Origin of the sequence: Draconibacterium sp. IB214405, from assembly GCF_033963885.1 — a bacterium.
In the GTDB taxonomy this organism is placed as follows: domain Bacteria; phylum Bacteroidota; class Bacteroidia; order Bacteroidales; family Prolixibacteraceae; genus Draconibacterium.
This window is the reverse complement of sequence record NZ_JAXBMA010000007.1, coordinates 57,672-100,893: the sequence shown is the minus strand read 5'-3', so window position 1 is coordinate 100,893 and position 43,222 is coordinate 57,672. Positions and strand designations below refer to the sequence as shown.

The window sequence follows — 43,222 nt, the reverse complement described above, 5'->3', positions numbered from 1 at the left end:
AATGTAAAAAGTATCTCTTAAGTTTATAGAAAAATTTGTCCAATAGGTTCTGACGTTAAACAAAACCTATAGAGGTAGATAAAATATTATTGTGACTGCAATTGTCCGGTACCAGAAAATCCGCCAGATTTAATGAATACACCATGGAAAATAGCAGGACGGTTAACGTATGGGCGTAACCGGCTTGTTGGTGTATGGGCTTCTGGCGGAGCCTCTCTGGTTGACAAGTTTGGTTGCGCCTTCTTGTTTTAACGACATATGCAGAAACCATAACCTGTTTATACCGAATTTAAAATATGCGTTGCTTACCTGAATCAGGAAACCGCCAGTGTAATTATTTACACCCAGGTAGCTTACGTTGAAGCGTGGGCTGTTCGTGCTGATGTTTGGTAAGTTCAGCCCTTCGCTTCTAAAATAAACCCCTTCCGCAGGCTGTAGGAGGACATAAATTTCTTTTATGAAAAATTTATCTTTGGTTTTAAAGTCTCTTTTACTCGCTTTTTTCTTTCTTTTTACTTGCAATTGCCTTATTGCTCAGTCCCTTAAGGGTTTTACTTTAGGTGCGGCTCTTCCTGTTTCCGATAGATATGATTCGAACGAAGATTACTACATTGATGAAAAACAAGTTACTGTATCAGGTGTCGCCGGAAAAATTACATCTAATTATTATCTCGAAAGTATTATGATTGGTGATTCACAAAAGAAAAGTGAATCTAGATATGATTTAGAAAAATTAACGGTAGATGAATATAATGCTAAATGGGGTGTACCTAAGGTGAAATGGATAAGATTTATGCCTGATAATGAATATTTGGGTGTTTCTCGTATGATATCCGGTGTCCCTTATTATTCTGATCCTGCAGATGGTGGTTTTGTTAAAAATGTAATGGATCACTATTCCATTAAACTTAGATTCGATAAAATTAAAAATCATTGGTCTGGGGAGAAGGGTAATATGCGAATTACTTTAGATGCCTGGTCTTTATCTCTTTCAGATATAAAAATTGATGAAGAAATAAAAAGAAGGACTAAAGAATATAGAAGCAATAAAGCACATCTTCACTCTCAAGACTTTTAGCATGAGACTTATTCTTTCCCTTTGTTTGGTGCTAATTTTGAATACCGGTTTTAGTCAACAGCGTACTGGTTTTCTCGTATCCACTTTATATCTTCACGGCGTTGAAGGTAAAGCTCACGGTGATGTTACATTCAGTATGAATTTTTCTGACGCTCGTATTACTGTTAAGGTCGTGCCTGAGGCTAGCAGTATTGTTAGGGATTTTAAATATCTGGATTTGACTTTTAGTTTGAGTGACCTTCAATTAATTTCTGATATCCCCGGTAGCCATAGTTATTTTAAAGGAATTGCTTCGGATGCTGATGGTTTGGCTTACAAATTTACTTGTAAACTGGCTAAGAACGGTAAAAGCACTTTTGAACTTCCCGAGCTGCAACTTAAATTAGTTGGAAGTGAGATATGTAAATTCACAGATAGTATTAATTAGGATATACATAAAGGGCCCGGTTATTTAACGCCGAGCCCTTACTTGGTGCCGCCAACTACAAATCGTTTTTTGACCTTGATTAGTGTCAGCTTGAATTGCAAAATCACCCTATATATAACTTCTTAATGTAAATAATGATGCCACTTTGTTGTGGTCATCCTATTGTCGCTATAGCTTGAGGTAGCATTGTTGGCCTGGTTTTTAGAATAGGTTTCTTTATTAGATATCCTCCTTTCCTAATTCCTGTTAGGTCTTTCTTCTTCTTACTTTCCACTTCAAAGAAGTATGCTATATCAATCGCCTTAACAGGTCTTTCGATGTTTAGTTTGTAATATTCTGGCGCAAGTAACTCAACGATTTTAGTGTTGAAATAGAACTTTCCGGCTTCGAATTTATCGTTCAGACATCCGCGTAGGCTATACAGCTTATCATATTCGACTATTGCGGCTTTTAAATTCTTCTCAGACCGATTACTGGCTGTTTGCATCTTTTCCGCTCCAAGTTTGCTGTAGGCTTTTTTTAGTATCGGCATCTCCTTATCCAGTACTTTTATCAGCTCCCGTTTTAATTCAATGCTTTCCTGGTCTGCTTTTTCGGGATCTGATTCTAATAACTTCTTTGCGGCTATATACTTCTTCGCCAATTCCCGGACATGAGGTTTTCTTACGTAATTCAGCACTACGTTTTCCTCTTCAAAGAAAAAGTCTTGATTTATTGCAATTGCCGTTTGCTCCAAAGCATTATGTACCTTCATCTCTTGACAATAAGTTCCGGTGATGTAATTCTGATAACGCTTGTGTTTAATCGCATCATGGTCCAGTTTTACTTGTATTCCCTCTGCCGTTTCTTGTGATTGAAGTAAGCCGTGATTAAAGTCATCTGAATATCTTTTCCTAAGTACGGTCTTTTCTGCTTCATCTGTACAGCGGTCATAAATTTCAATGCACCTTTCAGCTTCTTCAATGTTAAGGATTACATTTTCCTCCTGTTCCTTTGGACTCGTTCCATAGCTGGAAGTATTGTAGATGAACAGTATGGTGTTCTTAAGCTGATTTTCTGGGGTGCGTATTCTCCCAGCAATTTGTGGTAAACTTACACCCATATCTAGCAGAGTGCTTTTTGATCTGACTACACTTATTACTATAGATAATGCTGATTCTGAATAGAAATCGACTCCTTCAAATGCTTTCGAGGTTACAAAGGTATACTTCTTATTTACATCAGATGCTTTTGCTATTTCAACTTCGTCCGGTTCGATTCCAAAGGCTTCAGCCAATAAGCTACTATTCCGATATTTCTCTGCTACAATTACTTTACACTCTTCTGGCTTCAGCTTTGCTGATTTAATTATGGTCGCAATTTCTTTAACACTATTGAGGAATATTACTAACTCTTCCGCGGCGATCTCTTCATTATTCTCGCTTTGAACCATGATTTTACCATCTATTCTAAAACTCTCAATACAGTTCACGACGGCTTTAATAGGATTGTATTGCTCACTTGTGATTACATTAAGCCTTATTGCACCTGCCCACTCGTATTCCACGTAATTGTAATTCTTGAAGACTTCTGGTGAAAATTCCTCAGGAACTGGTGTTGCTGTAATGAATTGTACATTCTCAAACTCTGGTAACAAGGCGGTCAGGTTTTTAATCGCCTTATCCCGATATGATAGTGCAGTCATCATCATGTGGGCTTCATCTATTGCTAGCACGTATTTTTGTCCTACTTCCTCCTCCTCGACGCGTTTTAACGCTTGGATTAAATACGGAGTACTATCGTAAACCACTATTAATTTGGGAACGTCAATATGTTCCAGGTATTCTAGTATATCTTCATCGGTTACCCCTTTTTTATACCAGAGTACTTTTCCTGCGTGCCGGTCAGAATTGCTTTTACAATCACACAATTCATTGGTGGGACAAGACAGTATCATAGGTTGATAATTCTCCAGGAGCATAGTTGTTGCTCCACATCCAGTCATTCCCTTGACATTTAACGTATTGGGCTCAAACTCGTGTATAAATGCTTCTACATTGCGTTCAGAGTCTTCGTAAAAGTAACGGTATCGTTCCGGGACGAATGTCTTTTTCTTGCTCTTATAATTGCTAGTAATCGGTCCTTCCATTTTTTTTTGTAGTTAAGTCGGTTCTTAAATCTAATTCGTCTGCAGGTTTTGTATCAATCAATTCGAGTTCCCAGCCTTGTAGGTAATTGTGTTGTTCTTGTGCTGTATTTACACTGCAGGGGAGTAGGAGAAAATGATAGACTGTATCCCTGTCTAGTGCTTCCAGCCCATCATGCATGTGGAAGATCATTCCTGCTAACCAGCTGCTTTCAAATATTCCGGTATCTGGTGAAATGCCGACACGTGATATCTTTTCTTCTTCCGGTACGTTTTCGGCTATTTCTGTGAACATCACTTCGCTCCTTATTCTTACAAACCTTTCTCCTGTTTTGCTATTGGTCTCCGCATGAAATTTAGGTTTGTTACCGAAGTCGACCTTGTAATTATCTGCTCCTTCCCCAAAAACCATTTTGATGGCTGTCCTATTGAGGAAGCACCTTGCTTCCAATTTTTCTTTAAAATCGTTTGTTTTTACCTTTGGGTGGATCGTTAGAATAGGTGATTCATGTAGTCGTCTTCTTACAGCCTCTCGATTACTTTCTAAAATACTTTCGCCCATTCCTGGCGCTTGTTCTACTAATCTTCTCATTGTTAAAGATTTTAATTTTGTGACATTATTGTCACTGGCAAAAGTATCCCTGTGCAGATGCCTGTTTTGATTATTTTGAATTCAAAAAATTCATTCCCTTTACTTCTTTTTAGATATGGGTAAATCATTGATTGGCACAAAGAAATTTACGCCCCAATTCCTGTAAAGTGTAAATTGAACTTTATGGATTGAAATTTCGGGTATAAAGCACTTGACAGAAATTCGTTCTTTAAATAAGAAGGTGTTTACATCAATGATGCACGAAATTCTATGCTAAACCTATTCATGTATTTGGGAGATTTAGTTTATCAATATATTTCTTGTTAGCTCAATTTTAGCTATACTTGGATCTCAATAATTTTAACCTAAACAAAGAATGTCTAATGAGTAAAAGAGATAAGTACGGTTGGGGAATTGATTTCCCAGATGGATCAAGGGGGTTTATAAGTTATACTGATTTAAAATTCTTTACAGAGGAATTTGAAGAAGAATTTGTCTTATGCCAACCACATGAATTCCTCAAAATATACAATATGAGTTTACCAGCTTTAATTACAGCCCATTCTAGCTTAATAAAAAACCTTAAGGAACGTATTGAATACCCTAAAGTTGAATTTGGCTCATGTTTTCGTAGAATGTCTAATAGTTCCGAAGAATTGGTGTATAGTCATAAGTTCAAGAATCCGCCAGTTGATGTACTTGATATTAATAAATTCTATATGCCGAAGAAAGAAGTTAGTAGTGGTATGTTTTCACCTAGAATGGAACATTATTATTTGTGTGACGGTGAAATTTATTATCATATGGGGTATGGCTTTGGCCCTCAAGGTAAGTCTTTTATTCAAGTGAAAGGGGAGATAGCATTAAGAGCACTTTGCTTATTCTTTGGAATTAAACAGCCGAACCACATTAAAGGGTATCCTAAAAAACTTAAAGATTCTGAAATTCTGTATGAGCTCACTGAGACGGTGGCAGTTGGACCTCAGCTAAACACAACGCAAGAAATTTTAGGGACCTGGCACTACTTAAATACATTGCTTGAAATTCGTTTACAGGAAGTGAAAAAAGCCGGGGGAACAATGGGGCACAAGGTTGGGTCTTTGAAGGATCAGCAGATAAAACTTAGAGAATTATTTAAAAGTCTGTAAGTTTAAATATTGTTAGTGTCAACAGATTTTGTTGTTCTATCTGGCTTCTTATTTGTTTCGATTTTAATCTTACTTCGAGTAGTTTAAAATCGTATAGGACTGAGCAATGAACTAGGGGCTGACCACCTGATACATAATAACTTTTATATAACTTTAGAGAGCTGCTGAACCCGTTCCGGGAGATTAATTTTACTCTCTAAACTCCTATAAAAGGGTATTATATTCAGGGTGTCTTAGGTTGCTATAGTCTCTCTCTTTGAACTAAGTTTTCTCTAAGTTAAACTATGAAAAGTTGGTACTTTTGTTGGTATGAAATAAAAAAGAGCTACACTTGTGTTTAGTGTAACTCTCTGATTATAAGGGTGGGCCCACCTGGGCTTGAACCAGGGACCCCCTGATTATGAGTCAGGTGCTCTAACCAACTGAGCTATAGGCCCTAAATATCTGAGTATTCAGTATTTCAATTTGTATTCCGTGCTGGTGCTCTAACCAATGCCGAAAAACTCAAAATTTTATTTTGTTAGCTTCTCGAGCATCCTCGATAAACTATGAAATTGAAAATTTCTGGTTTATCGGGACTGAGCTATAGGCCCGGAGTGAAAATGTAATGTTACATACGATTTTCGGGGTGCAAGTTTACAAATTTGGACGAATATACGCAAGCATTTCCCGAAAATTAGACAAACAAAAAGGTGTCCGCTCTTGCAGACACCTTTTGTATATCATTTCTAGCGTGAATTTATGCCGGCATATCAGGTAAACTCCAAGGCTTACGGTAAGTATGCTTGATCAATTCAGCAGCAAATTCTTTTGCAGGAACAGGATCAGTCCACGTTTTGTCGAATGTTGGGTGACCATCGTGAATTTTGAAACCGTCTTTAATAACAGTCTTAATCTCTTCACTGTCGGTAAGGTTGGTGAACTGCATGTTTTCGCCATCCCAATCCAACTCTTTATTCAGCCCTTGTAAACGAACACCAAGAACACCCATTACTACCATTTCGTTGAATGGACCTGCTTCACTAAAGTCAGATGCCGTTTTAACACGGTTTTCAGGACTTTCCTTACATGCACGTACCCAATCCATTTCGTGGCTGGTTTCTACGCGACGACGGAATTTCGGAGCATCAGGCTCGCGACCCGATAATAACCATGGGTTTACACCGTAACATCCGCAAATCAGTTTGTCTTTTGTTCCGTGGAAAATTACACCACCACCCTGATCGTTCGGATTTTTACCATCAGGCCATCCTTCAGGAAGCATTGGTTTAATACCACCGTCGTACCAGTGTACATCAACCTGTGGAAGCGTATTTTTCTTCAAACCTTTCCATGGTTTGTCGGCTTTTGCCTTACGTTCCGGATAAGTTAATTTTACCGACTGAGCTGTAGGAGCACAATCTTGTAAAAGTAAAGTTGAGTTTCCTTGGGTATGAATAGGATATCCTAAATCAAGACCAACAAATACAGGGTGAAGAATATGGCAAGCCATATCGCCAAGTGCACCTGTACCATAATCCCACCAGCCACGCCAGTTCCATGGGTGGTAAACCTGGTTGTAAGGACGCATTTTAGCAGGACCTGTAAACAAATCCCAATCCAATGTTTCAGGAACCCAGTCGCCTCTTTCAGGAGTATTTAAACCCTGAGGCCAGATAGGACGGTCGGTAAATGCTTCAACTTTTGTTACTTCACCAATTTCGCCGTTAGCTAACCATTCCGAGGTAAGGTTTACACCTTCACCCGACGAACCCTGGTTACCCATTGATGTGGCAACCTGGTATTTATCGGCCAGTTTGGTTAAAAGACGCGATTCGTAAACGGTGTGCGTTAATGGTTTTTGCACATAAACGTGTTTACCCAAAGTAATGGCGTGCGATGCAATAATTGCGTGAGTGTGGTCGGCTGTTGCAACAAGAACAGCATCGATATCCTTACTCATCTCATCGTACATTCTACGCCAGTCTTTGTACTTTTTGGCTTTTGGGAATGTGTCGAACACGCCGTTTCCTCCGGTGTATCCCCAGTCAACATCACACAAGGCAACGATGTTTTCAGATTTTAGGTTTTTTAAGTTAGCAAAACCCATACCTCCAACACCAACACCTGCAATGTTGAGTTTGTCACTTGGAGCTTTGTGCCCCAATCCTGCTACAGCATGACGCGGAACTATTGTAAATCCGGCAGCAGCAGCAGCTGTTGTACCAAGAAATGCTCGTCTTGATACTGATGTCATTTTTGATTTTTCCTCCATAACAATATTAGTTTTAATCGGATAGGTATTATTCTATTTTCGAATTTTCATTCAAAAAACTGTTAAATATAGCGATATTAAGTTTCAATTCAACAAAGCATGCTATTAAACAAATGGAAATGGCGAAAGAATTAGGCATAAAAACGAGCCGTTTTTTAAGCGAAACTTTGAATAATATTCAACACCAGCTGTTTACTGATTTTAGGATAGTTTAAATCTATTTGGCTTAAAAAAAATCAATTTGACACGAGCTACATTTCAATCTACATTTGCCTAAAATCAAAAAAAAACGAAAATCATGAAATCAGTAGGAGATAAATTTCCAAAGTTTAAAAAGCAAGCCGTATTGGCCAACAATCAATTCGCAGAAGTAACATCGGAAGATCACAAAAAAGCAGGGAAGTGGATGGTAATCTACTTTTACCCAAAAGACTTTACTTTTGTGTGCCCGACCGAAATCGTGGAGTTCAATAACAACCACGCTAAATTCGAAGAATTGAATGCCGAATTATATGGTGTTTCAACCGATACTGCAGAAGTTCATCTGGCATGGAAAGCAAACGATCCGCGTTTGGCAAATCTTACTTACCCATTAATTGAAGATACTTCTAAGTCATTGTGCAAAAAATTGGGTATCTTACAACCAGGAAGCGTTGCATACCGCGCAACATTTATTGTTGATCCAGAAGGAAGAATCCAGTGGGTAAACTGTAACAACGATGCTACCGGACGTAACGTTACCGAGGTATTAAGAGCTTTGGAAGCTACTCAGAATCCTGGGCTTACCGGTTGTAACTGGCAGCCAGGCGAGGAAACATTAAATACAGTAACTTTAAACTAAAGAATTATGTCAGTAAGAAAAGTAAACTCAGTTTGGAACGGAACTCTTAAAGAGGGAAAAGGAAATATGAACATCACCGGTTACAGCGGGCCGTTTACTTTTGCATCGCGTTTTGAAGATGGAAAAGGAACGAACCCTGAAGAACTGGTAGGTGCAGCACACTCAGGTTGTTACTCAATGTTTTTAGCCGCTTTAATTAGCGGCGAAGGATTAACTCCTGAAAGCGTTGAAACAGAAGCAGCTGTTACTCTTGGTCAGTTGGATGGCGGACCTGCCATTACCAACATCAAGTTAACCAACGTAACAAAATGCGAAGGTTTGTCGCAAGAGAAATTTGCCGAGCTTTCAGTTGCTGCAAAAGCAAAATGCCCGATTTCGCGTTTGTATGCAGGCGGTACTGCCGAAATTGAATTAGACGCAAAATTGGTTTAAGAAGAAAAAGTCATAATTGTATATTGAAAAGGAGTCAGTTTTGGCTCCTTTTTTTATATAAATTATCGAACAGACTGCGTTTTATTACCCATCCTCTTATCCTTCCCTGCTAGCAAGGAAGGACGATTGGTCGGTCTATTTTTGTGCATTCAGATCAATTAATGAGCCATTTGTTGTTTGAAATGGAGGCTGATCGTCTCTCCATTTTAAAAGGGAGAGACAGGAGAGAGGGTAAAGAATCTGCAAATTGCACCAACTTTTATTTTCCTCGATTCTTAATCTACTTATCCATCCATTTTTTAAAACCCGAAACTTTATCACGGCTAACGATAACATCTTCGCCCAGCTCGGCAGCCAGTTTCAGTTTTAATCGGGTAGAGGAGTAGCCAATAATTTCGTTTATACAATTAATGTTTACCAGATAATTTCGGCTTATGCGATAGAATTGATCAGGATCGACCATTTTTTGCAAGTGATCCAACGAAAAGTCGAGGTCGTAAGTTTTGCCTTCCATGGTTTTTATAAATGTGCTGCGCTCCTGCACAAAAAAACAACATATTTTACTCACCTGTATCGACTGAAAACGGTTGCCGATTTTAATAAAAAACCGCGACTTGTAAGTTCTCGATAACTGTTCGATTACTTTTGCCACCTTGTCTTCCAGCAACTGGTGCTGACTATATATCTCTTTATATTTTCCCAGGGCCGAGCGCAAAGCTTCCAGTTCGATGGGTTTTAGGAGGTAATCAACGCTGTTTACTTTAAAGGCACGAATGGCGTACTCATCAAAAGCAGTGGTAAAAATTATCGGGGCTTTAATTTCAAGTTCATCAAAAACTTCGAACGAAAGACCGTCGTCGAGCTGAATATCCATAAAAACCAAATCGGGAGCAGGATGCTCAGCAAACCAGTTCACCGAATCTTCTACCGATTCCAGCACAACAAGTACCTCCGCTTCCGGAGCTATGGTGTGTAATTGCTGCATTAGTTTGTCGGCAGCAAGATGCTCGTCTTCTACAATTACTACCTTCATTTGCTTTGCTCGTTAAGTTTTAAAGGCACTTTCACCACAAATTCATCTTCTGTTTCCTGTATTTCCACATCGCGTTTCAGGATGAGCTTACAACGTTCGTTCAGGTTTTTTAACCCGATTTTCGATGAGGCGGCCAGTTGCATCCGTTGGCGCAGGTCGTTGCGAACAACCAGTTTATCCATTCCTTCAAAATGAATGGTGATCAGCAGCGGATCTTTCCGTGTGGCAGCGTTGTGCTTTATGGCGTTTTCCACCAGCATTTGTAACGAAACGGGGATGATCTTCGCAGTACCTGTTTCCCCGAAATCGATTTTGAGTTCTATTTTTTCGCCGTCGCGAATTTTCTGCAGGTAAAAAAAGTCTTTTACAAATTCCATTTCGTCGGCAAGCGGTACCAGGTCTTTTTCCTGGTTCTCCAGCACATAACGGTACACAGCCGAAAGTTTATGGATAAACTTATCCGACAATTCTGGATTGGAATTTACCAGCGATGACAGCGTATTTAAACTGTTGAACAGGAAATGCGGATTTACCTGCGTTTTCAGCGTCTCGTACTGAAAAATGAGCTTCTCTTCTTTTAGTTTCTGCATACGTTTTACGGTGTCGGCCCATTGTGTGTAGAAAAAGAAAAGAGCACCCAATGCAAAACCAACTCCGGCAGCCGTTAAAAACGACCGAATTTCAGTATTTACCAGGTTGGGGATAAACTCAGAAAATGGTGCTCCTGCCCGCCAAAAATGCCAGGTGAATATCGCCAGAAACAATGCAAAGGCAATAAGCAATACCGTGATGTAAAAGAGAATCAAACGGACAATGGTTTTCTTAATGGCTCCCGGAGCGTCGGGGTCGACCGACTTGAAAAAACGAATACCCAGGTACATGAATAGCTCCAGTTGAATAACGGTTAATAGCAGCATATTCCAAATTCCCGGGTGTAAGATTCGTTGGAAAAGCACCAGGCTAAAAATAATGCATATGGCTACTGCTCCCGCCAGTATAGCCAGATGCTTGAGCACTTGTTTTTTCGTTTGTTTATTTAGTTGAAATTTCGCCATGGTTTTCGTTTATGAAGATAATAAAAAACTGTTTCAGAAAAATACTTTGTAAGGCAACCGATCAATTGCGACCGGCCACCTTTACTCTCAATAATCAGATCAAAAGAAAAATTGTTTTCATGGTTTCGTTTTCGTTGGTTCAAAGATGCAGCAAACACTGTTCATCTGAAAAAAAGAATTGCTGAGTGGGGGATTTTTGGGGACGAGTGGGAGAAATAGTTGTGCACTCCAGTACTGTCATCTCGAACAAATGTGAGAGATCTGTTGCATAGGAGCTAAGAAGTTTTTGCACCGTGGCTTTAGCCCGGTGATTTTTGAATGAATATTAAAAATGGCTTTAGCATTTAAATTTTTCATGTTAACGGCTAAAGCCTTTCCGTTGGGGTGTAAGGGATCACCGCCCTGAAGGACGGTGCAAAAGTTAGTTGCTAAATCAATCTTGTAGTTGGAGTGCTATGTCATCTCGAACGAAGGTGAGAGATCTGTTACTTTATAGCTATGATCTTTCTACCCCTCACCCTGACGGGAGCTCCCCTTAGTAAGGGGAGCCGGTACTGATTATTCTTTCTGCCTAACATTAAAGCCTCTGTCCAGACTTTGCAGATGTTTCCCCTCGCGAGGGGAAATGGCTACAGCCAAAGGTGTAAAGAATATAAGAAAATATAAAAAAATCCGATCTTAAAAAGACCGGATTTCCTATTTCTTAAACTCGTTACTCGCCACTCGCAGCTCGTAACTAGGTTTTATTTTTTCTTATTCGCTATCTCAATATTTACTTTCTGGCCTCTGAAACGGGCATTTTTGAAAGCTTTTGTAATTTCTTTTTCGTAGTTCGAATCGATTTCGAAGAAAGAGAAACCTTTCAGTACTTCAATGCTGCCAATATCGATACTTTTTCCAGGAGTGTTCTGGTTAATCAGATCGATAATTGCACGTTTGTTAACGCCGCTCTTTTTACCCAGGCTAAAGAAGAAACGCGACATATTTCCGTTTCCTCTGCGTCCGCGTCCACGGTCGCCGCGCTCACGGTTTCCTCGGTCACCACGCTCGCGTCCACGTCCTCGATCGCCACGCTCTTTGCGCATCGATTCTTTTTCGCGGGCTTCGTCAACGTTAATATCCTTAGCGTTTTCGTAGTATTCTAAAAAGCGGTTAAACTCTACCGACACAAAGTGTTTGATCAGTTCTTCGCGCTCAAGCCAAGCCAGTTTTTTGTAGATAACCGGCATAAACTCGCCAATCTGCTCGTTGTTTACTTCCACTTTCTCCACGCGATCGATGAGGTTGAAAAGCTGCTTTTCGCAAATTTCTTTTCCCTGAGGAACCGGAACTTTAGTGAATTTTTTACCCACTTTCTTTTCCACATCGCGTAGTTTTCCTTTTTCGCGCATGTGAATCAGCGTAATAGAAACACCCTTTTTCCCAGCACGTCCTGTTCTTCCGCTTCGGTGAATATACACTTCAGGATCGTCGGGAAGGTTATAGTTAATAACGTGGGTCAATTCGTTTACATCCAGTCCGCGAGCAGCCACATCGGTAGCTACTAACATTTGCAGGTGTTTGCTGCGGAAACGCGACATAACGTGGTCGCGCTGTGCCTGTGACAGGTCGCCGTGCAATGCATCGGCATTGTAACCGTCCTGCATCAGTTTGTCGGCTACATCTTTAGTTTCGGCACGTGTACGACAGAAAATAATTCCGTAAATATTCGGGTTAATGTCGGCCACACGTTTTAGTGCGATATAACGGTCTCTGGCATGAACCAGGTAATAATTGTGCTCTACATTTTCGGCAGCAGTGTTCTTTTTGCCCACTGAAATTTCGTGCGGATCGGCCATGTATGTATTAGCAATTCGCACAATCTCTTTCGGCATGGTAGCCGAAAACAGCAAAGTTTGCTTTTCAACCGGCGTATCTTTCAAAATGGCATCAAGGTCGTCCTTAAATCCCATCGAAAGCATTTCATCGGCTTCGTCGAGTACCACCCACTGTATGTCGTGTACTCTTAGTTTGTTACGCTTAATCAGATCGAGCGTACGACCCGGAGTTCCCACCACAATCTGGGCACCACTCTCAAGGGCTTTAATCTGTTGTCTGATGTCGGAACCGCCATATAAAGTGGCAATTTTAGCTCCGTTAATGTTTTTCGAGAAATTCTCGAGGTCTTTTGCAATTTGCAAAGCCAGTTCGCGCGTTGGACTTAAAATTAAGGCCTGCGGTACTTTTACCGAACTGTCGAACTGCTGAACAATGGGTAACCCAAATGCCGCTGTTTTTCCCGTTCCTGTTTGTGCCAAGGCAACCATATCCTGGTCGCTTTCAAGTAAAAACGGAATCGTTTTTTCCTGAACCGGCGTGGGATTCTCAAAACCAAGCTCCTGGATCGCACCAAGGATTTCGGCTTTTAACCCCATTGTTTCAAATAAACTCATATACTATTTTTTAAAGTGGCCGCAAAGGTACTCTTTTTATTTGTAATTCAGGAGTTTATGTTGTCTTGTTTCGTAAATTTAACTTTGGGAGTTCGCTTTGTATTCTATCGAATGTATTTATGGATGATTTGTTATTACCTTTTTTAACATCAAATTCGCCTAAAGTTCTTTCCAAACGTTTACTTTTGTTAGTGTTCATATGTAAAACAATAGTTAGATATGAAGCTTAAAACGCCCATGAAAAGAATAGTTCAGATTCAGCTCCTTTTATTCCTGTTTCTTTGTTTTTTTAGTCCGGAAATCAAGGCTCAGGAAAATGATAGCATTGTTCCAATAGAAAATCCTAAACGGTTTTTGCGAAAAATCGATCTTTCAGAATTTACCCATAACGGCTTGAAATTATGGCAAGACGACTTCTCGGGGCACTGGGTGGGCATCGATTTTGGATTTAATATGCTGCTTGATGAAGATTATTCAGGCTATGAGTCGGAGTTTATGGATAACGATGTCTTTCGGTCGAATTCGGCATATTTCAACTTTTTACAGCAGAGTATCGGTTTGCAGAAAAACAGGAATACCATTGGCTTGGTTACCGGATTAGGCCTACAATTGCAAAGCTATCGGCTGGATGACAATACTACAATTATAAAAGGAAACGATGGCGTGATCGCTCCCGATTACCTTTACTTTAACGACAATCAGAAATCGAAACTGGCCATTGAAATGATTACGCTGCCTTTGCTTCTTGAATTTCAGATTCCGATCAATCATTACGATAACCGTATGTTTATTTCTGCGGGAGTGGTGGGTAGTTTGCGGCTGAGCGGTCACACAAAAATAAAGTACAAGGAAGAAAAGAAAGAGAAACTAAAAGTGGTGGATGATTTTTCGATGCATCGTTTCAGGTACTCGGCGATGGTACGAACGGGCTACCGCTGGTTTAATGTGTTTGCCAGCTACGATCTGGTTCCGCTTTTCAAAACCGACAAAGGGCCGGAGCTAACACCATTTACTTTTGGTATTACTTTAATGCGCTTATAATAACAACTAACTAAACCTGATAAAATGAATGCGAAACCATACGTGCTCGAACAAACCAACTGGAAACAGGTAAAAAATCAGAAATACAATGTAGCCATTTTGCCCTGGGGAGCCACCGAACCACACAATTATCATTTACCATACGGAACCGATTCGTTGGAGACCGCAAAAATTGCCGAGCAGGCAGCGGGTAAAGCTTGGGATAAAGGTGCGAAAGTAATGGTGCTTCCGGTTATTCCGCTGGGTGCGCAAAACATGGGGCAGATTGACATGCCATTTTGTTTGCACACCAAACCATCTACGCAATTGATAATTCTGAAAGATCTGTTAACAGCTATAAGCGGACAAGGGATAAAAAAGCTTGTGCTGATGAATGGTCATGGCGGAAATGATTTTAAGCCGCTGGTGCGCGAGTTGCAACCTCAGTTTCCCGATGTATTTATTTCTCTGGTGGAGTGGTTTCGGATGTTTGATCAGGAGGAGTATTTTGAGGAAGCCGGCGATCATGCCAACGAAATGGAAACAAGTATTATTATGCACTTTTTCCCGGATTTCGTAAGGTCACTTGACGAAGCCGGAGAAGGAAATGCGAAAGCTTTTAAACTAAACGGGCTAAAAAACAAAACCGCCTGGGCACCACGTCAATGGGATAAAGTTTCGGCGGATACCGGTGTTGGAAATCCGAAAAAAGCCACGACCGAAAAAGGTAAAAAGTTTGTTGAGGATGTGACCAATCAGATCGCTGATTATTTTGTTGAATTGGCGGCTTGTGATTTGAGTGATATGTATGAGTAATAAATTGAGGCTCAAAATTCAACTATCCTCTTATTTTTTATAACCAATCCTGCGCCTTTCTTTTTCGGGAGGATGTATGAGATAACGAAGAGCCGTAAATACTTCTTTAAATTGCTTATCGTATTTTTTCTCCATTTCATCAATCCGGTGAATTATTTCCGAATTTTGAATGGCGAGTTTTCGCAGTTGTACAAATGCCCGAATGATTTCAACATTTACCCGGATGGCTTTTTTGCTTTTAAGTACGCTTGACAACATGGCAACTCCCTGTTCTGTAAAAACAAATGGCGCATAAGTTGTTGGTTTCCAGTCAAAGGTCACAGTTTGTGACCTTAGTTTATCCAATTCACTCTTAGTGAGTTCAAACATAAAATCTTCCGGAAATCTTTCGATATTTCTTCTTACAGCTTGTTTTAAAACTTTCGTCTCAACTTCGTAAAGTTCTGCCAGATGAAAATCCAGCATTACCCGTTGGCCTCTTATTTCAATAATGCGGTTTTGAATAATTTGGAGATCCATAAAAATAAAGGTTGATTATTTGTTCTTTAAATATACAAAATTTACAAAAGTCAAGAATTGTCATTGTAAAAATCCATAAGATTTCAGTTATTGCGACCATAAATTAATTGGTCAAAAAAAGAAATGAAGCTATTACTGTTAAGCAATTCAACAATGCCGGGCGAACCCTATCTGGATTACCCGAAAAATGAGATAAAAAAATTCCTGGGAGAAAAATCGGTAACTGCGGTTTTTATTCCATATGCAGCCGTTACTTTTTCGTTTGATACCTATTGCGAAAAAGTGGAAGAAAGTTTTGCCGAAGTGGGGCACCATATTAAAGGTATTCATACATTTAAAAATCCGGTAAAAGCAATTGAGGAGGCTGAAGCGATTGTGGTTGGCGGTGGAAACACCTGGCAACTGGTACGCATGATGCACGATCAGAAGTTAATGAATCCGATCCGCGAACGGGTCTACAACGGAGCTCCTTACATTGGCTGGAGCGCCGGATCAAATGTGGCTTGCCCAACATTGCGTACTACCAACGACATGCCAATCATCGATCCAAAAGGTTTTGAATGTATTGGTATGATCCCATTTCAAATTAATCCACATTATCTGGATGCCAATCCTGAAGGACACGGAGGGGAGACGCGTGAGCAGCGTATTTCGGAATTCCTTGAAATTAACCCGAATTGCTATGTGGCCGGATTGCGCGAAGGAACCATGTTTAAAGTGGAAGACGGAAAGATTGACCTGATTGGTGACAGAACTTGCCGCATCTTTAAAAAAGGACAAGAGCCGTATGAGTTAAAGGCCGGAGACGATTTTAGCTTTTTATTGCCTTAAAGTGCAACACGATATAAAGTAACCGGATAAGTTTTATCCGGTTTTTTTGTTCCTGTACTTAACATTAAACTTTAATGCCTGGGAGCTTGTATTCAGTTATTTGGCTTGTTACACCCAAAAACTATTACTTACCTTTATGCCAAATTTCGCACACATGGAACTACTAGGAAATAGTTATTTTGCCCTCTTCGTTATTATTGCACTGGGTTTTATTGTTGGTCGCATCAAGGTTTTTGGGCTGTCGCTTGATGTGTCGGCAGTTATTTTTGTGGCTCTGGTTTTTGGCCACTTTGGTGTTGTAATTCCAAAAGATTTCCAGTACCTCGGCTTGGTGCTGTTTATTTTTACTATCGGAATACAGGCTGGCCCCAGTTTTTTCGAGTCGTTTAAAAAGGAGGGGCGGCAACTCGCCGGATTTGCATCGTTGTTGATTGTGTTAGCATCGGTAATTACCGTTCTGATAATTACAGTTTTTAAAGTTGATCCAAATATTGCGGTTGGATTGTTAACCGGTTCGTTAACCAGTACGCCGGGTTTGGCCGCGGCCATCGATTATACCGGCTCGCCACTGGCATCCATCGGTTATGGAGTGGGGTATCCGTTTGGTGTTATCGGCGTGATTCTTTTTATCCGCTTCCTTCCAAAAATTTTAGGTACTTCCATTGCCAAAGCCGAAGAAGAGCATCATCTGATGTTAAAAGATGAATTTCCTGAAGTGGTTAAGCGCAATTTTGTGGTTGAAAACGAAAATGTTGTTGGCAAAACGATTGGCGAATTACGCATCCGGTTTATGACCAAAGCAGTGGTTTCGAGGGTTGTACACGATGGTGAAGCTGTTACACCAACTCCAAACACCTTACTGTTGAAAGGTGACCTGATAAAAGCTGTTGGAACCGAAGAAGCACTAAAAAATGTTGAGTTATTGATCGGTCCTCAAACAGAGCAGGAGATTTCAATCGACGCAAAATATGATGTACGTTCGGTTTTGGTTACCAACAATGAGGTGGTAAATAAAACCGTTGGGCAGATTAACTTGCTTCATACTTACGGAGCAACCATCACCCGAATTCGCAGGGCGGGTATTAATATTGTTCCAAGTCCGAGCTCGAAATTGCAGTTTGGCGATAAACTTGTAATTGCCAGTAGCCGTGCAAATATGGATATGGTTTCAAGAATCTTTGGTAACGACCAAAAACGTTTGTCCGACACCGATATTCTTCCGGTTGCTTTAGGAATTATTCTTGGCGTGCTGGTCGGAAAAATCAGTATTGCCATGGGAACTTTTGCATTTAGCCTGGGACTAACCGGAGGTGTGCTTATTGTTGCCCTGGTGCTTAGCCGTATTGGGAAAACCGGTCCAATTTTATGGACCATGACCGGAGCGGCCAACCAGCTGGTGCGCCAGCTTGGGTTGTTATTATTTTTAGCCGCAGTTGGTACCGGTGCCGGGCAAAAAATTGTAGAAACATTCAATCAATACGGAATCGAGTTATTCTTGTATGGCGGCGCCATAACCATTTTGCCAATGATTGTTGCCGGAATTCTCGGTAAGTATTTCTTTAAAATGAACATTCTAACATTGCTCGGAGCAATTAGCGGAAGTATGACCAGTACCCCGGGATTGGCAGCTGCCGACTCGATGACCGACACAAACGCGCACTCCATAGCCTATGCTACAGTGTATCCTGTGGCAATGGTGCTGCTGATTATTTGTGTTCAGCTAATTACAATGTTCTTCTGATTTTATTTTTTGTACGAAGCCGGATCTAAAGCAGTTGGCGACCAGTTTTTCAGAAAACGTGATATCTTGTCTTTATCGTAGCTTTTGTCTTTTTCTAAAAAGGCTGAGTTTTGCGTGTGGATACGTTTGCCCGTTTCATCGAGAATAACAAAAACCGGAAAGCCAAAACGTTGCGGAAATTCAAGTTCAGTCAACAGTTCTTCCTGCTTATTATTTTGGTCGTAGTTTACTTTTACCACCTCAAAGTTGTCGGCTACGTATGAGCTGAGCTCTTCATCGTCGTGTACAAAATTATGGAATTTGATACACCATGGACACCAGTTACCTCCAATTTGCAGAAATATATGTTTGTTCGATTTTTGGGCTGCTTCAACTGCTGCGGCAATGTCTTTTTTTGCATCAGCAGTTGTGTCATAAATTTTTTGTTCCTGTGCTTTTAGTGCCAGTGGCAAAATCAGCACAAAGCTGATCGCTAATACTTTAATAAGTTTCATTTTATGTTTTTATTTTTTGTTCCAGATTGAATTCATTTCATATACATCAAGTTTCTCGATGCCCAACTCGCCTCCATTGGTGTACAGAACTGCATCAACAGCTTTTTCATTCGGAGTAAAACAGTTTGAAACAACTGCCTGTCCGTCGTTGGCATATATTTCAATTGACGTACGGTCGAGCAGAATTTCTAGCTTTATTTTATTGTTTTTTGCCGGAAGTGGAACAGTGGACCCGAGTACGGTCAGTGTTCCTCTTTTTACACTGTAAAGTATTTCAGTGCCGTTTGATTTGTTACTATGTCGAAGCATAAAACCAAAACTGTCGGATGTTTTCAGATCGAATTCACCAATAATATGCAGGCAATCACCCGAAACTTTTTTAAGCTTGTTATCATTAATTCCGGGAATTACATTTTTGTTTTCCCACGATTGATGTTTAGAATGCAACTGCTCGATTTCAGAAATTGGTTTGCGTATCAGTTTATAACCGGTATCGAATTTTGTTACCGATAATTCGCTTGGGAACGACATTTGCCCGTTAAAAGGCATGTCCGGGAATTTGCCATCGCGCATCCAGGCAATTTGTATTACTCTACCATCGGATTCAGGAATATTGCTCCAGGTTTGTGTTGCGTAATAGTTTTTACCCCAGTCGCTTTTCATTTTAATGGTTTCTTGTGTAAATTTCTTCCCATCGAAACTTCCGATAAAATAGCTGCCGTCGCCATCAAAAAGCACCCACTTTGTTTCGTCGGGGCGGTTGGTAACTTTAAATTTTACCAGATCAGGACATTCAAAAAAACCGGTTATATGACTTTGCCATTCCCAATCAATCAGGTTTGTTGAGGTATAAAATGAAACTCCTTTTGATTTATCATCGTCGTTTGATTTACGGTAAAGTGCCATCACCCATTTTCCGCTTTCCTCGTGCCAGATCACTTTGGGGTCGCGAGCATCGTCGTTTTCGTCGTATGCAATTATGGGGTTGTCCTCATATTTTTCCCAGGTTCTTCCTTTATCGGTACTGTAGGCCAAACGCTGGCCGCAATGCTGGCTGGTATAAAAGGCCACCAGTGTTTTGGTATCGCCGGTTTGTTTTTGCAAAAGGTTGTTTTCATCAACAATGGCCGATCCGGAATACGCCGTACAGTGTTCTTTGTCGGTTGATCCTTCATCCGGGTAAAGCGCAATTGGAAGAGGGCTCCAGTGAATAAGATCGGTGCTTACGGTATGCCCCCAATGCATATAGCCCCACTCGTTGCCATTCGGATTGTACTGGTAGAACATGTGGTATTCATTATCATAAAAAACCAGACCGTTTGGATCGTTGTGCCAGTTCTTTTCCGGCGTAAAATGGAATTGTGGCCGGTAAATTTCATCATATAGTTTTTGCTCCCCTTTTTTTGCCGGAAGGCTAAGTGTCACAGCAATAGCGAGTAATGCGGTTGATAAAAAGTTCATAAAAAATTCTACTTGATTTTTTGTTATCGTGCTAAACTTATGAAAAAAAATTTGGTTTAATTAAATTAATTTATACATTTACATCCACAAACCCATAGATATAGAACCGTTCTTTGACTGGCGCTTTTAATTTTCAACACAACATCAATCATCTTTTTTAAAATTAAAAGTTGAATTTTTTACATGAAGAAACCTTCTTTTGAGGAGGATCGAAATTTTGTGAAGGTAAACAAACCCACCGCTTTATATTTTTATAAATCGGATCTTACTTTTTCAACTCGAAACTCTTTTTCTGAATGTTTTGTAAGGAATTTTCCGGTATCAAAGTAATGTTTCATTATCTGTTTTTGAGAAGATAGGACCTAATTTGAGTTGTAATGAAACAAATTCATTAAATTATTAAGGACGCGAAACAAAAGAAAAATTAATTACTTACTGACGTAAGACGGATCTTATTGAAATCGGATTCAGGTTTTTACAAACCCATTGATTTACATTACAAACCCGGTAAATCAAAGCAAAACCAAGGAATCAAACGAGAACAATAAGAAACGGGGAGTTCCCGGCTACAAACCTAAGGGAACAAAAGACTGAGAAACAGGTGGGCATAAGCACGACAAAAGGTCTAAGCGAACTGCACCAGGTAACTCAGAAAAACAGCCCGATTTCTTAACAAGTTCATCAGAATTCGATAAAATCCTCCGCAATTTGCCGGTAGGTTTTTGGTCAATCAGGGGGTGTCCATTCAGCAATTAAAATTAGAGTATTCTATTAATTATCAGGTTCTTTGTAACAGAAATTTATACAGAATCGATAAAGATTCACAGAAGTCGTTTTCCATAGAAGATTAAGTTCTTTGTTTACTGAAAAAAGTCTTAGAAATAAGCAACGCGGAGTTACAAACCCACTGTTCCGGTAAAATTACAAACCCGACCGGAGCGGTTACACCGCAGCGTAAGTTTCAAGCACATGCCAAAAAACCTTTGCGCAATATTGAGCTTTTGGCATGTCAATTTTTACAAACCCTAATTTGAATTGTAATGAGACATTTAATTTTAACCGCCCTGGTATTAGTTGGCGCTTTTTATACCAGGGCCGAGCAATCAGGTCAGGACAAGATCACAAAGATCAACGCTCCGATCAATATTGCTTCAGAAGACAGTAAGAAATCATTTATTGCACCCCATGAATCAAGCTTAAAATCAGGATCGGTTTTAAATTCCGACTTCCAGGTTGAGTTTGTGAACTTCCCTGAAAAGGCGAAACCGGCATTTTTATATGCTGTTTCAATCTACGAAGATTTAATTTCGTCGCCTGTACCTGTTACGGTACGTGCAACATGGAAGGCAATGGGAACCAATGTTCTGGCGAGCAGTACTCCCGGAAGTATGTACCGTAACTTCAGCGGTGCACGTTTAAGTAATGTATATTACCCGGTTGCTCTGGCCGAAAAACTAGCACAAAAAGAAATGAATGGTACCGAAGCTGATATCGAGGCTTCATTTAGCAGCTCGATTAACTGGTACTTCGGAACTAACGGCGATTGCCCGTCGGACCAATACGATTTTGTAACCGTTGTGTTACACGAATTGATACACGGATTGGGATTCGTTGGATTTTTTGATATCGAAAATAACAAGGGAACTTTTAACAACAGTTCAAACGCACCTAGTATTTACGACGTATATATATATAACAAAATGGACCAGCAAATTGCAGATGAAGATCTGTTTGCTCGTCCATCAACAACATTAAAAGAGCAACTGCTTTCTGGAAATCTGGTATTAAAAGGCCAGGGAAATGAAGAGGCAGTAAACATTTATGCGCCAAAAAGCTGGAATGTTGGAACAAGCATTTATCATTATCCCGAATCAGAATTCAGTGCCGGTGATGCTAACGCATTAATGTCGCCATTTATTTTTAAAGGAGAAGCAATTCACTATCCTGGCGATAAAACATTAGCTGTTTTAGCTCAGTTAGGATGGAAAGCAGTTAGTTTCGATGATTATGAAATTAAAGATTTTGAAGAGGCTGTAGAAAATTTAAACGTTTTTGTTGGTGTTGACGGTGAAATGGATATCAATAAATCGTCGGTAAAAATTACATTCTCTACTGATAACTTCGCTACATCGCAAACCGTAAGTTTAGCATACAACCAAGATGCCGAACAGTTTGAAGGCGATCTTCCGTTAAACTTTGCACAAGGTAAAATTCAATATTATTACGAGGCTAAAACAACAGCCGATGTAACTTTCACTTATCCTGAAAGAGCTCCGGACCAAAAGCTTTCTTTCCGTATCGGAGCTGATTATTACCCACCGGTATTACAACACAATCCTGAAAAAATGGTTAGTGGAGCAGATCCGGTAATGAATGTTTCGGCAGTTGCAACCGACAATGTTGGTATCGAAATGGTACAAGTTGAATACCTTATTAACGGTGTTGATCAGGAGCCTTTCGTAATGGCAGCTCAGGGAAACGATGTTTACGGTGGTAAACTTGAATTTCCGGTTGCATTAAACAACGACGATGTTGTTGAGTACCGTGTTGTTGCTATCGACAATACTGCACGCGGAAACAAACGTCGCCTGCCAAGCAGTGGTTACTACACAGTTTCAGTATTTAATGCTGAAGAGCCGTTGGCCGGTTACTTTAGCGATTTTGATTCACCAAATTCAGATTTTCAAATTTCTGATTTCGAAGTAACAACTCCGGCTGGTTTTAACAGTGGAAACTTACACACAGTTAATCCTTATCCGGAATCAAATAATGAAAAAGATAAATACAACCTTATCGCCCAATTAAAATATCCGATTGTTCTTGAAGAAAATGGTCTAATGAGTTTTGACGAGGTAGTTCTGGTAGAGCCGGGCGAAGAAGGAAGTTTTTATACTGAAGAGCAGTTTTGGGATTTTGTTATCGTTGAAGGAAGTAAAAACAATGGGAAAAGCTGGTTGCCTGTAACCGATGGTTACGATTCAAGCGTTGATGACCTTTGGAGTTCTCAATTTACAGGTTCGTTAAAAAGTGCTGTTTCTCAGGCTGAAGGAGCTGAAAGTATGTTCCTGAAACAATCCATCAACCTGACTGATAACACAGGTTTCGAAGCTGGCGATACTGTTATTTTCCGTTTCCGTCTGGCATCAGACAAAGCTGTTACCGGTTGGGGATGGGCAATTGATAACCTGTCTATTCAGGAAGTAACAACTGCGGTTGACGATCAGTTAGCAGCAAACGATGTTACTATTTACCCAAATCCATTCAAAAGCAGCATTTATATCGATGGTTTTCAATCGGATGTTGCCAATGATGTAGAAGTGATAATAACCGACCTTTACGGAAACACTGTGCACCGCGAAACACTTTACGATGCATCGTATTCCGGTAGAATTAAAGTTGATCTGCCAAACGTAGCTCCGGGAGTTTATATGGCGAGCATCTCCGATAACAATATGAATACAATAACACAAAAAATTATAAAAAATTAGCATTATGGAAACATTATTAATGATTGCATTTATTGCCGCATTTGCAGGCTTGGTAACATCTTTAGTAGTATTATACCGACTGTTAAATGAGAAAAAAGCGCAAAGGTTAGAATATTAGATGATTGGTATTACAACCTTAAATTAGGTAATGCCGGAATGAAAATTCCGGCATTTTTTTTGCCCGAACGCCATTTTCTTTGAACATTTTGTTGCCATTGTTCTTTAAATTATGAAAATTTACTGCGCTAAAAAAGAAGTTTTTAAAACTGTAAGATGAACAAGTATTACACATTATTAAGTCTGTTAATTCTTGTGGTGTTATCCTCTAACGCACAAATGAAGAGTTACAATGAAAGTATTAAAATTCCGCCACCGGTTTGTTATGCTTCAGGCGAAGTTGAACGCGCGAGAATTGCGCCACCGGCCGAGTTTTTGTTAAAATCAGGCGGTGCAGCCAAATGCGACATTGTTGTCGATTATATTGGTTTTACTCCCGAAGCTCAGGCCGCGTTTGAATATGCAGTTACCATCTGGGAAAGCATTGTAGAGTCGGAAATGCCAATCCGGATGAAAGCTACATGGAGCGGAAGTCTGGATGCAAACGTATTGGGAAGTTGTGGTCCGGAAACATTCTACAAAAACTTTAAAGATGCCCCGTTTAAAGAACGTTACTACCCGGTAGCTATTGCTGAAAAAATAGCAAAACAGGAGCTGAACGGAGAAAGCAGATACGATATGGTAGCCCAGTTTAGTAGCAAAATAGACTGGTACCTTGGGACCGATTTAAATACGCCAGACGATCAGTATGATCTGGTATCGGTTGTATTGCACGAGATTGGTCACGGTTTGGGATTCACCGGTTTCTTTTTTACCGACGATGATATTGGTGCCTACGGATTTTATGAATTCGGCGATGCGACTTCTTTTGATTTGTTAGTAGGAAGAGGAGCTATTTCTGGTCAACAGCTAGTTGACACATCCTTATTTGAAAATTTAAGTGCCGATTTGCTTTCAGCCTTACAATCGTCTAACCTTTATGCAAACAGCCCCGTGGCCACTAAGCAAAACAAAGGCAATAAACCGCGTTTATATGCTCCCGTGGTATTTGATGATGGTTCAAGTGTTTACCATTTAAACGATAATACCTATCCGAACGGCAACGAGAACTCGTTAATGACGCATGCCGTTGGTTTAGCAGAGGCAATACACGATCCTGGTCCCATAACCAGGGGAATTATGGATGATATTGGCTGGACTAATATTTTTATTCGTTTTGACCAGGTAAAAGATATAGAAGTGCTTCAGCCGCTGGTGTTCAGTGGCTGGTTCGAAAGTGATTACGCTGTAAAAGACGGTACGGCAAAAGTAATTTATTCGCTGGATGGATTTGAGAGCCACTCGGATACAATTGACTTAGTAGAAGAAGACGGAATATACTCGGCTACCTACGTGCCCGAAAGTGAATCAGAAAGTATATCGTATTACCTGACAGTTCAGGATACAATGGATAGAAAACGCACATCACCGGCCCTTGCACCACAGGAATTTTATACCATAAATATTGGTGAAGACAATGAGAAACCGGTAATCGAACACGACGAAATTGCGTATTTTCTTTTAAGGGGCGAGCAGTTGGAGTTAGTTGCTCATGTTGATGATAACCTTGGAATTGATACAGTTTACGTTCGCTATTTTATAAACGATGTGGAGCAGGAAGCTTTTGGCATAAATTGGGAATACGACGATCGATATATAGGAAATTTTCCGTTTAATTTAAGTGAATTAAAAAATGGGGATGTAGTAAAATATGCCATTTATGCTGTCGATGCTTCTTCGAATTCCAATACCAAACGTTTACCCCGGTTAAGCTTTGATTATTTCTCGTTCGAGGTAGAGGAGATTTTTGATGCGGTGAATCATTATAGCAATAATTTCAACGAGGAAACAGTTGACTTTGTTATTTCAGATTTTGAAATTTATACTGCAACGAATTTTGCCGACGGGGCTTTGCATAGTCCGCACCCATATCCGGCGCCAAATACTGATAACGGGGAACTTGAATTTACCACGTTCCTAAAAAAACCAATCGTACTGAAAGAAGGTGGCACCATGGTTTATGACGAAGTGGTTTTGGTTGAGCCTGGTAATCTTTTATCGGATTATGGCGACGACGATTTTTACGACTATGTAATTGTTGAAGGAAGTAATGACTACGGAATGAACTGGTATCCGTTGGCCGACGGTTATGATTCGTCGGATGAGTCGACATGGCGAACCAATTATAATAGTGGAATCCCAGATGGAGAAAATGATTCGGAGACCGTTGGAACTGACGATTGGTTTGTTAGCAGAACGATTACGCTTACCGACAATGATTATTTTTATGAAGGAGATACTATCCTGATTCGTTTCCGACTTTATTCCGATCCGTATGCAGCCGGATGGGGCTGGGCAATCGATAACCTGGAGATTCAAAAACCGGTTTCGGCAGATCAGATTTTATTGTCGCCGGGAGAGATTAATGTTTATCCGAATCCTTTTAACGACCTTGTAACAGTAGAGATTTCAGCGGTTGAAAAGGAGTCGCAAATACAAATTGAACTGTTTAATGCAGTAGGACAAAAAATATATGCTACGGAAGAACAAGGTGTAATTGGAGCATTTTCTGATCAAATTAATCTTTCGGAATACGGTAGCGGAATGTTTCTGATAAAAGTGAGCCAGAATGGAGAACCGGTACTTACAAGAAAGTTAATTAAAAACTAATTTTCCCTGCGACGCTTTAAAATTCGGTTCAAAAACAGGATAAAAGTTTCATTTATAAAATATATCTCTATATTTGTTGACAGAAATTAAGAAGAATGACAACGAAATTTAACAATAACTACTTCTACTTTTATTTTTATTATGGTTCTGAAATCGGGATCAGGAAGTAGGGTATTGTCTAAATTCAAAATATTTTACAGAAGGTCTCGATAAAAATCGGGACCTTTTTTTATGGTTAAAAGTGAAATAAACAAAACTAAATAAATGAGAACAACAGTAATAGGACTTGGATTAATAGGTGGCTCGATCGCCCGTGATTTGCGGAAATCGGGATTTGCCACCGAATTAATTGGAGTTGAAGCCAACGAAGGCCACGCAAAACAGGCCTTGGAAATCGGGCTGGTTGACCGCATTGAAACACTTGAAAATGCTGTAAGTGATAGCGACCTGGTAATTATCGCAATTCCCGTAAACTACGAACTTGAAGTATTGCCGCAGGTTTTGGATTTGATTGGCAGCGGAACTACGGTGGCCGATATGGGATCGACTAAAAAGGTGATTGTTGATTTGGTAGCCGACCATAAACGGCGACGGAATTTTGTTCCCGCTCACCCAATGTCGGGAACCGAGGATTCAGGACCAACAGCGGCTTTGGAAGGTCTGTTTAAAGGTAAAATTGCCATTTTATGCGACCAGGAAAACTCCGGGCCGCAACATGTGGCTTTAATCGAAAAGATGTTCCAGGTGCTCGGTATGGACATTGCCTATATGTCTGCCGACGAACAGGATCACAGCACGGCTTTTGTTTCGCACCTGCCTCACGCTGCCGCGTATGCACTGGCAAATGCTGTTCAGGCAAAAGAAGATCGCAAAATTATTTTCGACCTGGCGAGTGGTGGATTTCGCTCAACAGTACGTTTGGCAAAAAGTTCCGCAAGCATGTGGCACCCAATCTTTCAACAAAACCGCGATTACGTTGTTGAATCGCTGGATGTATACATCAAACACCTCATTGAATTTCGCGATTGTATGAAAAATGAGGAGGATGATAAAATGCTCGATCTGATTAAAAATGCAAATAAAATAAGAGGTATTCTAAAAGGTGAAAATCCTCAATTCAGAAAAAACGAAGAGACATTGACAAAACTTTATACGAAATAATCATGACATTAAAATTAGACATTAATCCGATAAAAGCGTGGTTGCCAAACATCGACAATCCACTGCTTATCTCAGGGCCATGTAGCCTTGAAACGGAAGAACAAACCATGGAAACAGCACGTTTGCTGGCAAAAGACAAACGTGTTTTTGTTTTTCGCGGTGGTGTTTGGAAACCAAGAACACGTCCGGGATCGTTTGAAGGAGTTGGATCGATTGGTTTAAAATGGTTGCAACAGGTAAGAGAAGAAACCGGTTTGCCTATTGGAACTGAGGTGGCCAACGCACAACACACTGAAGAGGCTTTAAAAGCCGGGCTCGATGTGTTGTGGATTGGCGCACGTTCAACAGCAAGTCCGTTTGTTGTGCAGGAAATTGCTGATGTACTAAAAGGTACTGATGCAACTGTAATGATAAAAAATCCGGTGAACCCGGATGTACAACTTTGGATGGGCGCCGTTGAGCGGATCAGCCAGGCAGGAATTAAAAACATTGTTGGTATCCATCGTGGATTTACACCGTTTCGCCAAACCAAATATCGCAACTACCCGAACTGGAAGACCTTTATCGAATTAAAACGTTTGCTTCCGAATTTGCCTGTTATTTGCGATCCGAGCCACATTGCCGGAACACGCGAATACCTGTTCGAAGTTTCGCAAAAAGCATTTGATATGGGTATGGATGGTTTAATGCTTGAATCGCACCGCGATCCTTCGTGCGCACTCAGCGATGCCGGGCAGCAATTAACGCCGGCCGATTTGGGAAAACTGCTCGACAAATTGGTTATTCGTAATGAGAATGCAAACAATCCGGATTTCGATAACCAACTTGATGTATTGCGTAACCGAATTGATGCAATTGATGCTGAGTTATTGGAAACACTGGCTTCGCGTGTTGAAATCGTTAAGCAGATTGGCCAGTATAAACGCGATAATAACGTTACTGCACTTCAGATTAATCGTTGGACACAATTGATGGAAAACCGCGTAAATCTGGGGAAGAGCATGGACATTAACGAAACCTTTGTGAAAATACTTTTTCAGTTAATTCACGAAGATTCGGTACGTATGCAAACCGAAATTATGGATGAGGAATAGAATTCCAATTTCACAGGATTTCCTGAATTAAAAAAGCCACAAGATCGCAATTGCAGTCTTGTGGCTTTTTTGCTAAAACCTTTCAGGTTTTATTGGGTTTATGCCGAGATTTTAATAGTCTTTGTGCAGAGTAATTAAGGGGAATTCATCATCTTGATAATCCCAAATCAATTCATTATTTACCCAGACTTTTCTTTTTGCAGTCATTGTGGAAGTGTAGGTAAACTCTACTGCAACCGTGTCGGTGTCATTATTGCCCCAATCAATTATGGTTATTGGTTTTTCTTCGGTGTCTGAAGAATTCATAAATATCCTTATTCGATTCATTCCTCCATCCTCGTATATTAAGAAGTTTCTGGGATAGTCGAAATTGGCGTTGTAAACCGGTTGTAATTCTCCTTCAACAGAATAAAATAGGCGTATGTCTTCTTCGTTAATGGCTCCGGTTGTTTCGCTGCTCAATAAATCCTCATTCTTATTATTTAATAAGGTAAATTCGAAACCCCTATCTAAATAAAAACCTACAAGTTCTTCGTTTTTGTTGCATCCAAATAAAATGAACAATCCTACTAAAAACAGAATTCTTTTGGTATCGATACTAAAATTTATCATGATTAAAATGTTATAGGTTAATATTATAAGTCAAATGTATAACATTTTAGTATTCAGTGCAATAGTTGTTTGTTTGTTTGTTTGTTTGGGGCAAATTGTTATGTTATGTAACACCAATTTCAGAATAATTGGTTTTGCTTGTAGAATATAGGTTGAGGAAAGAGCAGAACTATAAGTGATAAGCAATGAGAAACACTGGTTATAAAATTACCTTATTCAGCGCTTTTGCCTGATTCATTCAGCTTATAAAGCGCTTTTTTCACAGCTTTTTCCACCTGCTGGAATGTTGGTAATTCTTTGCCTATAAAAATAAAAAAAACAGCCATTTGTTTGTCGTCGGCCAACGTAGGCAGCTTTTGTTTATTCAGTCGGTAAGCTTCACGCATTAGTCGTTTAATACGATTACGTTTTACTGCGCGTTTAAATATCTTTTTACTAACTGTAAATCCGGCCTGAACTTTAACCGGTAGTGGAAGATCGGTTTTAAGATGAACTACTTTTAATGGAAATGCCAAAAATGATTCGCCTTCAGCAAAAAGTTTGTCAATCACTTTTTTGCTGCATAATCGTTCCTCTTTTTTTAATGAAAAAGAAACCGGCTTTTCTATTTTTTCATTCGTTTCCATAAAAAAGTAAAGGCCATACGTCAAACGACGGACGGCCTTTCAAAAGTATATATTTTTCTATTTAATTCTTGTTATTCTTCTTGATGTATTGATCAAGAGCCATAGTCATTGAAGGTGCCTGAGCTGTAGGCGCCTGAATGTCTAATCGTAAACCGGCTTCCTCAACAGCTTTTGCAGTTGTAGGACCAAAACATGCAATGCGTGTTGAATTCTGCTCAAAATCAGGGAAGTTCTGATAGAGCGATTTAATTCCCGAAGGACTGAAAAACACGAGGATGTCGTATTTGATATCAGCGAGGTCAGATAAATCGGCACTAACAGTGCGGTAAAGAATTGCTTTGGTATACGTGTAACCTCCTTTATCGAGCAGGGTTGGAATTTCCTGTTTGTGAATGTCAGAAAGAGGAACGAGGAATTTTTCATCCTTGTGTTTTTTCATAACATTTATCAAGTCGGTAAATTTACCATCGGCATAAAATATTTTACGCTTACGGTATACGATGTACTTTTGAAGATAAAAAGCAGTTGCTTCCGAAATACAAAAGTACTTCATCGAGTCAGGGACAGTAATTCTCAGCTCTTGTGCTATTCTGAAAAAATGATCGATAGCAGTTCGGCTGGTAAAGATTACTGCGGTATGCTCCAAAATCTGTGTTCGTGTTTGGCGAAATTCCTTTGCAGGAACTCCCTCCACCTGTATAAATGGTCTGAAATCAATTTTCAATCCATTTTTCTCCGCCAATTCAAAATACGGTGATTTTGCTGTACTTGGCTCTGGTTGTGAAACTAAAATGCTCTTGACTTTCAAATTTTTATGCTTTTAATGAGACTTTCCCCCTTCTTAATCAAACAACAACTTTATAAATTAAAAGCAAGGGTAAAATTTCAAGGGTACAAAGGTACAAAAACAGATAAAATAACGAAAATTGTTTTTTCAATAAAATAAAAACGCCCCTTTTAAGTAACAATAGGTTAAAAATTAGAAAAATAATAAGCCCTGAAACGGTTATAAACACTGGTGTTTTAAAAGGAGCAAAAGCCACCAGAATAACAATGGGTAACAGAATTAAACTGAGCGATCGGTTAAAATTATCCATGTTAAAAAGGTATTCCCGGGTTTCATTTTGCGTTTCAAACAGCAATCCGAGCGTCAAATAGATCAGTTTTTTGCCAAAAAAATAGACCAGAACTCCGCCCAAAACGAAGCCAAAATATGTCGGATTAACTCGCGCACTTTCCCATTTTATCAAATTTAATCCTTGGTAAACAAAAATGGATAATGCCAGGTAAAAGATAATTTCGAGACGATACGCCGCATGAAAAACCGGGTAACTTTTGTCGTTAAGCATGCGCACCGAAGTGGCATAATTAAATAACGACAAAAACAGATGGTGGATGTATTTTGCGTAACCGTACCTGATACTTGCAAAAAGGGCAATTCCCGCAAAAATAAGAACGGTTAACCAATCGGTTCCCGGATATTGCCGCTCTCTGTTTGGTAAAATTATGGAGGGTTTAACCATCAGTTCACTGATAACTTCAGTATGTTGCCGCGATGGAATGTAGTCCGAAGTGTCAACATGCGAATTAAAGCGATGAACTTGTGCCGTGGTAATATTTTTGCTTATCTCCACAGATTGATTTTGCGCTTTAATCGTGTCCTGATAATATGTGAAATCTGTTCCCATAATTTTGAATGGCGCAAAGATACCAAAATAATGAGATGAGCACTTCGCCATGCGAAAGAACAAGCAGGCTTTTTTTATGAACCTACAAAGTAATTTTTGTAATTTGTGCCGGACAAAAACAATATTGCTGAAATGATCTATTTGGCCCCGTTGCAGGGATTTACCGATTATGTGTACCGCGATTCTTTCGCAAAGGTGTTTAACACCGTTGATGCCTATTTTATCCCGTACATTTCGGTGAAAAACAATAAGGTCCCCAACAAATACATCCGCGAAATTCTTCCGGAGAATAACACTCAAAACAGGGTGGTTCCTCAAATTTTGGCAAAGGATGCAGCCGAGTTCGAATTGCTGGAAAATGATTTAGCCGATCATGGTTACTCCGAATTTAACCTGAATTTGGGTTGTCCTTATCCAATGGTTACCAACCGCGGGAAAGGTTCCGGATTGTTGCCTTTCCCGGAGGAGATTTATAAGATACTGGATCATTTTTATAGCAGCGCTAAAGGAGAACTTTCTGTAAAGTTGCGGGCCGGATTTAAATCGGCAGATGAGATAAAAGACGTTATAAAAGTACTGAATCAATTTCCACTAAAAGAGGTCATCCTACATGCCCGGGTGGCCGGACAGTTGTATTCGGGTGAAATTGATGAAAATGCATTTTCGTATGCTGCCGACATGCTCAAACACAAGTTGGTTTATAACGGTGATGTCTTTTCTGTTGAAGATTATCGCTACAAACAAAATAAATTTCAAGGTGTTGACACCTGGATGTTGGGACGCGGAATTTTGATGAATCCGTTTTTGCCTCACGAAATAAAAGGCATTCAGTCCACTCCAAAGGAACGGTTTGAATTACTTCACACTTTTCATCAAACAATACTTAAACGTTATCTCGAAGTTATGGATAACGAGGGCAATGCGCTGAATAAAATGAAACAGTTTTGGATCTACTTTTCGTACTGTTTCCCTAATCAGAGAAAGGTGCTGAAATACATTAAAAAAGTAAGGTCGCTGAATAAGTATGGCGAAATCGTAAAGTCAGCATTTTACGAGATAAGTTGTTAAGACTTCGACTTCGCTCAGCCTGACAGTTTTGTCAAGTTGAGCGGAGTCGAAACTGATCAAACAATTAATACAGAAACCGAATTCTAATGCGCATCCAGCCAGTTGTCTGCCGCGTTGCTTTCAACTGTTAACTGAACACCAATATCCACGGCATTCTCCATCTCTGTTTTCACCAACGAACGGATCGTTTCCAATTCCGGTTTATACACATCAAAATTCAATTCATCATGCACCTGCAAAATCATTTTCGAATGCAGGTTTTGCTCCTCCATTTTATTGTGGATATTGATCATTGCAATTTTAATGATATCGGCTGCAGAACCTTGTATCGGCGCATTAACCGCATTTCGTTCGGCCATACCACGAACAACCGCATTGGCCGAATTGATATCGTTTAAATAGCGTCGGCGACCTTTTATGGTTTCAACAAAACCCTGCTCGCGGGCCAGGTGAATTTGTTTGTCCATAAAAGCTTTAATATTCGGGAAATTCTCGAAATAGCCGTCAATCAACTCTTTCGCTTCAGTACGTGGAATATTTAAACGCTGCGACAAACCAAACGCCGAAATACCATAAATAATTCCGAAGTTGGCTGTTTTAGCTTTACGGCGCATGTCTGAATCAACTTCGCTTTCCGGAATCTGGTAGATCTTTGCGGCGGTGATGGAGTGAATGTCTTTACCTTCGTTAAAAGCAAGTTGCATCTCCTCGTCGCCACTTAGTGCGGCCATAATGCGCAACTCAATTTGTGAGTAGTCGGCAGAGAAAAAAGTATGCTCATCATCCGACGGAATAAAAGCTTTTCGAATTTCGCGGCCCGCTGCATCACGGATCGGAATATTCTGCAAGTTCGGATTAACAGAACTCAAACGGCCGGTGGCTGCAATGGCTTGATTATATGATGTATGAATCTTCCCTGTTTTTGGATTCACCAATTGTGGTAAAGCCTCAACGTAGGTCGATAACAGTTTTTTTAATCCTCGGAAATCCAATACCTTTTGAACAATCGGGTGTTTGTCAACCAGACGTATCAAAACCTCCTCAGAAGTTGAGTATTGTTTGGTTTTGGTCTTCTTGGCGTTGGTATCAATTTTTAGCTTCTCGAAAAGAATGGGGCCTAATTGTTTGGGCGACGAAACATTAAAATCCTCGCCGGCCAGTTCTATTATTTCTTTTTCCAGTTGAATTATTTGTTCACGTAAAACTACGGCGTATTTATTCAGCTCTTCAGAGTTTAATTTTACACCCGTACTTTCCATTTTTGCAAGTACTGGTACCAGCGGCATTTCAAGCGTTTCGAAAAGTTCGCGTACTCCGGCTTTATCCAACTCCGGTTCCAATGCGTTTTTTAATTGCAAAGTCAGGTCGGCATCTTCGCAGGCGTAATCGCGTAACTTATCTGTTGTTACCGAGCGCATGGTCAGCTGGTTTTTCCCTTTTTTCCCGATCAGGTTTTCGGTCGGTACTTTTTCGTAATTCAGGTACTGCAAACACAACTGATCGAGGTTGTGCTTCATGTCGGGCTGAATCAGGTAATGCGCCAGCATCGTATCGTAAAGTGTTCCTTTTACCTCGAGATTATAATTCTTCAGAATGAGAATGTCGTACTTAATGTTTTGACCGATTTTGGTAATGTTGGTGTCTGCAAAAACTTCACGGAATTCATTCATTACTTTTAGTGCTTCTTCCCGGTTGTTTGGGATGGTAACACAATAGGCTTCATGCTCTCTAAACGCAAACGACATACAAACGATCTCAGCAGTTTGGGTATCTAATCCGGTGGTTTCGGTATCAAAACAAAATTCCTTTTGCACCGAAAGTTCGGCTCTCAGACTGGCACGTTGCAGTTCGTTTTCAACCAAATAGTATTGATGAGGAACAGAATCGATATTTTCTTTTGTAGTAGGAACTTCTGCAACAACTTCTTCAGGAGCGCCGAAAAGTGTTCCTTGCATAGCCGTTTCTGCCGGAGCACTGCTAAGGTTTAAGCGCGTAATCAGTGATTTAAATTCCAGCTCGTTAAACAATTTTACCAGCTCCTCTTTGTTGAACTCGTCTTTCTGTAGTTGTTTCAGATCGAATTCTACCGGGGCATCGGTAATAATGGTTGCCAGCACTTTTGAAAGGCGCACCTGCTCCTCGTTTTCGATGACCCGTTCTTTTTGTTTGCCTTTCAGCTTATCGGTATTTCTGTACAGTTCTTCAATGCTTCCGTAATCGGCAATAAGTTTTTGCGCTGTTTTTGGTCCAACACCAGGGCAGCCTGGAATATTATCAGCCGAATCACCCATTAATCCAAGGATGTCGATCACCTGATCGGCAGTTTTAATGCCGAAGTTTTCCTGAACTTCGGGCAGTCCCCAAATCTCAACATCGCCACCGCCTTTTCCGGGTTTGTACATAAAAACCTTATCCGAAACCAACTGTGCATAGTCTTTATCGGGCGTCATCATGTAGGTGGTGAAACCTTCTTGTTCTGCTTTTTTTGCCAGCGTTCCAATCACATCGTCGGCCTCGTAACCTGCCTTTTCAATAATCGGAATATTAAACGCCTCAATGATTCTACGAATGTAAGGAATCGATTTGCGTAGGTCTTCCGGCATTTCATCGCGGTTAGCCTTGTATTCTTTATACATTTCGTGCCTGAAAGTTGGCGCCGACACATCGAAAACCACAGCCAGGTATTCCGGATCTTCTTTCTCCATTAACTGCACAATGGTGTTGGTAACACCCAGCATTGCCGAGGTATTTACACCTTTTGAGTTAAATCGGGGATTGCGGATAAATGCAAAATAACTGCGGTAGATCAGTGCGAAAGCGTCTAAAAGAAAAAGTTTTTGCTGTTTGTTTTCAGCCATAATATTAATTTTCAGGGTACGAACTATTTATTGTCTTCTGCAAACCATTCGGCGTACGATGTTCCGGTTTCGTAAAGACGAATACTATACAAAGAAACATCCTTGGGCAGTTCTTGTTGAAGAACTCCGGCAAAATATACACACATATTTTCCGATGTGGGTTGGAAATCGTGAACGATCAGTCGATCAGTAGCTTTTAACAGGTGCTCCTGGTTCTTCTCAGCGTAAATTTTACTCACCACCAAACTGTGGTCGTACACATTTACAATCTTGTCTTTCACCAGTTTTTTTAGCTTTCCAAAATCGACTACCATCCCGTCTTTCGGGTGTCCTTTCTCCTCTCTGATTTCACCAAGTAAAGTCACTTCCATGTTGTAGGTGTGCCCGTGAATATTACGACACAGCCCGTCGTAATTGTGCAGTGCGTGGCCCATTTCAAAATGAAACTTCTTGGTAACTCTTATCTTCGCCATTCGTCTATAAATTTAAAGACGTGAAATTACGGTTTTTATCCGACGAATTAAATGAACATTTAAAATAACGCAACTTTTTTGTGTACGAAAACATCTATAGAAAAAGAGCCGACTTAAATATGAATAAAAAAATTTCCATACTATTTGTACTCATATTCGCGATTTATTCGTGTGCCGATGATGAGCCTTCCTATTTTTTCGATTTTGGAGAAGAAAAACAGTTCAGGGTTGATGAATTTTATTCTGATCGTAGCGAGTCGCTTGTTTTTGAAATCGCTGACATTTCTGATTCGCGCTGCCCGACCGGAGTGGTTTGTATTTGGGAAGGTGAAGCGCGTGTTGAGATTGTCCTTTCAAGCCCGGAAATTGATACGCTAGAGTTGAGTACACATGATCAGATAACTGCAACTTCGGGGGATTATACGTTTGAGTTGATTGATGTTTCGCCTTATCCGGATATTGACAATCCAATAGATTTCGAAGATTATCGGGTAAAAATGAAAATTACTAAGTAGCCTGCATAAACAGGTGTTCGGCCAGAATTTTTAACCCGATAGCAATTAAAATAATACCTCCCAAAATAAGCGATTGATGGCTTCTTTTAGCCGAAATGTTTTTCCCGAACAACATGCCCAGCATTGCCGCAATAAAGGTTACCGAACCAATTACCAAAACGGGAAATAGAATCGGTATTTCAAGAAATCCAAAACTTAATCCAACAACCAATGCATCGATGCTGGTGGCAATCGATAGACCTATTAAAACACTGATTTTAAATGGATCAAAATTCTGGAGAGAACCATCATCTTTAATGCCTTCAACAATCATTTTTCCACCGATTAAAGCCAATAATCCAAATGCGATCCAATGATCCACCGAAGCGATCAGGTTTTTAACAACTTCGCCTATCAGCCAGCCGATTACCGGGAAAGTTGCCTGAAAAAATGCCAAAGAAGCTGCAACCAATGCAGCTTGTTTAAATTTGATCTCCCGTTTCATCAATCCACACGACACAGAAACCGCAAAGGAATCGAAACTTAAGCCAATACCGAGAAGTAAAAAAGTTATGAATTTTGCTGTAGTCATTGGTGCCGCAAAAGTAACAAAATTAGTTTTTCGGCCTACTTTGAGTTTGAGCACCAAAAGTATTTGATTATTTTTTTGAAAATGTTTGTTATAAAATTACAAGCAACTCGTCCAATATAACAGATGACCACTGAAGAGTTTAAAAATACGGTAATTCCATATTCGGTAAAGCTGTACCCGATGTTGTTTCGGATTCTCAGAAATGAGGAAGAAACACGCGATGCCCTGCAGGAATTAATGCTCAGGTTATGGAACCGAAAGGATGAGCTGGTGAACTGTACAAACCAATCGGCCTACATAGTAACGATGGCTCGAAATTACAGTTTCGACCTGTTGAAAAAGAAAAAGCCGCAGGCCATGGATGAGAAGCACGAATACCGAATTTTGAATATGGAAGCCGATGGAACAGATTCAGATACAAATGAACGATACGAGAAAGTAAAACAGGTGATAAAAGATCTGCCGGAGAAATACAGAACGGTTATTGAGTTGCGCGACATTGATGGTTTTTCGTTCGACGAGATTAAGGAAATGACCGGTTATGAAGTGGCCAACCTGCGGGTGATCCTCTCGCGGGCCAGGCAAAAAGTGAAAGAAGAAGTTGAAAAAATTTACGATTATGACACATCAGGAAAATATGCTCGACAAATATTATAGAGGCGAAACTTCGTTGGAGGAGGAAAAGGAGCTGAAAGCCACCGTTTCGGAAAGTAAAACAGGAGGTGTGGAGAAGGATATATTTTCTTTTTACGAGAAAGAAGCGTTTGTCCCGGAAGGACTGGAGGACGATCTATTTGCTGGAATTGAAAAGCAGGTTGTCAAAAAGAAAAGCATTCGAATGCGTTTGTACTCGGCTGTTTCGGCTGCAGCAGTTGTGCTGATTGTGTTGACTGTTTTCCTGGATGTAAGAAATAAAAAGCAGACGAAATTGGAAGACCAGTTTTTTGTAATGGAACAAGCCTTATTTCAGATGTCGGAAAGTTTGCAGCCCGAACCGGAACCTGACGATATGCTTGTTCTTTGGGTAGATGATGATGTGGAAATTATAATAAACTAAGTGTGATTTTTTAGTGGTTATTTTAATGCGAATCCCAAAACCGATGAGAGAGGTTAAAAAGGAAAAAGAAACAATTAAAAAGTTAGTGATATGAAGAAGTTAATAGTTTTTGTGTTGATGATGGGAATTATTTTTCCGGTATTGGCACAGCAGTCTCAGAGCCTGTTTGAGGAGTTAACCGAAAAATTTTCGGATAAGGACGGTTTTAGCGCCAGCATGTTAAGCAGCGACATGTTCGATTTGTATCTGAAAAAGAAAAACATAGATGAAAACTCGGAACTGGCTGAAGCATTAAAAAGTCTGGATAATATTTTGGTGGTAAGTCAAAGTCGTTTCGGATTGCCGGTAAATGAGCTTTATGGCGATGATAAACCGGCAAAACAAGAAAAGTCGGGTGTAGTAGAATTGCATGAAGAAATTCTTGACCATTATAAAGCAAATGGTTATTCGCTACTAAAAACTGAAAAGCGTATGGGAGAGGACGTAAAGGTTTATCTGAAAAAGGATGGTGGGAAGGTGGCTGCCTTGGCACTTGTAACAAGCTCAACGTCTTCGACCAACCTTGTGGAAATTGACGGAGATATTAACCTGGCAACTGTTGCTGATCTGAATAAAGTATTAAATCTACGCGGTTTGGAAAATTTGTATAAAATCGATAATTCGCGTTCCAACTTTATTTCAGGGGCAGATATGTTCAGAGCTTACAATAGTTTTGATGAGGAACAAATTGCAGCTATGGAAGCCCGGGCACGCGAAATGGCTGAGCAGGCCAAGTTGTCGGATGAGCAGATTGAAAAAATAGAACAGCAGGCGCTAAAGCAGTTCGAGAGACAACGTGAAATGGCCGAGAGACAACGTGAAATGGCTGAAAAATACGGTCGGCAGCCTATTTTTCTGAGTACACCAGGCGATACCACCACGGTATATTACATCGATGGTAAAAAGGTAAAAAGCGACAAGGTGAAGGAGTTGTTGCGACAAAATGAGGTGGAGAAAATCGAGAAAACAGATGAAGACGGAAAAACAGTAATCCGGATAAAAACAAAAAAGGCGCTTGAATAAGCGCCTTTTTCTTTGTTGTATATTTTTTTATTTCTGTACGTGTACATCCATTTGCGGGAAAGGAATATTGAGACCTTCTTTATCAAATGTTTTGTAAACATTTTCGGTAAGATCGAAATAAATACCCCAGTAATTAGCAGCTTCGGCCCAAACGCGAACCACTAAATTAACCGAACTGTCGGCCAATTCGCTAACAGCAATAAACGGTTCCGCAGGGTCGTTAATGATCCGTTCGTCGGCTTTTATCAGTTTCATTAAAACTTCTTTTGCTTTATCTACATCATCGCCATAAGCAATACCAAAAGTTAAATCTACACGACGTTTTGGCTCGGTAGAAAAGTTGGTCATCGATCCTGTTGCCAAACCTCCGTTAGGAATGATAATTGTTTTGTTGTCTGGTGTTTTCAGTATCGTATTAAATATCTGTATCTCGCTTACAACACCCGTATGTCCCTGGGCATTAATTACATTGCCTACTTTGAAAGGTTTGAAGATCAGTATCATCACACCTCCGGCAAAATTCGATAAGGTACCTGAAAAAGCCATTCCTACAGCCAAACCGGCTGCACCAAGAATTGCAATGAAAGAGGTCATTTCAACACCCATCATTCCAATAACTGCAATCCACAGCATGGCTTTTAATCCCATACCGATCAGGCTGTTCAGAAATCCTCGGAGTGAAGGGTCTAACTCTTTCTTCTCAAAGCGTTTGCGCAAAGAGCTTCTTATAATTGAGATTACCCACAAGCCAATAATTAGGGTGATGATCGCCCCGACTAATTTAGGGCCATAGAACATTACGAGATCGTAAAGTTGTTCCGATAAGCTATTTACTTTTTCCATATTGTTTGGTAATTTAATTTTTCTAAAAGATACAAACTTTCACTCTAAAAGTTCAAATAAAAAAGGGACTCAATTATTTTGAGTCCCTTTTATGAAATGAATGTTGTAATAGCCTAATTCGTTGAATAAACCAATTCTCCTCGTAAGTACAGGAGCGTGTCGTTTACATTCGCAAAACTATTTAGTTCGTCATCGTTCACTTTTATGTTGAAGATGCCTTCTAAATAGTGAGTAAAGATTGTCCAATCGATGTTGTCGAAATTCAGATCCTCATAAAACGATGCGGTCAAACAAATGTTCTCTCTGGTAACACCTGTTTTTCGCAACACACGATAGAGGTTTCTGCGTAACGACTTTTCTGTAACTGTTTCTGTTTCCATTATTAATTTTTAAAATTCGAACAAATGAATTTACGGGTCAAATATATAAATTTTCAATGAGTTACGCTTACTGAATGGTCAATAATCTGTATTCTAACTATTCTTATACAGCTATACTGACATAAAACCATAACGAAGGTTGCATTTAATCGGTAATTTCGTGTTTGAGTTTGCTGTAAATTTTAAGATTGACGTAACCGCTTGCGTGATGTTCTCCCTGACGTTCAGTTCCTTCGTAAACAAAGCCCAGTTTTTTGGGAATCTTTTCGCTGGGTAAATTTTCTTCGGCAACTTTAATCTGTACGCGGTTCATTTTTTGTTTCTGAAAGGCAAAACGAACCAGCTTCTCAACCGAAGCTGAAATAATCCCTTTACCCTGCATTTTTTCAGCCAGCCAGTAACCGAGTTCGGTTTTGCGGTTCACCCAGTCGGTGTCTTTAAAACCAATCAGTCCGGCAAATTCTTCGTTGTACCAAATGGTGTAAACCAGGTCGCTTTTGTTTCCGCTTCGGGTAATGCTTGAGATAAACGCTTCGGTGTCTTCAAGCTGGTTGGTGTAATTTACAAACGGAAGCCATTTTTTTAGAAATTCGCGGTCGCGGTCGATGGTTTGAAAAATGATTCCGGCCATTGACAAATTAATCAATTCGAGCCTTATTTTCGGATTCACTCTAATGTGTTCCATCGTTCAGTTTGTTTAAATCAAATAGAAAAACCTGCTGATCGAATCCCCGGCTTCTTTCGCACGAAACCAAAATACTGTCGTTCGTTAAAAAACAGATGCCTTCTGTTTGTGCTCCGTCGATTCCTTCGAGTTTGATATATTGGCTTTTGCCCTCGAAAAAGCGATCGCCCGGAAAATCGGAAAACAACCACATAAACGACCGGTAATTTTGATAACCTACCAGGGCCAAGGTTTTTTTATCGGGGCTGATATCGGCTCCGGTTATCAGGCATTTTACATCAAAAGTATCGGTTGGAGTTATTTCGTATTCGCCTTTTTTTGTTGCCAGTTCGTACTGCCAGGTAGTGCCGTCGCGCCAGTTTTTGCTGAAGAGGTAAAGTTTGTTTTTAAAGGCTACCATTGCTTCGCAGTCGTAAGGAGTGCTTTTGTCGGGAAAATGAAACTGTTTTTGTTCGGTATACTTAAATTCAATCGCCTTCGCTTCAAGCTTTTGCTCCTCCTTTTTCGATATGTCTTTTTTCTTGATCTTATAAATACTAAGGTCGTTGCGTGTACCCATGTTGTTTCCGAAATCGCCAATAAAAATGTGTTTGCTGTCCTGAGTCATCGCTTCCCAATCATTGTTCTTCGCGTTTTCAAACTCAATTTCGTATTTTATTTTTCCCGACTTGTTAAATCCGTACAGCTCATTTTCTCCGCCGCTGTCGTTAAATCCCCAGAAATGATCTTTGTAAATCATCAATCCTGAGATCTCGTTCAATTTATCCGCTATTTCCGGAATAAATTTTTCGGCCTCCAAAGTAATAACTGCACTACTCTCCTTTTTTTGGGGTGCTGAACACGAAAAAAGGACGAACATTAAAAGAAGGCAGGAGTGAATGTTTATCATCTTTTTATCTTTACGGAAATTTAGAGTTGTTAAAATAAGAAAATTAAACACGAATGAATAAATTAATTGTTTTAATATTAATTGCTTTTGTTGGATTGGGAATATCGTGCAGTAATGCCAAACAAAAAGACGGCAGCAGCCTTGTTGTGGTTAAAACTGATTTTGGTGACATTAAACTTAAACTGTATGACGATACACCTGAGCACAAACAGAATTTTCTGAAATTAATCGACGAAGGTTATTACGATGATTTACTTTTTCATCGTGTAATGAAAAATTTTATGATACAGGGAGGAGATCCCGACTCGAAGAATGCAGCGCCGGGGCAACGTTTAGGAAGTGGAAATCCTGGCTACACCGTTCCTGCAGAGATTTTACCGCAGCATTTTCATAAAAAAGGAGCGCTGGCAGCAGCACGTCGTGGCGGCCCGTCAAATCCTGAAAAGAGATCGAGCGGTTCGCAGTTTTATCTTGTACAGGGCGAAGTTTTTACTCCGGGGAAACTCGATACCATGGAAATGATGATGAACAGTCGTGCAAAAAATGAATTCTTACAGGAAAAATTTGCTGAGGCGAAACCAAAACTTGACGAATTCAGAAAAAATAACGATCAGGATGGCTTTAATATTTTTGTGGCTGAGTTGCGCACAAAAGCAGACAGTGCCTGGACCGAACAACCACAATTTTCTTTTACCGACGAACAACGTGAAGCTTACACTACAATTGGCGGATATCCTTCTTTAGATGGCGAGTACACCGTTTTTGGCGAGGTTGTTGAAGGATTGGATGTGTTGGATAAGATTGCTGCTGTGGAAACAGATCAGTACGATCGTCCGAAAGCGGATATAAAAATGGAGGTGGAACGTACAAAATAGCTTATGGTTAGAACCGGTTTATTCATTGTATTTATTTGGTTGTTTGCGACTTCAGTGAGTGCTCAGACGAGGATTGTCGAAATTTCTACCAATTATGGCGATATGCAATTCCGCTTGTTCGACGACACGCCAAAACACCGCAACGCTTTTGTTGAATTAACCAACCAGGGCTATTACGACGGCACCTTATTTTACCGCGTAATTGAGGATTT

40 protein-coding genes and 1 tRNA gene (1 of these 41 running past the window's edge) are annotated in these 43,222 nt (G+C 40.1%); 20 read left to right on the top strand and 21 right to left on the bottom strand.

Translation table 11 applies throughout. From position 1 onward, the window contains the following. Positions 1-457 precede the first annotated feature (457 nt). Positions 458-1,078, top strand: a complete 621-nt coding sequence (locus SLH46_RS20785) for a hypothetical protein (RefSeq protein WP_320283151.1) — start codon at positions 458-460, stop codon at positions 1,076-1,078. 1 nt (position 1,079) lies between these two features. Then, the gene (locus SLH46_RS20780; protein ID WP_320283150.1) at positions 1,080-1,505 is read left to right on the top strand and encodes a hypothetical protein; all 426 of its coding nucleotides are present in this window, start codon (positions 1,080-1,082) and stop codon (positions 1,503-1,505) included. A 154-nt stretch (positions 1,506-1,659) separates the two neighbouring features. Here SLH46_RS20780 and SLH46_RS20775 read toward each other — a convergent pair whose 3' ends face one another. Both SLH46_RS20775 and SLH46_RS20770 read right to left on the bottom strand, forming a co-directional pair. Then, positions 1,660-3,633 (bottom strand): hypothetical protein, encoded by a 1,974-nt coding sequence (locus SLH46_RS20775; RefSeq protein WP_320283149.1) that lies wholly within the window; start codon positions 3,631-3,633, stop codon positions 1,660-1,662. Next, positions 3,614-4,222, bottom strand: coding sequence for a hypothetical protein (locus tag SLH46_RS20770; RefSeq protein ID WP_320283148.1), 609 nt, complete (start codon positions 4,220-4,222; stop codon positions 3,614-3,616). The genes SLH46_RS20775 and SLH46_RS20770 overlap by 20 nt, the downstream gene beginning before the upstream one ends. Before the next feature lie 383 nt (positions 4,223-4,605). Between SLH46_RS20770 and SLH46_RS20765 the strand changes: the two genes are divergently transcribed. Then, positions 4,606-5,370, top strand: a complete 765-nt coding sequence (locus SLH46_RS20765) for a hypothetical protein (protein ID WP_320283147.1) — start codon at positions 4,606-4,608, stop codon at positions 5,368-5,370. Between the two features lie 363 nt (positions 5,371-5,733). Here the strand turns inward: SLH46_RS20765 and SLH46_RS20760 are convergent. After that, a tRNA-Ile gene (locus tag SLH46_RS20760) sits at positions 5,734-5,807 on the bottom strand. Positions 5,808-6,109: 302 nt separating this feature from the next. After that, positions 6,110-7,624: a Gfo/Idh/MocA family oxidoreductase gene (locus SLH46_RS20755; protein WP_320283146.1), complete on the bottom strand. Its 1,515-nt coding sequence runs from the start codon at positions 7,622-7,624 to the stop codon at positions 6,110-6,112. Positions 7,625-7,922: 298 nt separating this feature from the next. Between SLH46_RS20755 and SLH46_RS20750 the strand changes: the two genes are divergently transcribed. Further along, positions 7,923-8,465, top strand: coding sequence for a peroxiredoxin (locus SLH46_RS20750; protein ID WP_320283145.1), 543 nt, complete (start codon positions 7,923-7,925; stop codon positions 8,463-8,465). A gap of 6 nt (positions 8,466-8,471) precedes the next feature. Next, on the top strand, positions 8,472-8,897 hold the full coding sequence (locus tag SLH46_RS20745) for an OsmC family peroxiredoxin (protein ID WP_320283144.1): 426 nt from the start codon (positions 8,472-8,474) through the stop codon (positions 8,895-8,897). A 280-nt stretch (positions 8,898-9,177) separates the two neighbouring features. Here SLH46_RS20745 and SLH46_RS20740 read toward each other — a convergent pair whose 3' ends face one another. The 3 genes from SLH46_RS20740 to SLH46_RS20730 form a co-directional block, all read right to left on the bottom strand. After that, positions 9,178-9,930, bottom strand: a complete 753-nt coding sequence (locus tag SLH46_RS20740) for a LytR/AlgR family response regulator transcription factor (protein WP_320283143.1) — start codon at positions 9,928-9,930, stop codon at positions 9,178-9,180. Next, a complete protein-coding gene (locus SLH46_RS20735; protein WP_320283142.1) occupies positions 9,927-10,985 on the bottom strand; it encodes a sensor histidine kinase in 1,059 nt (352 codons plus the stop codon). The genes SLH46_RS20740 and SLH46_RS20735 overlap by 4 nt, the downstream gene beginning before the upstream one ends. Before the next feature lie 743 nt (positions 10,986-11,728). Next, positions 11,729-13,417: a DEAD/DEAH box helicase gene (locus SLH46_RS20730; protein ID WP_320283141.1), complete on the bottom strand. Its 1,689-nt coding sequence runs from the start codon at positions 13,415-13,417 to the stop codon at positions 11,729-11,731. A 219-nt stretch (positions 13,418-13,636) separates the two neighbouring features. Here SLH46_RS20730 and SLH46_RS20725 point away from each other — a divergent pair, with 219 nt between their 5' ends. Both SLH46_RS20725 and SLH46_RS20720 read left to right on the top strand, forming a co-directional pair. Beyond that, entirely contained in the window at positions 13,637-14,458 is an 822-nt protein-coding gene (locus SLH46_RS20725; RefSeq protein WP_320283140.1) for an outer membrane beta-barrel protein, read from the top strand. 24 nt (positions 14,459-14,482) lie between these two features. Then, positions 14,483-15,253, top strand: coding sequence for a creatininase family protein (locus SLH46_RS20720; RefSeq protein WP_320283139.1), 771 nt, complete (start codon positions 14,483-14,485; stop codon positions 15,251-15,253). 30 nt (positions 15,254-15,283) lie between these two features. Here SLH46_RS20720 and SLH46_RS20715 read toward each other — a convergent pair whose 3' ends face one another. Further along, complete coding sequence (locus tag SLH46_RS20715; protein WP_320283138.1) at positions 15,284-15,772, bottom strand: ORF6N domain-containing protein; 489 nt, start codon at positions 15,770-15,772, stop codon at positions 15,284-15,286. Between the two features lie 123 nt (positions 15,773-15,895). Between SLH46_RS20715 and pepE the strand changes: the two genes are divergently transcribed. Together pepE and SLH46_RS20705 are read left to right on the top strand one after the other, a co-directional pair. After that, positions 15,896-16,603, top strand: a complete 708-nt coding sequence (gene pepE / locus SLH46_RS20710; RefSeq protein ID WP_320283137.1) for a dipeptidase PepE — start codon at positions 15,896-15,898, stop codon at positions 16,601-16,603. Between the two features lie 154 nt (positions 16,604-16,757). Further along, complete coding sequence (locus SLH46_RS20705) at positions 16,758-18,344, top strand: aspartate:alanine exchanger family transporter (RefSeq protein ID WP_320283136.1); 1,587 nt, start codon at positions 16,758-16,760, stop codon at positions 18,342-18,344. Positions 18,345-18,346: 2 nt separating this feature from the next. On the opposite strand, the gene SLH46_RS20700 is transcribed toward SLH46_RS20705, so the two are convergent. Together SLH46_RS20700 and SLH46_RS20695 are read right to left on the bottom strand one after the other, a co-directional pair. Then, positions 18,347-18,838 carry a thioredoxin family protein gene (locus tag SLH46_RS20700; protein WP_320283135.1) on the bottom strand — a complete coding sequence of 164 codons (492 nt, stop codon included), beginning with the start codon at positions 18,836-18,838 and terminating at the stop codon, positions 18,347-18,349. A 9-nt stretch (positions 18,839-18,847) separates the two neighbouring features. Further along, positions 18,848-20,299, bottom strand: coding sequence for a glycoside hydrolase family 32 protein (locus SLH46_RS20695; RefSeq protein ID WP_320283134.1), 1,452 nt, complete (start codon positions 20,297-20,299; stop codon positions 18,848-18,850). 1,040 nt (positions 20,300-21,339) lie between these two features. Here SLH46_RS20695 and SLH46_RS20690 point away from each other — a divergent pair. From SLH46_RS20690 to SLH46_RS20675, 4 genes are all read left to right on the top strand, one after another. Then, complete coding sequence (locus SLH46_RS20690; RefSeq protein WP_320283133.1) at positions 21,340-23,787, top strand: T9SS type A sorting domain-containing protein; 2,448 nt, start codon at positions 21,340-21,342, stop codon at positions 23,785-23,787. 273 nt (positions 23,788-24,060) lie between these two features. Continuing rightward, complete coding sequence (locus tag SLH46_RS20685) at positions 24,061-26,553, top strand: T9SS type A sorting domain-containing protein (RefSeq protein WP_320283132.1); 2,493 nt, start codon at positions 24,061-24,063, stop codon at positions 26,551-26,553. Positions 26,554-26,817: 264 nt separating this feature from the next. After that, positions 26,818-27,714, top strand: a complete 897-nt coding sequence (locus SLH46_RS20680; protein ID WP_320283131.1) for a prephenate dehydrogenase — start codon at positions 26,818-26,820, stop codon at positions 27,712-27,714. A gap of 2 nt (positions 27,715-27,716) precedes the next feature. After that, a complete protein-coding gene (locus tag SLH46_RS20675; RefSeq protein ID WP_320283130.1) occupies positions 27,717-28,808 on the top strand; it encodes a chorismate mutase in 1,092 nt (363 codons plus the stop codon). A gap of 111 nt (positions 28,809-28,919) precedes the next feature. Here the strand turns inward: SLH46_RS20675 and SLH46_RS20670 are convergent, their stop codons facing one another. From SLH46_RS20670 to SLH46_RS20655, 4 genes are all read right to left on the bottom strand, one after another. Continuing rightward, positions 28,920-29,420: a hypothetical protein gene (locus SLH46_RS20670; RefSeq protein WP_320283129.1), complete on the bottom strand. Its 501-nt coding sequence runs from the start codon at positions 29,418-29,420 to the stop codon at positions 28,920-28,922. Positions 29,421-29,632: 212 nt separating this feature from the next. After that, positions 29,633-30,046: a ribonuclease P protein component gene (rnpA, locus tag SLH46_RS20665; protein ID WP_320283128.1), complete on the bottom strand. Its 414-nt coding sequence runs from the start codon at positions 30,044-30,046 to the stop codon at positions 29,633-29,635. Between the two features lie 61 nt (positions 30,047-30,107). Continuing rightward, positions 30,108-30,854, bottom strand: a complete 747-nt coding sequence (locus SLH46_RS20660) for a uroporphyrinogen-III synthase (RefSeq protein WP_320283127.1) — start codon at positions 30,852-30,854, stop codon at positions 30,108-30,110. Positions 30,855-30,891: 37 nt separating this feature from the next. Further along, positions 30,892-31,734 (bottom strand): DUF4271 domain-containing protein, encoded by an 843-nt coding sequence (locus SLH46_RS20655; protein WP_320283126.1) that lies wholly within the window; start codon positions 31,732-31,734, stop codon positions 30,892-30,894. A gap of 132 nt (positions 31,735-31,866) precedes the next feature. On the opposite strand from SLH46_RS20655, the gene SLH46_RS20650 reads away from it, so the two are divergent. Next, entirely contained in the window at positions 31,867-32,802 is a 936-nt protein-coding gene (locus tag SLH46_RS20650) for a tRNA dihydrouridine synthase (RefSeq protein ID WP_320283125.1), read from the top strand. Between the two features lie 83 nt (positions 32,803-32,885). Here SLH46_RS20650 and polA read toward each other — a convergent pair whose 3' ends face one another. After that, positions 32,886-35,660, bottom strand: coding sequence for a DNA polymerase I (gene polA / locus SLH46_RS20645; RefSeq protein WP_320283124.1), 2,775 nt, complete (start codon positions 35,658-35,660; stop codon positions 32,886-32,888). A 23-nt stretch (positions 35,661-35,683) separates the two neighbouring features. After that, entirely contained in the window at positions 35,684-36,133 is a 450-nt protein-coding gene (locus tag SLH46_RS20640) for a 6-pyruvoyl trahydropterin synthase family protein (RefSeq protein WP_320283123.1), read from the bottom strand. Between the two features lie 119 nt (positions 36,134-36,252). Here SLH46_RS20640 and SLH46_RS20635 point away from each other — a divergent pair, with 119 nt between their 5' ends. Beyond that, positions 36,253-36,648, top strand: coding sequence for a hypothetical protein (locus SLH46_RS20635; protein WP_320283122.1), 396 nt, complete (start codon positions 36,253-36,255; stop codon positions 36,646-36,648). Here SLH46_RS20635 and SLH46_RS20630 read toward each other — a convergent pair. After that, positions 36,641-37,273, bottom strand: coding sequence for a manganese efflux pump MntP (locus SLH46_RS20630; protein ID WP_320283121.1), 633 nt, complete (start codon positions 37,271-37,273; stop codon positions 36,641-36,643). The genes SLH46_RS20635 and SLH46_RS20630 overlap by 8 nt on opposite strands. Positions 37,274-37,342: 69 nt before the next feature. Between SLH46_RS20630 and SLH46_RS20625 the strand changes: the two genes are divergently transcribed. The 3 genes from SLH46_RS20625 to SLH46_RS20615 all read left to right on the top strand — a co-directional run bounded on the left by SLH46_RS20625 (position 37,343) and on the right by SLH46_RS20615 (position 39,338). Further along, positions 37,343-37,876, top strand: a complete 534-nt coding sequence (locus SLH46_RS20625) for an RNA polymerase sigma factor (RefSeq protein ID WP_320283120.1) — start codon at positions 37,343-37,345, stop codon at positions 37,874-37,876. Then, the gene (locus tag SLH46_RS20620) at positions 37,839-38,276 is read left to right on the top strand and encodes a hypothetical protein (protein WP_320283119.1); all 438 of its coding nucleotides are present in this window, start codon (positions 37,839-37,841) and stop codon (positions 38,274-38,276) included. The genes SLH46_RS20625 and SLH46_RS20620 overlap by 38 nt, the downstream gene beginning before the upstream one ends. A gap of 90 nt (positions 38,277-38,366) precedes the next feature. After that, positions 38,367-39,338: a DUF4252 domain-containing protein gene (locus SLH46_RS20615; RefSeq protein WP_320283118.1), complete on the top strand. Its 972-nt coding sequence runs from the start codon at positions 38,367-38,369 to the stop codon at positions 39,336-39,338. Positions 39,339-39,365: 27 nt separating this feature from the next. Here SLH46_RS20615 and SLH46_RS20610 read toward each other — a convergent pair whose 3' ends face one another. From SLH46_RS20610 to SLH46_RS20595, 4 genes are all read right to left on the bottom strand, one after another. Further along, a complete protein-coding gene (locus SLH46_RS20610) occupies positions 39,366-40,181 on the bottom strand; it encodes a mechanosensitive ion channel family protein (protein ID WP_320283117.1) in 816 nt (271 codons plus the stop codon). A gap of 113 nt (positions 40,182-40,294) precedes the next feature. Beyond that, entirely contained in the window at positions 40,295-40,561 is a 267-nt protein-coding gene (locus SLH46_RS20605) for an acyl carrier protein (RefSeq protein WP_320283116.1), read from the bottom strand. A 145-nt stretch (positions 40,562-40,706) separates the two neighbouring features. Next, positions 40,707-41,246 carry a GNAT family N-acetyltransferase gene (locus tag SLH46_RS20600; protein ID WP_320283115.1) on the bottom strand — a complete coding sequence of 180 codons (540 nt, stop codon included), beginning with the start codon at positions 41,244-41,246 and terminating at the stop codon, positions 40,707-40,709. Further along, positions 41,233-42,135 carry a hypothetical protein gene (locus SLH46_RS20595; protein WP_320283114.1) on the bottom strand — a complete coding sequence of 301 codons (903 nt, stop codon included), beginning with the start codon at positions 42,133-42,135 and terminating at the stop codon, positions 41,233-41,235. Before SLH46_RS20595 ends, SLH46_RS20600 begins: the two co-directional genes overlap by 14 nt. Positions 42,136-42,188: 53 nt before the next feature. Here SLH46_RS20595 and SLH46_RS20590 point away from each other — a divergent pair, with 53 nt between their 5' ends. Next, a complete protein-coding gene (locus SLH46_RS20590; RefSeq protein ID WP_320283113.1) occupies positions 42,189-43,010 on the top strand; it encodes a peptidylprolyl isomerase in 822 nt (273 codons plus the stop codon). A 3-nt stretch (positions 43,011-43,013) separates the two neighbouring features. After that, positions 43,014-43,222 carry the start of a peptidylprolyl isomerase gene (locus SLH46_RS20585; protein ID WP_320283112.1) on the top strand. Its footprint extends 601 nt past the window's final position, so the window shows 209 of its 810 coding nt (coding positions 1-209); its start codon is at positions 43,014-43,016; the stop codon falls past the right edge of the window.

Excerpts from the sequence above, each read along its gene's own strand:
- SLH46_RS20785 (WP_320283151.1), top strand. The coding sequence starts at position 458 with ATGAAAAATTTATCTTTGGTTTTAAAGTCTCTTTTACTCGCTTTTTTC.
- SLH46_RS20780 (WP_320283150.1), top strand. The coding sequence starts at position 1,080 with ATGAGACTTATTCTTTCCCTTTGTTTGGTGCTAATTTTGAATACCGGT.
- SLH46_RS20775 (WP_320283149.1), bottom strand. The coding sequence starts at position 3,633 with ATGGAAGGACCGATTACTAGCAATTATAAGAGCAAGAAAAAGACATTC.
- SLH46_RS20770 (WP_320283148.1), bottom strand. The coding sequence starts at position 4,222 with ATGAGAAGATTAGTAGAACAAGCGCCAGGAATGGGCGAAAGTATTTTA.
- SLH46_RS20765 (WP_320283147.1), top strand. The coding sequence starts at position 4,606 with ATGAGTAAAAGAGATAAGTACGGTTGGGGAATTGATTTCCCAGATGGA.
- SLH46_RS20755 (WP_320283146.1), bottom strand. The coding sequence starts at position 7,624 with ATGGAGGAAAAATCAAAAATGACATCAGTATCAAGACGAGCATTTCTT.
- SLH46_RS20750 (WP_320283145.1), top strand. The coding sequence starts at position 7,923 with ATGAAATCAGTAGGAGATAAATTTCCAAAGTTTAAAAAGCAAGCCGTA.
- SLH46_RS20745 (WP_320283144.1), top strand. The coding sequence starts at position 8,472 with ATGTCAGTAAGAAAAGTAAACTCAGTTTGGAACGGAACTCTTAAAGAG.
- SLH46_RS20740 (WP_320283143.1), bottom strand. The coding sequence starts at position 9,930 with ATGAAGGTAGTAATTGTAGAAGACGAGCATCTTGCTGCCGACAAACTA.
- SLH46_RS20735 (WP_320283142.1), bottom strand. The coding sequence starts at position 10,985 with ATGGCGAAATTTCAACTAAATAAACAAACGAAAAAACAAGTGCTCAAG.
- SLH46_RS20730 (WP_320283141.1), bottom strand. The coding sequence starts at position 13,417 with ATGAGTTTATTTGAAACAATGGGGTTAAAAGCCGAAATCCTTGGTGCG.
- SLH46_RS20725 (WP_320283140.1), top strand. The coding sequence starts at position 13,637 with ATGAAGCTTAAAACGCCCATGAAAAGAATAGTTCAGATTCAGCTCCTT.
- SLH46_RS20720 (WP_320283139.1), top strand. The coding sequence starts at position 14,483 with ATGAATGCGAAACCATACGTGCTCGAACAAACCAACTGGAAACAGGTA.
- SLH46_RS20715 (WP_320283138.1), bottom strand. The coding sequence starts at position 15,772 with ATGGATCTCCAAATTATTCAAAACCGCATTATTGAAATAAGAGGCCAA.
- pepE (WP_320283137.1), top strand. The coding sequence starts at position 15,896 with ATGAAGCTATTACTGTTAAGCAATTCAACAATGCCGGGCGAACCCTAT.
- SLH46_RS20705 (WP_320283136.1), top strand. The coding sequence starts at position 16,758 with ATGGAACTACTAGGAAATAGTTATTTTGCCCTCTTCGTTATTATTGCA.
- SLH46_RS20700 (WP_320283135.1), bottom strand. The coding sequence starts at position 18,838 with ATGAAACTTATTAAAGTATTAGCGATCAGCTTTGTGCTGATTTTGCCA.
- SLH46_RS20695 (WP_320283134.1), bottom strand. The coding sequence starts at position 20,299 with ATGAACTTTTTATCAACCGCATTACTCGCTATTGCTGTGACACTTAGC.
- SLH46_RS20690 (WP_320283133.1), top strand. The coding sequence starts at position 21,340 with ATGAGACATTTAATTTTAACCGCCCTGGTATTAGTTGGCGCTTTTTAT.
- SLH46_RS20685 (WP_320283132.1), top strand. The coding sequence starts at position 24,061 with ATGAACAAGTATTACACATTATTAAGTCTGTTAATTCTTGTGGTGTTA.
- SLH46_RS20680 (WP_320283131.1), top strand. The coding sequence starts at position 26,818 with ATGAGAACAACAGTAATAGGACTTGGATTAATAGGTGGCTCGATCGCC.
- SLH46_RS20675 (WP_320283130.1), top strand. The coding sequence starts at position 27,717 with ATGACATTAAAATTAGACATTAATCCGATAAAAGCGTGGTTGCCAAAC.
- SLH46_RS20670 (WP_320283129.1), bottom strand. The coding sequence starts at position 29,420 with ATGATAAATTTTAGTATCGATACCAAAAGAATTCTGTTTTTAGTAGGA.
- rnpA (WP_320283128.1), bottom strand. The coding sequence starts at position 30,046 with ATGGAAACGAATGAAAAAATAGAAAAGCCGGTTTCTTTTTCATTAAAA.
- SLH46_RS20655 (WP_320283126.1), bottom strand. The coding sequence starts at position 31,734 with ATGGGAACAGATTTCACATATTATCAGGACACGATTAAAGCGCAAAAT.
- SLH46_RS20650 (WP_320283125.1), top strand. The coding sequence starts at position 31,867 with ATGATCTATTTGGCCCCGTTGCAGGGATTTACCGATTATGTGTACCGC.
- polA (WP_320283124.1), bottom strand. The coding sequence starts at position 35,660 with ATGGCTGAAAACAAACAGCAAAAACTTTTTCTTTTAGACGCTTTCGCA.
- SLH46_RS20640 (WP_320283123.1), bottom strand. The coding sequence starts at position 36,133 with ATGGCGAAGATAAGAGTTACCAAGAAGTTTCATTTTGAAATGGGCCAC.
- SLH46_RS20635 (WP_320283122.1), top strand. The coding sequence starts at position 36,253 with ATGAATAAAAAAATTTCCATACTATTTGTACTCATATTCGCGATTTAT.
- SLH46_RS20625 (WP_320283120.1), top strand. The coding sequence starts at position 37,343 with ATGACCACTGAAGAGTTTAAAAATACGGTAATTCCATATTCGGTAAAG.
- SLH46_RS20620 (WP_320283119.1), top strand. The coding sequence starts at position 37,839 with ATGACACATCAGGAAAATATGCTCGACAAATATTATAGAGGCGAAACT.
- SLH46_RS20615 (WP_320283118.1), top strand. The coding sequence starts at position 38,367 with ATGAAGAAGTTAATAGTTTTTGTGTTGATGATGGGAATTATTTTTCCG.
- SLH46_RS20610 (WP_320283117.1), bottom strand. The coding sequence starts at position 40,181 with ATGGAAAAAGTAAATAGCTTATCGGAACAACTTTACGATCTCGTAATG.
- SLH46_RS20605 (WP_320283116.1), bottom strand. The coding sequence starts at position 40,561 with ATGGAAACAGAAACAGTTACAGAAAAGTCGTTACGCAGAAACCTCTAT.
- SLH46_RS20600 (WP_320283115.1), bottom strand. The coding sequence starts at position 41,246 with ATGGAACACATTAGAGTGAATCCGAAAATAAGGCTCGAATTGATTAAT.
- SLH46_RS20595 (WP_320283114.1), bottom strand. The coding sequence starts at position 42,135 with ATGATAAACATTCACTCCTGCCTTCTTTTAATGTTCGTCCTTTTTTCG.
- SLH46_RS20590 (WP_320283113.1), top strand. The coding sequence starts at position 42,189 with ATGAATAAATTAATTGTTTTAATATTAATTGCTTTTGTTGGATTGGGA.